The sequence below is a fragment of the Staphylococcus sp. 11007852 genome (assembly GCF_011394325.1).
GTDB lineage: Bacteria > Bacillota > Bacilli > Staphylococcales > Staphylococcaceae > Staphylococcus > Staphylococcus agnetis.
The window spans coordinates 1-57,671 of sequence record NZ_JAANBJ010000022.1 but is presented as its reverse complement, the minus strand read 5'-3'; the positions used below and the strand labels follow the sequence as shown (position 1 = coordinate 57,671).

Sequence of the window (57,671 nt, the reverse complement as noted above, 5' to 3'; positions counted from 1 at the left end):
TCGCATTAAAGATGAATATTGGAAACTGATTAAACAAAATAAACGTCCAATTAGTCGTCAACATGAGTTCCACATGAACTCTCCAGAATTCAAAGATCTTGCACTTTTAGTAGACCTTATGAAAGCTGGTAATGCAGATGTACAATATGTCGTCCTACCTGTAAATGGTAAATGGTATGATTCTATTCATGTTGATAGAGAACGCCGTCAAAAAGTGGATGAAAAGATTGTGAAAACTATTTCATCTCATGGTGGCAATGTACACGACATGACAGATCAAGACTATAAACCATATGTGATGAGTGATGCAGTACACATTGGTTGGCGCGGTTTAGTAGAACTAACTGAAAAAATTGAGAAACATATTCACTCATAAAAATGAAAAACAGTAACATGATTCGTGGTCATGTTACTGTTTTTGTATATTTTAAATGAATGGCAAGGTTAGATGATTTCAGTACATAAAGCTTGGTAGACATGACGTTTATCAATATAAAACACCCCTTAAAAGTATTAATTACAAGCTTTTAAGGGGTGTATGTGTTGTCGGCAAGCCCGAACAAGAATAAGTGATTTATTTTAAAATATGCGATATTAAAAAACTTGTTCAACTTCAATAACGCCAGGCACTTCTTCAACGAGTGCACGTTCAATTCCGGCTTTTAAAGTAATGGTACTACTTGGACATGTGCCACAAGCGCCTAATAATTGAAGCTTTACAATTCCATCTTCAACATCGACGAGTTCACAGTCACCGCCATCGCGTAATAAGAAAGGACGTAATTTTTCGATGACCTCAGCAACTTGGTCATACATTGTTGCATTTTCAGTTGGCATGTAAAATGCCTCCTTTCAAGTTAAATGGTTCTAATTCCTCTTATTTTTTTATTATAATAGAATCAGTAGTAAAAATCTATAATAGAAACAAGGGGAGAGTATTGATGACTAAAGTGAGTGTTGTCGTTTATGGTGCTGACGTCATTTGTGCCAGTTGTGTGAATGCACCCAGTTCTCAAAACACATATGAGTGGTTACAGTCGATTTTAGCGCGTAAATATCCAAATATTCAGTTCGAGTATACGTATATAGATATTGAAAAAGATACTGAAAATCTATCTGACCATGATCAGCAATTTATCGAACAAATCCAAGAAGATGAATTATTTTATCCTCTTGTTACAATGAATGATGAATATGTTACAGATGGATACGTCCAACTCAAACCGATTACACGGTTTATAGATGAACATATTGTAAATGAAAAATAAGGTACCTCATTTTTCATATAAATATGTAAATATGACATTTATCTACTATAATTCAAAACGGAATGGAACATGCGTCCCATCCCGTTTTTTAATGTTAACCGTTATGATGTTTATAAAGCCATAACACACCAGATTTTAAGATTGATGCAAGACGACCTGTTACAGTCTTATCCATGACATATGCAAAGCCTTTTTTCTCACCAAGTGAGCCTAAAAATCCTTGGATTTTAATGTCTGGCATTTGTTCAGGTAATGGTTTACCTTCCCATTTTGTTTTTAAAACAGATGCGATTTGATCTGCTTGTTCTTCTGCAAGTTGCGCACTTGGTGCATGTGGTAAGTCTGCGCAATCTCCTACGACATATACATTAGGGTATGTCGGAACTTGGTGATACTGATTTAAAATAACACGATTGCTGCGACTTAAATCAACAGGTAAATTACGGACTAACTCAACAGGTTGAATCCCCGCTGTCCAGACGATTAAATCGTGTTCATTTTTCGTTTCTTTATTATATAAAATACCAGGTTCTACTTTAACAATGTCTGAATTTGGTACAACAGTAACATCATGTTGTTCAAACCATTTTTTTACATAATTACTTAGTTTTTCTGGAAATTGATTTAGGATGCGATCGCCTCTATCATATAAAAAGATTTTAATATCACTACGGCTTTCACGTAAAGCACTTGCAAGTTCAATGCCGCTTAATCCAGCCCCTACAATGCCAACTTGAGAATTTGAAGGCAATTCACTAATATCATGGTATGTTTTGCGCGCACTTTGTAATGTTTGAATACTATATGTATACGCTTTAGCCCCAGGCACATTATGATATTTGTCTTCACAACCTAATCCAATAATCAATTCATCATAATCTACACGTGTTTGTCCCACTGAAATGATTTGTTGCTCTAGATCAATATCAGTGATTTCGCCATATACCACATTCATTCGTTCTGATTTAGGAAAACCTACTCGAACCTCTTTATCCGATTTAGAACCTGCCGCAAGCGCATAAAATTCTGTTTTTAACCCGTGATAAGGCATACGGTCAATAAGTGTTACTTGATAATCATCTGGTAGTGCCTCTGGTAAGATACGAGACAAAATACGCATGTTGCCGTAGCCGCCGCCTAACAATACTAAATTCTTCATTATAAATTCCCCTTTAATGTTGATTTTATATGCTCGATGCGAACAATATGTTTATGACCCCTCGACATATTACGTTTGCATCAAAATGAATGAGATTCAGACATCATTACTTACTATAATTATATACGTTTTTTAAAATGCACACAAACAAACGTCAAAATTCTGTCAAAATTGATTCACAAATAATTATTAATATTAATGTTATTAAACAACTTTATATAAGTTGATGTCATAGATGGATGTGAGATAGTTTGTTATAATGTATGTACTATAAATTGAAATGCTAGAGGGTGAACCATGAATCCTATTGTTGAGTTTTGCATCTCCAATATGGCAAGGGGTTCTGAAAAAGTTTTTCAGACCTTAGAAAACGATCCCAATATAGATGTTCTAGACTATGGCTGTTTACAACACTGTGGTATATGTTCATCAGGACTTTATGCGCTTGTCAATGGTGATTTAGTTGAAGGGGAAACACCTGATGAATTGCTACAAAATATTTATGCACACATTGAAGCGACGTGGATTTTTTAAGGAGGATTTATCATGTCTACTGTTATTTTAACGGAAGCAGCGGCTTACGAAGTGAAAGATATGTTGAAACAAAATGATATGCCAAATGGTTACTTAAAAGTGAAAGTGAATGGCGGCGGCTGTACAGGTCTTACGTATGGCATGACTGCTGAGCCAGAACCAGGTGAAAATGATGAAGTTTTAGAATTTTATGGGTTAAAAGTATTAGTGGATAAGGAAGATGCACCAATACTTAATGGTACGACGATTGATTACAAGACGTCACTGATGGGTGGCGGGTTCCAAATCGACAACCCAAATGCAATTGCTTCATGTGGCTGTGGCAGTTCATTTAGAACAGCTAAAGTGGCAGGCACACCTGAAGATTGTTAACCTTCAAAATTAAGTATAATCATTAAGGTCATATGATCAATATTGAATAGATTTAAGTAAGGAGTCGTGCAAGTGTAAGCGTTGATACACTGTACGACTCCATTATTTCATCGTTATGTAAGCGGTTTCTCTCAAGTGGCACTTCATTTTCTCTGCTTATATTAACTGTTGATATCGAAGTGTTTACATTCATATGATTAACTTGAATTCACCGTTAAAAAAATATAAACTATTATTGAACTGTATTTTACAATTTTGTGTACATAAAAAATTATGAGGGTATACAGTAGGAAGAGTATTTATAATATTTATGAAGGAATAGGTGAATAGAAATGGCAGAACGTAAAAAAGTACTTGTTTTGGGTGCAGGTTACGCTGGTTTACAAACTGTATCAAAACTTCAAAAACAATTATCTGAAGAAGATGCACACATCACTTTAATTAATAAAAACGATTATCACTATGAGTCTACATGGTTACATGAAGCATCAGCTGGTACGCTAAGCTATGAGGATGTTTTGTATCCGATCGATAGTGTCATTAAAGATCATGTTGAATTCGTGCGTGCAGAGGTAACTAAAATAGACCGCAACGCTAAAAAAGTTGAAACGACACGTGGTATTTTCGATTTTGATATTTTAGTGGTTGGTTTAGGATTCGAATCTGAAACATTTGGCATTAATGGTATGAAAGAACATGCGTTCCAAATTGAAAATGTGCATACTGCACGAAAAATTGCGCGTCATATTGAAGACAAATTTGCAAATTATGCTGCATCAAAAACGAAAGATGATAATGATTTAGCAATTTTAGTTGGGGGCGCAGGTTTTACAGGTGTAGAATTTTTAGGCGAATTAACAGATCGTATTCCAGAACTTGCGAACAAATACGGCGTTGACCAAAGTAAAGTTAAAATTACTTGTGTTGAAGCAGCACCTAAAATGTTACCAATGTTCTCTGACAACTTGGTAAATCATGCGGTGAGTTATTTAGAAAGCCGTGGTGTTGAATTTAAAGTGGGTACACCTATCGTAGCAGCGAATGAAAAAGGATTCGTTGTAAAAGTGAACGATGAAGAACAAACATTAGAAGCGAATACGGTTGTTTGGGCTGCAGGTGTACGTGGAAGTCAATTAATGGAAAAATCATTCGAAGGTGTTAAACGCGGTCGCATCGTTACGAAACAAGATTTAACAATTGAAGGTTATGATGACATTTTCGTAATCGGTGACTGTTCTGCATTTATTCCAGAAGGTGAAGAGCGTCCATTACCAACAACTGCACAAATTGCAATGCAACAAGGTGAACATGTTGCGAAAAATATTCAACATATTTTAAAAGGTGAGCCTACTGAAAACTTCACGTATGTTGATCGTGGAACAGTTGCATCTTTAGGTAAACATGATGGTGTAGGACTTGTTTATGGCCGTGAAATCACAGGTAAAAAAGCAGCCTTCATGAAACGCGTGATTGATACACGTGCAATTTTCAAAATTGGTGGTTTAGGTTTAGCTTATAAAAAAGGTAAATTCTAAATCAATGTCATACATGGCTGGGAGTGTCTTTTCTAAGGGCACTATCCAGCCTTTCTTTGTATAAAGCATTAAAAGAGAAAAGGAGTGGGATGATGACAGCATACAAATCATCAGTACGTGTGATTGGCGTACCGGAACATCTTAATCAATATGTGGAGGAAGTGAAGGAAGATCATGCATTGATTGATGCTTTGGCGCCTTTAAAAGCGCAACAATTAGTATCATCTAATTTAGGAGATGTACGAGAGGCAGCGCTATTCATCAATGATCAATGGTGTAAGGTGGTAACTGTTGGATTAGGTAATGTAAAAAAGCGCACAGAAGGCGATTATTTAAAAATATGGGGTAATGTGTTTCAATACTTGAAACAACATGCTATAGATTCGATAAGCCTATATATGCCAACGTTTTTCTCAAAAACTGTAGAAATTGAAAAGGTATTTAATATAATGGGGTTGCAACAAGAACAAGCAATTTATACGTTTGATTCTTATAAATTTGATAAAAAAGCGCCTTATCGTATACATATTCAACTTGAACCTAAAACATGGGCGAATTATGAATCGGTGATGCAAGACGGTCGTCATCTAGGTCACGCTATTAATTTTGCACGTGATTTAGGCAATATGCCCCCAAATATTTTAACACCAGAATACTTTGCGACATTAGTAGACGAACGTTTTAAAACAACAAATGTAACAGTGGATATCAAAGATGGCACTATGATTCAGCAAGAAGGTTTCGGCTTACTGCATGCAGTAGGTAAAGGTTCAAGTCATGCACCCAGATTGATTACATTAGAATATAAAGGGAATCCAAATCAACAAGATCAAACGATTGCCCTTGTGGGTAAAGGGATCACGTACGACTCTGGAGGCTATTCTATCAAGTCTAAAAATGGTATGCCTACCATGAAATTCGACATGTGTGGTGCAGCAAACGTTGTCGGGATGATTGATGCGATTCAAGCACTTCAACTTAAAGTAAACGTAGTCGGAGTGATTGCTGCTGCTGAAAATATGATTGCACCACATGCAATGAAACCAGATGATGTCTTTACTGCTTTAAGCGGAGAAACAGTTGAAGTGCCAAACACAGATGCAGAAGGACGACTTGTTTTAGCAGATGCTTCATATTATGCGAATCAATATCAACCTGCATTAATTATGGATTTCGCGACATTAACTGGTGCCGCAATTGTTGCTTTAGGTGTAGACAAAACAGCTGTATTTAATAAAGGGGTCTCTACACACATATTGGATGACATTTTAACGCAAACGCGCATATGGGGGGAGCCTACATTTGAATTACCAATTACAGCAACAGAACGAAAGCAAATTAAAAAATCTGATGTCGCTGACTTAACTAATCATGTAAATGCAGATGGTAAAGCACTGTTTGCTGCTGCATTTATTACACATTTTAGTGGTGAAACACCACATCTACACTTTGATATTGCAGGTCCTGCAACGACGAGTAAAGCATCTTATAAAGGCCCTAAAGGTGCAACAGGTGTCATGATTTCAACCATAGTACATTATCTTAAACATACCTATGGAAAAGTGACAGAATTATAATAGAGTTTTAAAAATGAGCAAGGAGTGTGCCCTTTAAGGCTACTCCTTGTTTTACATTTAGAACTCTAAAGATTGGAAATTATAGATAGTGCTAACACTAAATGAAATACTATTTTAGGTCGATGCGATGAATATAAAAATTTCAAAAAAGAAGTGAGATCATACATTGACATGAAAAAATGAAACTGTTATGATTTTCATAACGCTTTAACACGATAATGAACTAAAGGAGATAACGGAATGAATGCAGTTTTAATCGCAGTATTACTTATGATTGTTTTATGTTTATGTCGATTAAATGTTGTCATTAGTTTGTTTATAAGTGCCTTAGTCGGTGGATTGTTAGCCGGCTTGCCTTTAGACAAAACGATTGAAACATTTACGCAAAATATTGTGGATGGGGCTGAAGTTGCGCTTAGCTATGCGTTATTAGGCGGATTTGCAGCTTTAATATCCTATAGCGGTATTACAGATTATTTAGTAAACCGTATCATTGAAGCCATCCGAACAGAAAATACGAAAGTTTCACGTATTAAAGTAAAAGTATTTATTATTATCAGTTTGCTTATGCTTAGTGTCATGAGTCAAAATGTTATACCAGTGCATATTGCATTTATTCCAATTGTTGTACCACCACTACTTAGTTTATTTAATGAACTTAAAATTGATCGCCGTTTGATTGGCGTAATTATCGGTTTTGGATTATGTTTTCCATATGTGTTGCTCCCATTTGGATTTGGTCATATATTCCAAGAAATTATCCAAAAAGGATTTGAAAAAGCACATCATCCCATTGAATTTGGAATGATTTGGAAAGCAATGTTAATACCTGCAAGTGGCTATATTATTGGTCTCATTTTAGCGTTAATATATTATCGTAAACCTAGGGACTATAAAACGATTGAGGTGTCTAATAAGGACAATGAAGTTACACTAAGACCGTATGTGATTATTGTAGTCATTGTGGCAATTTTGGCGACATTTACGGTTCAAACTTTAACAGATTCAATGATATTTGGTGCATTGGCAGGGGTGCTCATTTTCTTTGTTTCAGGCATTTACAAATGGAAAGAACTAGATCATCAATTTGTAGATGGAATTAAAATAATGGCTTATATAGGGGTCGTTATTTTAACCGCCAATGGTTTTGCGGGTGTCATGAACAAAACAGGTGATATAGAAAAGCTCGTTAATGGCCTGACAACAATTTCTGGCGGTAATTTATTTTTGAGTATTGTATTAATGTATCTCATTGGTCTCATAGTGACTTTGGGGATTGGATCTTCATTTGCAACAATCCCGATTATTGCAGCTTTATTTATACCATTTGGTGAAGCTTTAGGAATGAGTACAATGGCCCTTATTGCACTCATTGGTACTGCAAGTGCGCTAGGGGATTCAGGTTCACCCGCAAGTGATTCCACACTTGGTCCTACTGCAGGACTGAATGTCGACGGTCAACATGATCATATTCGTGATACTTGTATACCAAATTTCTTGTTTTATAATATTCCACTTGTCGTTATGGGTACGATTGCAGCACTTGTATTATAATGATGTTATTAAGGAGGCATAGGCATGTCGAATTTAGTGGAATTATTAAATATGAAAGTGGTAGAGCAACATCAGGGGTATCTTAAAATGGAAATGCCGGTGACAGATAATGTGAAACAACCGTTCGGTTATCTTCATGGAGGGGCAACAATGGCCTTAGGCGAAACGGCATGTTCTATAGGATCCTCACATTTATTAGATGTTACAAAAGAGATACCTGTTGGTTTAGAGATGAATGCCAATCATATTAAATCAGTACAAAGTGGAAAAGTGATTGCTACAGCAACCCTTTTACATCGTGGTCGCATGACACACGTTTGGGATGTCAAAATTACTAATGAGGAAGGCATACTCATTACAGTAATGAGAGGAACTATAGCGGTCAAACAAAAAAATATATAAAAAAAGCCATCTTTGAGAGAAGTATAGGAGGAATCCTTTACTCCACATTCAAAGATGGCTTTTAATTAATATGCATAGGATTTATTCCCTTTAAAATAAGCACGATCTTCTTTGTTATATACATTTTCAGGTATAAGAAATGGTTTGAGTTTATATTTAAATTCATATAGGTTCAGACCATCTATAGCAACTCTATCTTGATATACATTATCAGGTGAAACATCTGTAAAATTATTAGGACCCACACCAGCGAGATATTTAAAATGACCTTCTTTAATTAAATAGTTATACGCTGGTGTATGACGATCTTGTGCACCATGAGGGAAAATAAATAAATCCGTTTTACCAACAATAGGTACGACTTCTTTTTCCCATTTTTGGGTATCGTTGACAATTGCTTTATAAGATGATTTTTCAAAATTAATATGTCCATATGAATGACTGGCAAATGTCCAACCATCGCGTTTCATTGCGTCTACAACTTTTTTAGCATCTTTTTTACGTTGCTCATAATCTTTACTATCTGTTTCATTTGTTCGATAACCTATTACACCACTATAGCCCGTTTATGCTACAACACCCTTTTGCCCATTTAAAGAAAAGTCAGGGTGCGCTTTTACAAAATCATTTAAGATTGGTTCGATATCGTCACTTTTTGAATGGGTAATCTTTCCTTGTTTATCTTTCGTTTCTGAAACGACATGTTGTGATTCATCTAAAACGAGGCGATCATCGTATCCTTCTCCACGCATATAATCATAATAGTTCATATCATCGATAGATAATATTAATGGTTTCTTATTTTTAGGTAATTTCAATGTTTTCTTTTTTATAGGTGATGATTGAAGGTCATAAGCATCGTGAGGGTCTATTAAAAAATATAGTTGTTTTTATGTAATTCCTCAATGGCTGATTTGAATTCTTTTATTGTAACCATCCAGTCATTATTACCTTTCGCACTTGGATTTTTACTATCAAATGCTACTTTTGGATCAGTTATAACCGGATGAAAAAATACATGGTAAATTTCTCCTTTATAAGGTTTCCAATCATCATTTACTTTTGATTTATGTTTTGCATACATGGAGGCATCATCACTGTTGCGTTTACTACTTTGATGTTGTTGTGTACAACCTGCTACAAACAGCAATAATAACAATAATGTGCAGAATATTGAAGTAGCACCTTTCATCTCTCTAGTCCTTTCTAGGTATATTTTTACACTTTAAATATAGCGACACTTTTAAAATTATTCAAGAATAATAAATAACGCACTTAAACATTAAAATTTTTATCGAACAAGGTGTGTGGTAAAGAATTTGCCAAAGAGTTATGACCGGTAACAGAAGGGAATGATGTAAAAAAGCGAGGATGTCATCTATGAAAGAATGAATCCTCGCTAATATCAATGGATTAAGTTGAATATTAAAGTTTTTTGCCGTCTAAATCTTTTTTAACTTCATCAAGTTTTAAGCGCTTTGATGCGGGTGCCTTTAAATTATATGCCGCTTTTAAAATCATATGGCTTGCTAAAGGACCGGTAATAAAAACAAAGAATATACCGATTAAAAGTTGAAAATTAACATATCCCTCTTTACCGATAAAATAGATGAACACGCCAGTAAGTAAGAGCATGGCACCTAATGTTGCCGCTTTACCTGCAGCATGTGCACGTGAATACACATCATCTAATTTCAAAATACCAAAAGCTGCCAACGCGCTAAACAATGCACCGATAATGACAAGTAGAACGCCTAAACTAGTCACGATGGTTTCTGTCATGTTCGATCACCTCACCTTTATCCATAAATTTAGCAAACACGGCTGTGCCTAAGAAAGCAAGTATACCAATTAATAGTATTGCTACTATCATATAGGGTGTATTTAAAATGATAGAAAACAAACCTACAATGGCCATTAATTGGATACCAATGGCATCTAATGCAACAACACGATCCGCAAGTGTAGGGCCTAAAATGACACGTACGAGCATCGCCAATATAGAGAGCACTACAATAATTAATGCAACAATGATTAATATGTCATAGTTCATTAGGATTCACCTACTTCTTTCACCGCTTTTTCAAGTGAGTTTTTAATTGAAGCGACTTCTTCTTCTTTTGTTGAAAAGTCGAGACAATGAATATATAAACGTTTCATATCGTCATTAACACCTATCACTACAGTACCAGGTGTCAATGTGATTAAGTTGGACAACAACGCTACTTGCCATTTGTGCTCTAAATCTGTTTCATATACAAAGAATGCAGATTCGTTTTTAAGACGAGGCTGGATAATGACTTTAAAAACGTCAAAGTTAGCTTTAATCAATTCGATGATGAAAATGAATGCAAGCTTGATGACTTTATAAATCGTTACAACATAAAATCGACCCGGCAGGATTTGACGCATTAAATAAACGAGTAATAGGGCGAATAAAAAACCAAGAACAAATGAATTCATCGTATAGCTGCCTGATAAAAATAACCAAAACACAGCTAAAATAATATTAATTAATATTTGAACTGCCATTTAATCGCCTCCTAAAACGCTTTGAATATAGGTTTCTGGTTGATAGAACGATTTTGCACCTTCTGCAATAAACGGATATAACTGACCTGCTGTTAAACCAAAAATAACAGTAATGATTACCGAAAGTACAGCGACGGCTAGCAATCCTCTATGGTGTAAACGCGGGTTATAAACATAGCCATAACTTTTACCAAAGAATCCGCGTAAGAATATATTAATAACCGAATATAGCACGACCAAGCTTGAAAGAAGGACGATGATACCACTTACGTAAAATCCTTTTTGGAATGTTGCTTGGACGATATATAACTTTCCATAGAATCCACTTAGTGGTGGAATCCCAGCTAAACTTAATGCAGCAATGAAAAATGTCCATCCTAGAAGTGGATAATGATGAATTAAACCACCAAATTTTCGTAGATCTGTTGTTTTTGTGATTTTGTACATGATACCAATTAAGAAAAATAACGCAGCTTTGACTAGCATGTCATGTAAAGTGTAATAAATGGCACCAATGATTCCTGCTTGATTCATCATTGCAACACCAACTAAAATCACACCGACAGCAATCATAATATTATATAGAATAATACGTTTTGTATCTCGATAGGCTACAGCACCGACAGAACCAAAGATAATGGTGAGTAGTGCTAATGTAAGTATCGTGTAATGTGAAATTGTTAATGTATCATGGAAGAACAAACTCATTGTACGTGCAATGGCATAGACGCCGACTTTAGTAAGTAACGCACCGAAAAATGCAATGATAGCAAAAGGAGGAGCGTAGTATGCACCTGGAAGCCATACGTACATTGGGAACGTACCTGCCTTAGTGGCAAATACAAATATAAATAAAATAAATACGATACTAATTAAACCTGGATGCTCGTGTGAAACTTTACCTAATTTAACACTAATATCAGCCATATTTAACGTACCAACAACGGAATATAGAATACCTACGCCGATAACAAAAAACGCTGAAGATACGACATTCACTAGTAAATATTTGACGCTTTCTTGTAATTGTATTTTTGTTCCACCAATAACCATAAGTCCGTAAGAAGCCATTAAGAAGACTTCAAAGAATACGAATAAGTTAAAAATGTCGCCAGTAATAAAAGCACCATTGATACCAGCAAGCATAAACATAACAGTAAAATAGTAATAATACGTTTCACGATGTAAACCTATAGATTGATATGAAAATAATATAATCAATACAGTAATCAGCGTACTCGTCATAACAAGTAACGCACTAAATAAATCTAAAACAAACACAATGCTGTAGGGCGCTTTCCACGAGCCCAATTCAAGGACAATCGGATGACCGCCGACCCATACATTGACAAAGTTCCAAATTGCAAAGCCTAATGTGATGAGCGTACCTATTAAAGCAATATATCTTTTAATATACGGTCGCAAACCACTAAAAATAAGTAAAATCGTAGTTATGACTGGAATCGCCACAAGCATTACAATTAAATTCTCATTCATCATCATCTTGTGGCACTCCTTTCATACGTTCTACGTTGTCTGTGCCTAATTCTTTATAACTACGAAAAGCAAGTACTAAGAAAAAAGCAGTGACTGCGAATGAAATTACAATTGCTGTTAAAATTAAAGCTTGAGGAATAGGGTCTACATAATTGGTAACATTCTTTTCGAAAATAGGAACATTTCCAGTTTTTAGACCACCCATTGTTAATAAAAATAAATTTGCAGCATGTGATAACAGTGCGGTACCTATAATAATTCTTATTAAACTTTTAGAAAGAATGAGGTACACGCCAATGGATGTAAGCAAACCACAAACGACTATTAATACAATTTCCATTACTCATTCTCTCCAATCGTTAAAATAATTGTTAATACTGTACCTACAACAACGAAAAGTACGCCAGTATCAAAAAGTACAGCTGTATGAACATGCATCGGTGCTAAAAAAGGTAAAGGGATATCCACAGAAGTATGTGTGAAAAAGTTCTTACCATATGTCCAACTCAACATGGGTGAAAAAACACAAAATGCTAAGCCGAGTGCGATAAGTTTTTTAAAATCCCATGGGAACACTTTACGCATTGTTTTAACATCAAAGGCCACTGCAATAATTACCAGTGCACTCGATACAAGGAGTCCACCAATAAAGCCGCCTCCAGGAGTATAATGTCCGGCTAAAAAGAGAGAGAAACCGAACATCATTATTAAGAAAAAGATAATCAGTGCAGAGTATTGTGAAATTAAATCATTTTTCTGTCTGTTCAATTTTCTCAATCCTTTCATAACCATTTTTGTGTTTTGCACGTAATTTAATGAGTGTATAAATGGCCATACCTGCGATACCTAGCACAGCAGACTCAAATAATGTATCCGTTCCACGGAAGTCTACTAAAATTACGTTGACCATGTTTTTACCTTCTGCAAGGTCATAAACATGCTTTTTATAAAATTCACTAATTGATATAAAATGACGGTTGCCATAAGCGATTAAGCCTAAAATAGTAACGATAAGACCAACGCTAATTGAAATTACGACATTGACGATCTTAAATCTAGGTGTTTCATTATAACGGCTCATATTTGGCAAGTGATAAAAACATAGTAAAAATAGGGCAGTGGAAATGGTTTCTACTACAAATTGAGTTAATGCAAGATCTGGCGCATTAAAGAAAATGAAGAAAATGGCCATCGAATACCCTACTGCACTCAGCATAATAATGCTGAAGAGTCGTGAACGTGCAAACATAATCATTACAGCCGCTATGATAATCGTAATAACAGATATAAATTCATATGGACGTATCGGTGACACATGCTTAAAGTCGAACGTAAATGGCACTAAAATAAGCGTCACAACTGTGATAATAATTAATGTAGTAAATATAATCACAATATTATTTCGACTAAAACCGGTCATATACGTACGTGTTAATTGTGTCGCATAGAAAGGTGAATAGCGTCCTGTTTGATCGTACCAATAGTTTAAAGTTAGAAATTGAGGTAACCCTTTTATAACCGGAACCCATTTCTTATGTGTTAATAACAAAATAGCACCGACAACGTATATGATGAGTGTTGCCATAAATGCAGGTGTAAAGCCATGCCATAAATGAAATTCAGCCGTGATGTTATCAATGTTAGCTATAGATTTAACAGCCGGTTCGACTAACGGTGTCGATACTAAACTAGGGAATAAGCCTATAGCGATGACTAATGTTGATAAAATAATTGGAGGGATATTCATCAATATGGATGCCTCATGTGCTTTATGTGGTAATGCATCAGGTTGATAGTTCCCTAAAAAGATTTCAGTTATAAATTTAAATGAATACACAAATGTAAATATACTACCAATTACGGCAACAATTGGTAAGAGCAAACCTAAAGTATTTAAACTGAATACGTTAGCGCTTGTGACTTCTATCATGGCTTCTAAAAATTGCTCTTTAGATAGAAAACCGTTAAAAGGTGGGACGCCTGCCATACTTAATGAAGTAATGATGGTAAGCGTAAATGAAATTGGCATAATTGTCATTAAGCCACCGAGTTTTTTTATGTCACGCGTACCTGTCGCATGGTCAACGGCACCTGTAATCATGAAAAGTGCACCTTTAAATGTCGCATGGTTGATTAAATGGAAAATTGCAGCACTATAAGCTGCGACATAAAATTGATTTTCTGCGCCATTAAAATGATAGCTGACTGCACCTATTCCAAGCATGGACATAATCATCCCTAGTTGAGAGACAGTAGAAAAGGCTAAAATACCTTTTAAATCCTGTTGCTTGGTTGCATTTAAAGATCCCCAAAAAAGAGTGACTAATCCAAATAATGTAACTGTCCAAATCCACCCTTGAGATACTGCGAAAAGGGGTGTCAAACGAGCAATTAAATAAATTCCAGCTTTAACCATCGTTGCTGAGTGAAGATATGCACTTACAGGTGTCGGTGCTTCCATCGCATCAGGCAACCATATGTAAAATGGGAATTGTGCGGACTTTGTCATTGCACCAATAATAATAAAAATCATTGCTAAAAGGAAAAATGGAGATGTATGAATATCATCAACGTGACGTACTAATTCACGAATGCTCCATGTTCCAGATGCGATATAAAGTAGAATGAAGCCACCTAATAATGATAATCCACCAAATACAGTAATCATCATTGATTTCATTGCACCATATAATGATTTTTCTTTATGGCGCCAGAATGAAATGAGTAAGAAACTTGAAAATGATGTCAGCTCCCAAAATAAGTAAAGCACGAGTAAGTTATCTGAGAGTACAACACCTAACATGGCACTCATAAACATCAATAAATAGCAATAAAAATTACCTAGTTGTTCAGAACGGCTTAAGTAACTAATAGAATAAAGTACAACAAGACTCCCAATACCGGTAATTAATAAACTAAATAATAAGCCGAGACCGTCTACATATATGTCAAAATTCATTCCGATTTGTGGCATCCATTTCATAGATGCTTTTTCGTAATGACCGGACATAGTAGGTTGAAGATACGTTGAAAAGTATGCGAACAACACAACTGGAATCGGTAACACAAACCATCCTAAATGCACACGCTTATAAAAACGGTACAAAACAGGTATGATAAGTGCGAATATCAACGGCAAAATCACCGCAATATGTAACCAACTCATAAATTGTCCTCCTTCATAAAACTGCATTACTTTTATTATACATGATTATGAATGCGAAGAAAATCAACCCTTACCGTGGCCAGAGTTGATTTTTAGGTTCTTTTAAATAAGTAGAAACTCGTCTTAAATGTCATAAAATTAATCGAATTTCATTTTGTATTGACGTTCATAATCTTTTTTTAATGCTTTTAAACACATCAGTGATTTTTGGTTATATAAAGTGTCATTAGATTTAAGTTTTGACTCTAATTGTGCTACAGCATGTTGAAGTGATTCTACGTAAGGCATGACGTCTACATCAAATGGTTTAAGTTTACTTTGTGTCGTGTAACGTTTTTCATATAAACTCAAAGCTTTACGCTCATGAAAAAAGACACCTTCAGCTTCATTAGGTGTATGCAAATCGCCTTGTTTAGGATGCTTAATGACTTGCAATACTTTAACCAATATTTGATCTTCTGTTCTTTCAACAATTTCAACACCGTATACACCGCTTTTATGTGCAAATCGGTAGCGCATAAATATTCCTTCCTTTCTTAAATATGTTAAGATATGTTTATATTTTAGTTTAACACGAATGGAGAAATGACAAATGACGAAATATCCTCAACTTACTAAAGAATTACAAGATAATGAAATTAAAGCAGTAATGCATACCAATATGGGTGATATGACTTTAAAATTATTCCCTGAGATCGCCCCTAAAACAGTGCAAAACTTCGTAGAATTATCAAAGAAAGGATATTATAACGGTATCACTTTCCATCGCGTCATTAATGATTTTATGATTCAAGGTGGTGACCCAACTGGTACAGGTATGGGTGGCGAAAGTATTTATGGTAGTCCATTTGAAGATGAATTCTCTATGGAAGCCTTTAACCTGTATGGCGCATTATCAATGGCTAATGCAGGTCCAGGCACAAATGGCTCACAATTCTTTATCGTACAAATGAAAGAATTACCAGCTCAAATGTTGAATCAATTACAAGATGGCGGATGGCCAAAAGAAATTGCTGAAGCTTATCGTGAAAAAGGCGGCACACCTTGGTTAGATCAAAAACACACAGTTTTCGGTCAATTAATTGAAGGTGAAAAAACGCTTGAAGATATCGCAAGTGTAAAAGTAGGTCCTGGAGATAAGCCAGCATATGATGTTGTAATTGAATCCATCGATATTGAAGATGACAACGCGTAATAAATTTAAAATAGAAGGTGAATATGTGTGGCCAATAACGATTTAAATATTCAACTCTATCAATTGTTATCTGAATGGAATCCTATGCAATTTGATGATAAAACATTAGGGGACGCGGAAGTGTATGAAATGATGGATGCTGTACATCAATTAGGAGAACCTACTGAAATTGCATACGCGTTTCAAAATATTTTTCGTTTTTCTTTTGAGGAAACATTATCGTATGACGTTTGCTTAGCAAAAGCACATGAAGCCGTCAATCTACAACAACAATGTAATATCTAAAAATAAACATTAATTTGAGTAAAATAATTTCATTGATACTTATTAAGTATAGCCTTCAAAATTCACTGTTTGGTGAGTTTTGAAGGCATTTTTAGTATGGAATGAGGCATAATAGGGTATCAACTTTTCAATAACATACGAGTAATTATATTGTGTTTCATAAATATAATTTTACAGAGATGATAAAGTGGCAATGTAGTGCATAAATAATGTGAAACTTCAGATTATTATAAAACTTTTAGGGTAATTTAACACTGTAGTAAAAATATCACATTATAAGGGGGCGTATGTATGCCGAAAACGTTATTTAGTGTTGATTTAAATAAAAAAATGGATGAGCAAGTACATCCGGGTCATAACAGATGGCATCCAGATATTCCAGCAGCATTTTCAGTAAATCCTGGTGAAGCGTTTCGAATGGAGTGTTTAGATTGGACAGATGGTCAAATTTCTAATGACGATAATCCTAATGATATTAAAACGGTCAATTTAAATCGTGTGCATGTGTTGAGTGGACCAGTTTATGTGAATCAGGTTCAACCAGGCGATTTACTCGTTGTTGATATTTTAGACATTGGCACCTTTCCGGAACATGAATGGGGCTTTAACGGCATTTTCGACAAAACGAATGGCGGAAGTTTTTTAGTAGATCACTATCCTAATGCACAAAAATCTATATGGGACTTCAATGGCATTTATGCAACAAGTCGTCATGTACCTGGCGTTGAATTTGCAGGGATTATCCACCCGGGACTGATTGGTGTGGCACCATCACAAGACATGTTAAATGAATGGAATAAACGTGAGCGCGCACTTGTTGATACTGATCCCAATCGCGAACCTGTATTGGCTAACCTTCCTACAGCCGATGCTGCGGTTTTAGGAACTCTGAAAGGAAAAGATTTTGAACGTGTTGCAAAAGAAGGCGCACGTACTGTTCCACCACGTGAAAATGGTGGGAATTGTGATATAAAAAATTTATCTAAAGGATCACGTATTTATTTTCCAGTATTTGTTGAAGGGGCTAAATTGTCGGTTGGTGATTTGCACTTTTCACAAGGAGACGGTGAAATCACATTTTGTGGCGGTATAGAGATGCCTGGATGGATTGATTTACGTGTGAATGTCATCAAAAATGGAATGGAAAAATATAATATAAAGAAAAATCCAGCATTTAATCCAGGACCTGTTATGCCAAATTACACGGATTATATTGTATTTGAGGGTATTTCTGTCAATGAATTTAACGGGAAACAAACATACTTAGATGCGAATACAGCTTATCGAAATGCATGTTTAAATGCGATTGAATTTTTGAAAACGCGTGGTTTTACAGGTGAACAAGCGTATATGTTATTAGGTACTGCGCCTGTTCAAGGTACTGTAGCCGGGATTGTAGATGTACCGAACGCATGTTGTACCATTGCTATCCCTAGAGAGATATTTAAAACAGGGGTCCTCCCAGAAATGGATGAAGATTAATGCCAAATTATACGTATTGTTGTCCAACGTGCGGTCCATTTACTGTTCGTCAATCGATACATGACAATCATGATGTTTATTGTTGTCCGTCATGTAATACGTATGCCCAAAGACAATTTCAAGCCTTTCAAACATATCGGTTAGATGCAAATTTAAAAAAACGTATAGAACAAGGTCAACAACCAAAAATCGTTAAAAAAGAGGCTATTGCGAAGAAGGCAACACAGCAAGCAACTCAGGGAAGACCTTGGATGGCTGGACATTAAAACGAGTAAAGAACGCGAAATCGTAATTGAAAAAAATGGTTGAACCATTAAAAAGTCATTGCAACATGAGACTTTTATAACGGAATTTGTTATTAACGATTTATAGTTATGATTCTAAAAAAATATGTGCTATGATGATACTGTTGAAGTTCAAAATTAATAAGGGGTTATGCATGTTGAAAAAACAGTATCGTGTTGGTCAACACATAAAAGTACGTGTGACTGGTATTCAACCCTACGGTGCTTTCGTTGAAACCCCTGACAATACTGAAGGATTAATTCATATTTCAGAAGTTATGGATGATTATGTGCATAATTTAAAAAAACTTTTATCACAAGGTCAAACGGTAAAAGCTAAAATCATTTCAATTGATGAATCAGGAAAGCTGAATTTGTCTTTAAAAGACAATGATTATTTTAAAAATTATGAGCGTAAAAAAGAAAAACGTTCAGTATTGGACGAGATAAAAGAGACCGAAACGTATGGGTTTCAAACTTTAAAAGAACGCTTACCATATTGGGTGAAACAGTCAAAGCGACGGATGCAAGACGAAGCCGAATAAAAAGAAGTGGAACATGATGTTTCCGCTTCTTTTTTTATCTTGAATGACCTATCCTATATGAATCTCAAAAGCCTATAAAAGTATGAATTGCTAAAGAATGTTTAGAAAAATGAAGTTAATTCAATTATTTATAATGAAATGATTACGTGTACAATTCGCTATTTTAGTATAGCATTACACACGAAAGTATATATGTAGAATATTACATAAAAAGCAACCTATTTAATCAGTTTTATATAACTATCTAAATGTTTGTATAGAAGGAAATATACAATTGATGTAAAGTTGCTATTTACCACAATTGTATTTTAATGACGGTCTAAATTTACACCTTTAAAGTGGTTGAATTTACAAGCATTAAACGCTATAATGCTTGTAAATGAAAGCGCTTCAATTCGAGCAGATTACTCGCTTTAGTGTATTAAAGAGATATCACATCGTAAAAATTGCGATAATTCAGTATAGCCTGAAAAAATCTTTTACATCCTAGTTGCGATATGTCATGATAATGATAAGTGCTTTCTCAAATTAAACAAGGGAGGATTTATAAATGATTCCATATAAACACGAACCATTTACAGATTTTACAAAAGAGGAGAATCGCGAAGCTTATTTCCGCGCTCTAGAAAAGGTAGAGAGTGAATTAGGTCAAGAGTATCCTTTAATTATTGGTGGAGAACGTGTATATACGGACGATAAAACTCGTGTGTATAACCCATCTAACCGTGAAGAAACGATTGGTTACGTTTCAAAAGCTTCAAAAGAACATGCACAAAAGGCGTTAGATGCTGCGAAAGAGGCATTCAAATCATGGAGAACAGTAGATCCTAAAGTACGCGCTAACATTTTATTCCGTGCTGCTGAAATTACACGTAAGCGTAAGCATGAATTTTCAGCTTTATTGTCTAAAGAAGGCGGTAAACCATGGAAAGAAGCGGATGCAGATACAGCAGAAGCAATCGACTTTATGGAATATTATGGTCGCCAAATGCTTGAACTTAAAGATGGAAAAAAAGTAAATAGCCGTCCAGGTGAATACAATCAATTTGATTATTTACCAGTCGGTGTGAGTGTTGTAATTTCACCATGGAACTTTGCTTATGCAATCATGGCTGGAACAACAGCTGCACCAGTTGTAACAGGAAATACTGTACTATTGAAACCATCTTCAAATACACCGATTATTTCATATAAATTTATGGAAGTTTTAGAAGAAGCAGGTCTACCTAAAGGCGTTGTGAACTGGATCCCTGGTTCATCTAGTGAAATTGGTGACTTCTTAATTGAAAATAAAGATGTAGGCTTAATTTCATTTACTGGCTCTAAAAACGTTGGTAAAGAAATTATTCAAAAAGCAGCCGTTATCCAAGAAGGTCAAAACCATATTAAACGTGTAATTGCTGAAATGGGTGGTAAAGACGCGATCATTGTTGACAATGAAGCAGATTTACAAGTGGCTACAGATGCGATTGTTTATTCAGCGTTTGGCTTCTCAGGTCAAAAATGTTCTGCATGTTCACGTGTTATTGCGCACCAAGACATTTATGATGAGTTATTAGAGCGTGTTAAAGCTGAAACTGAAAAAATTAAAGTTGGTAATGCTGCAGAACCAGACACATATGTAGGTCCTGTAATTGACCAAAAATCTTTAGATAAAATCAAAAAATACATTGAAATTGGTAAAGAAGAAGGTCGTATTGTAACAGGTGGCAATACTGATGAAGAAAAAGGTAATTTCGTTCATCCAACAGTTATCGCAGACTTAGATCCTAACTCACGTATTATGCAAGAAGAAATTTTTGGTCCGGTTGTTGGATTTACTAAAGTTAAAGATTTTGATGAAGCGATTGATGTCGCAAATGATACTGAATATGGTTTAACAGGTGCAGTTATTTCTAATAATCGTATGAAATTAGAACAAGCACGCCGTGACTTCATGGTAGGTAATTTATACTTTAACCGTGGATGTACAGGTGCTGTAGTAGGTTACCAACCATTTGGTGGATTCAAAATGTCAGGTACAGACTCTAAAGCTGGTGGACCAGACTATTTAGTACTTCACATGCAAGGTCGTACAGTTTCTGAACATTTATAAAATTACTAAATTGAATACGATACGCATAAAGTCTCAATGTGTGCTTAAGGTACAATTACGTTATATAGACGATAGCGTTTGTTGATAACCATTTGGCGATGTAATACTTTATGTTTTTAAGGTAGGGTAAGCCATCATATATTCGATCAAAACAGTGAAATGGGTGTTTTGTTTCGTTAAATAGGTTGGTTTACCCTTTTATTAATTAAAAAAGGGGCGTTTAAAGTGACGAATCAATCAGAACAAATTATCGAACTTACAAATCATTATGGTGCACATAACTACTTGCCACTCCCAATTGTGATTTCAGAAGCTGAAGGTGTATGGGTGAAGGATCCAGAAGGCAATAAATATATGGATATGCTCGCTGCTTACTCTGCAGTGAACCAAGGTCACCGTCATCCAAAAATTATTCAAGCACTTAAAGACCAAGCGGATAAAGTAACGCTTGTGTCTCGTGCATTCCACAGTGCAAACTTAGGCGAATGGTATGAAAAAATTTGTAAGCTTTCAGGTAAAGAAAAGGCACTACCAATGAACACGGGTGCAGAAGCGGTTGAAACAGCATTAAAAGCTGCACGTCGTTGGGCGTATGATGTTAAGGGTATTAAACCGAACGATGCTGAAATCGTAGCAATGGTTGGAAACTTCCATGGCCGTACGATGGCACCAGTGTCATTGTCCTCTGAAAAAGAATATCAACGTGGTTATGGTCCGCTTTTAGAAGGATTCACAAATGTTGAATTTGGAAATATTGAACAATTAAAAGAAGTGATTAATGAGAACACGGCTGCAGTTTTAATTGAGCCTATACAAGGTGAGGCAGGCATTAATATTCCTCCTAAAGGTTATTTAAAACAAGTACGTGAATTATGTGATGAACATAATGTTTTATTTATTGCTGATGAAATTCAGGCAGGTTTAGGCCGTACAGGTAAGTTATTTGCGACAGACTGGGATGAAGTAAAACCTGATATTTATATTTTAGGAAAAGCATTAGGTGGTGGCGTATTCCCGATTTCTGTTGTACTTGCTGACAAAGAAGTGCTAGACGTCTTTACACCAGGCTCACACGGTTCAACATTTGGAGGTAACCCACTGGCATGTGCGGCATCCATTGCTGCGTTAGATGTTATCGTGGATGAAGATTTACCAGGACGTTCACAAGAACTTGGAGAATATTTTAAAAATGCATTATTAGACATTGATCATCCATCCATTAAAGAAGTACGTGGACGTGGCTTATTTATTGGTGTTGAATTAAATGAAAATGCGCGACCATATTGTGAACGCCTTAAAGAAGAAGGTATTTTATGTAAAGAAACACATGATACCGTGATTCGTTTCGCACCACCTTTAGTCATTACTAAAGAAGAGCTTGATTATGCCATTGATAAAGTGAAAAAAGTATTTGCAGAATCTAAATAACATTTGTTTGCATAATGGAATTTTTTTAAAATTCCATTGATATAATAACTATTTTTTATACTTTTATACTAGACCTAAAAGGCTTTAAAAAAGTATTGCTTATGTTACAATGACTTATGTAAGCGAAAACAAAGTAGGAAAAAGAGGCGAAATGGATCATGGCTGAAAAAAACAATCTAGTGACGTCAACTCAAGGTATCATTAAAGAAGCAATGCATAAATTGGGTTTCGACGATGGTATGTATGAGTTGATTAAAGAACCTTTGAGATTTTTAACAGTTCGTATTCCGGTGAAAATGGATGATGGAACGGTAAAAACTTTTACAGGGTACCGTGCGCAACATAATGATGCTGTAGGACCTACAAAAGGTGGGGTACGTTTCCATCCAGATGTTGATGAAGAAGAAGTAAAAGCACTTTCTATGTGGATGACTTTAAAATGTGGTATCGTCAACTTACCATATGGCGGTGGTAAAGGCGGTATTGTATGTGACCCACGTCAAATGAGCATTCATGAAGTTGAACGTCTGTCAAGAGGGTACGTACGTGCAATTTCACAAATTGTTGGACCGACTAAAGATATTCCAGCACCTGACGTATTTACAAATTCTCAAATCATGGCATGGATGATGGATGAATACAGTCAAATGGACGAATTTAACTCTCCTGGTTTTATCACAGGGAAACCGATTGTGCTTGGTGGTTCACAAGGACGTGACCGTTCAACAGCTTTAGGTGTTGTTATTGCAATCGAAGAAGCTGCAAAACGTCGTGGTAAAACAATTAAAGATTCACGTATCGTAATACAAGGATTCGGTAATGCAGGTAGTTTCCTAGCTAAATTCCTATATGATCAAGGGGCTAAAATTGTAGGAATTTCAGATGCTTATGGTGCATTACACGACCCAGAAGGTTTAGACATAGATTATTTACTTGATCGCCGTGATAGTTTTGGTACCGTGACTAACTTATTCGAAGATACCATCTCAAATAAAGAATTATTTGAACTTGATTGTGACATCTTAGTACCAGCGGCGATTGCAAATCAAATCACTGCTGATAATGCTAATGATATTAAAGCCGAGATTGTTGTAGAGGCTGCAAATGGTCCTACAACACCTGAAGCAACTAAAATATTAACTGACCGCGGCGTATTACTTGTTCCAGACGTGTTAGCAAGTGCTGGTGGCGTTACAGTATCTTATTTCGAATGGGTTCAAAATAATACAGGTTACTATTGGACAGAAGAAGAAGTGAATGAAAAACTTCGTGAAAAATTAATTACTGCTTTTGATACAATTTATAACTTATCCCAAAATCGTAAAATCGATATGCGTTTGGCAGCATACATTGTTGGCATTAAGCGCACTGCAGAAGCAGCTCGTTACCGTGGTTGGGCATAATACATGTGAAAACCGCAAAGTGGAGAGAACCACTTTGCGGTTTTTTTTGTCAATAAATCGCTTTTTAAGCAAACATTTGTGGAAGCATATACTAAAAATGAAGTTGCTTGTGAAAACATCATAATATTAATGTTTAATAAGGTTACTGTATAAATCAGGATAGTTAGTGAATACGCCTGTTACGCCATATTGATTTAAGCGTTTCATGTCTGGTACTGTATTAACGGTATAAGGGTGAATATAGAAACCTAAGTCTCTTAAATGTTTCGTGTTTTGCGCATTTAAGTCATGATAGTCAGGACCAATACCAACAGCATACTGTTTTACTGTTTGTAAATCTTTATCCGTCATCGCTGTTAATTGACCTACATCTGTCAATTGAATAAGTGGAATGTTCGGATTGAGTTTGTGCGTTTTTTGTAAACTTGCTTGTGAAAATGATTGAATGACAACTTTACCATTAGTAAGAAAGTTTTTCTTATCTAAACGATATTTATGCATAGTTTGTAATAATTTTTCTTCCATACCTGGATAGACTTCAGGGGATTTTGTTTCAATGTAGAAATTCGTACGCTTACCGTAGCATTTAAAAATTTCATCGAGTGTAAGTACTTTTTGGCCAACATATTTTGGATTTTTATATTCAGGATGAGCTTGATTAAACCAACTGCCTGCGTCTAACTGTTTTAATTGAGCAAGTGTTAATTGATCAACACGACCTGTACCATTCGTTGTACGATCAACTGTTTCATCATGCATGGCAACGAGGTGCCCATCTTTAGTCATTTGTAAATCGATTTCTAAAAAGTCAGAACCCATTTCATTGATACTTTTATCATATGAAGGGATGGTATGTTCTGGTGCATAACCACTGGCACCACGGTGACCAATTGTTACATGTTTTTTGTTTAAGACGTTATGTACACTTGGAGATAAAGGAGTAGCTTGATTATGATTTGCAGCGCTTTGTGAAGAGCCCGCATCAACTTGAGAAGGTATTGTGATGCCTCCAATCATTAAAGATGCGACTAAACTTGAAGAGATAATTATTTTTGAATAATGCTTCATGATAAATCCTCCTTAATATTTATGGTAATGCTCCTTTAAATTATAGTATATAATATGCAAACACAATAGGATTTAACAATAATTATAAGTCTTAAAAATAAATTAAAAAAGCTCCGTTAACATTAACGGAGCTTTAATAATATTGATATTAAATCAAAGTTTTTGCTACAGAAATTTGATGTTTCACGGCATCCTGACCTGTAGAACCATAACTTTTTCTACGTTTTACCGCTTCAGCAGGTTGTAAATACGTATAAATATCTTTATCGATGGCGTGATGATGTTGTTTATAAACGTCAAGTGGCACATCTAATAAAAACATCTCATTTTGAATGCACCATAATACAATTTTACCTACGATTTCATGAGCTTCTCTAAATGGTATGCCTTTTACAACAAGATAATCTGCGAGTTCAGTGGCGTTGGAGAAGTCAGACTTAACCGTTTGTGTTAAGCGTTCGGTATTCACTGTCATACTTCCTACCATTCCGTCGAAGATACGTAAAGAGCCTTTAAGGGTGTGTATTGCATCAAATAGCCCCTCTTTATCTTCCTGCATATCTTTGTTATATGCTAGCGGTAAACCTTTTAGAGTCATAAACAAGCTCATTAAATGACCTGTAGTTCGTCCCACTTTACCACGTATTAATTCAGCCATATCAGGGTTTTTCTTCTGAGGCATGATAGATGAACCAGTTGAAAATGCATCAGATAGTGTAACAAATTTTGCTTCTTCAGATGACCAAAAGATGATTTCTTCCGCAAAACGAGATAAGTGTACCATAGTCAAACTGATTGCATGCAGCGTCTCAACAATATAATCTCTATCGCTTACAGCATCTAAACTGTTTTCATAAATCGACGCAAAACCTAAAAGTTGTTGCGTTTCGTGACGATCAATAGGATAGGTTGTACCACTTAAAGCTGCTGCCCCAAGAGGGGAAATGTCGATACGTTTTAAAGCGTCTTTGAAACGTCCTTTATCACGCTCTAACATCCAAAAATACGTCATTATATGATGCGCAAAAGATATCGGTTGCGCACGCTGTAAATGCGTGTAACCAGGCATAATGGTTTCGACATGTTCATCTGCTAAGTTAACAATGGTTTTTTGAAACAATTCGATCGCTTCAATGATTTGTTTTACTTCTTTTTTAGTATACAGATGCATGTCAGTGGCAACTTGATCGTTTCGGCTTCTTCCGGTATGCAATTTGCCACCAACGGCACCGATACGTTGAATGAGTTCATGTTCAATATTGAGATGGATGTCTTCTAATGAAGTTTGAAATTCAATATTGCCATCGTGATAATCTTTTTGAATGGCTTTTAAACCATTAATGATTGCTTCGCTTTCTTTTTGTGTCAGTACATTTTGATGGTAGAGCATCGTAGCATGTGCAATGCTCCCCTGAATGTCTTCATCAATTAATGTTTTATCAAAATGAATCGATGCATTGAATGCATCGACCCACGCTTCAGGTTTTTCCTCAAAACGACCGCCCCAAGCTTTTTTAGTCATTTTGATAACCTCCATTTTGCATTGCGTTGACTTGTGTAGGTAAACCATAAATATCAATAAAGCCAACAGCAGATGATTGATTGAACGCATCTTCCTTCGTATATGTTGCGAGTTGCTCATTGTATAACGTGTAATCAGATTTTCTTCCATTAGCAATTGCGTGTCCTTTAAATAATTTCACACGTACTTCACCCTTGACATTTTGTTGCGTTTGATCTACAAATACTTTCAATGCATCTGTTAAAGGTGAGAACCATAAACCATTATAGACTTGCTCAGCGAATTGTTTTTCAATAATTGGTTTAAAATGCGCTACGTCTTTTGTTAATGTAATGGATTCTAACGCTTTATGTGCAGTTAAAATGACTTCTGCACCTGGTGTTTCATAAACTTCACGTGATTTGATACCGACAAGTCTATTTTCAATGTGATCGATACGACCAATACCATGCTTACCTGCAACTTCATTTAAATGTAAAATGAGATCATCTAGTGCATAAGCTTTTCCATCTATATGAGTAGGGATACCTTTATTAAATGTAATTAATATTTCTTCAGGCGTATCTGGAGTATCTTCTAATTCATTTGTTAAATCAAATGCATCTTTAGGCGGTGCGACAAATGGATCTTCTAAAACACCACATTCATTACTACGGCCCCATAAGTTTTGGTCAATAGAATAAGGTGATTCTTTGCCAATCGGTACAGGGATATTATGTTTTTTTGCATAATCGATTTCTTCTTCACGACTCCATCCCCATTCTCTAACAGGTGCGATGACTTTAAGGTTTGGATCCAATGCTTTAATAGCGACTTCAAAACGTACTTGATCGTTACCTTTTCCAGTACATCCGTGCGCAATCGCGTCTGCATTGGTCGCATGCGCGATTTCTACTAACTTTTTAGAAATCAATGGACGTGATAGTGCAGATACTAATGGATATGTTTGTTCATACATTAAGTTCCCTTTGATTGCATAACCAACGTAATCTTCACTAAATTCTTTTGTTGCATCAATAACATGAGACTCGATAGCACCCATATCTAACGCTTTTTGGTAAACGACATCTAAATCTTTACCTTCACCAACGTCTAAACAACATGCTACAACCTCATAACCTTGATCGATAAGCCATTGAACAGCTACACTTGTATCCAATCCACCAGAATATGCTAATACTACTTTTTGTTTATTCATTTCCTATTCCCCCTACGTATGTCGTTAAATTGTATAGCACTTACTATACCACAAATGATTTATTATGCAAGTATGTAAATAAATATACATATAAAAAGTCATCGAATCGTCATTATAAACGATGTTTGAAAATTGAAAATGTATGAAAATCCTAGTAAAATAACGATAGTTAGATATTTAGGAGGCGCAGTGCATGACACATATTCAATTAGATTATCAAAAAGCGTTATCATTCTTTGAGCAACACGAAATCGATCAACAAGCTGACCTTGTTAAAAGCGTACACCGTACGATTCACGAGGGCACAGGAGCAGGTAGCGACTTTTTAGGTTGGGTCGATTTACCAGTTGATTATGATAAAGCGGAATTTGCTCGTATTCAAAAATCAGCGGAACAAATTAAATCAAATTCTGACGTATTGGTTGTCATTGGAATTGGTGGATCGTATTTAGGTGCGCGTTCAGCAATTGAAATGTTAACACCAGCATTTAAAAAAGATAAAGATACGCCTGAAATTATCTTTGCAGGACATCATTTATCGTCAACATATACACAAGAACTGATTGATTATTTAGAAGGCAAAGACTTTTCTGTGAATGTGATTTCTAAATCAGGTACAACTACAGAACCTGCAGTCGCATTCCGTCTTTTCAAAAAATTATTAGAAGATAAATATGGTAAAGAAGAAGCAGTGAAGCGTATTTTTGCTACGACAGATAAAGAAAAAGGTGCTTTAAAGCAACTCGCTACAAATGAAGGGTATGAATCATTTATTGTCCCTGATGATGTGGGCGGTCGTTTCTCTGTTTTAACAGCTGTAGGTCTTTTACCAATTGCTGTTGCAGGTATTGATATTGAGGCAATGATGTCTGGTGCAGCTTCAGCACGTGAAGAATTAAGTTCTGATGATGTAACACAAAATATTGCGTATCAATATGCAACTATCCGTAATATTCTATACAGTAAAGGCTACACGACAGAGATGCTCATTAACTATGAACCATCTTTACAATATTTCAATGAATGGTGGAAACAATTATTCGGTGAGTCTGAAGGTAAAGACTTAAAAGGTATTTATCCATCAAGTGCGAACTTTACGACAGACTTACATTCATTAGGTCAATACGTGCAAGAAGGACGTCGTTTCTTATTTGAAACGGTATTAAAAGTCGAGTCACCGAAACACAGCATTACAATTGAAAAAGATGAAGATGATTTAGATGGACTGAATTATTTAGCAGGTAAAACGGTTGATGATGTGAATACAAAAGCATTTGAAGGGACTTTACTTGCGCATACTGATGGTGGCGTGCCAAACTTAGTTGTTAAAGTACCACAATTAGATGCGTTTACGTATGGTTATCTTGTTTACTTCTTTGAAAAAGCAGTTGCAATGAGTGGCTATCAATTAGGCGTAAATCCTTTCAACCAACCAGGTGTGGAAGCTTACAAACAAAATATGTTTGCTTTATTAGGTAAACCTGGATTTGAAGATAAAAAGAAAGAACTTGAAGCGCGTTTATAGAATGTAAACTATTAAATGAAAAAAATACAGGGGGTAAGTTGACGTGAACAACGTCGATGAACCGCCTGTTTTTGTTGTTAGCGTTTCCCTTTCTCATTCTTAAGTTGGATTACACCATGAATCAAATACAGTATAATAAATAAACTTAAATTTTAGAGAGGTGCGCCAGTTGAAAAAGAGTATAAAATATATGATATCTGCGTTCTGCGCCTGTATAGTGATATTCATTATGATTCTTTTTATCATCGTACCGTTCCGAGTGACATCGCATCAATGGACACCTATGATACAGCAAGGTGATCGTTTTTTAATTAATCAACTTGCGCCACGTCTCAATACCATTGATTATAAAGATTATGTGGTTTATCGCAATAAAGACCAATTTAAAATTGGCCGTGTTATTGGTAAGCCAGGACAATCTATTGCAATACAAAACAATGAATTGTATATTGATAATCAACGTGTTAAAGATACGCACATTGAACAGTTGCATATTGGTTCATGGGCATCTCGTCGTTTATCACAACAAGAAAGTGATATTATAGCGCCCGGACAATATGTGGTATTGCAACATAATTCGAAAGGTCATAATACCGAACCATTTGGAACTGTGCGTAAAAATGATATAATAGGTACGATTTTACTTCGTTATTATCCATTTGAAAAAATAACTTTAAATTTAGAGGACTAGAGGTGTCAGGATTGAGAAAAGAAACGATGGAATGGTTGGTGTCCATAGGTTTAGCATTATTAATCGTAGGCTTGTTATACGCCTTTGTGATAAAACCTTATAATGTTAAAGGGGATTCTATGGACCCGACGTTAAAAGATGGGGAACGTGTGATTGTAAATAAACTTGGAAAAACATTCGGTCATTTGGATCGTGGTAATGTCATTGTTTTTCACGCCGATGAAAATAGTGATTATGTGAAACGAATTATTGGTGTTCCAGGAGATCATATTGAATATAAGCATGATGTGTTATATGTGAATGGTAAAAAAACAGCAGAGCCGTATTTAGATTACAATATGAAACATAAAAATTATGAAGAGATTACAGGTTCTTTTAAATCATCTGACTTACCAAATAGTGGCGGTCAATACAAAATCCCAGCAGACAAGTATCTTGTGTTAGGTGACAATCGTGAAGTGAGTAAGGATAGTCGCGCGTTTGGTTTAATCGATAAAAAGCAAATCGTAGGGAAAGTGTCATTAAGATTCTGGCCTTTCAGTGAATTTAAAGTGAACTTTAATCCAGAAAACACTAAAAATTAATACGATAAAGTGTCGGAGAGTAGGATAGAAATGAAGATGATTTCTAATCCTGCTCTTTTTATATTGAATTCATATGAGTGCGGTAGAGCAAATTGAAATGAGAGTGCTATAATAAGCGTAAATGTATACGTAATAAAAGGGGTGAGGACATGTTTCGTGCATTTCTAGGTCGTGCAGGAACGGGTAAAAGTACGGCAATTCTAAATGAAATTAAAAACAAATTACAAGCACAACCATTAGGCGATCCCATCGTGCTAATCACACCGATGCAAGGGACGTATTTGTATGAGCAAGCATTAGTAAATGATAGTGCTCTAAAAGGGAGTATGCGTGCAGAAGTATTACACTTTGAAAGGTTGAGCCACCGTGTTTTTCAAGAATTGGGTGGCGTGCATGAAACACGCTTGTCAACAAATGCAATTGAAATGATGTTGTATGACATTTTACAAGAACAAAAAGAAAATCTTAAGTTATATCATGCTCAAACCGCTTATCTCGGCTTTAGCACGAAAATGAGAGAGCAAATTCAAGACTTTGAAAAATACGACGTTAGTGCTGACATGGTAGAAGCGGCTTCGAATGATGAAACTTTTGATCGTCGTACACGAGATAAATTGCACGACATTGCCCTCATCTATCATCAACTCAATCAACGCTTATCCGATACTTTTATAACACCGGAAGCGCAAATGAATCGATTTATTCAGTTGATTCCAAATTCAACGTGGCTAGCGAACGCAGATATTTATATCGATGGTTTTCACAACTTTTCAACACAAGAATATCAAATAATCGAAGCACTTGTGAAGCACACTCAATCAGTGACAATCAGTTTGACGACCAACGGAGATATGGATGCATTTAGTATGTTTCGAAAACCGTCAGAATCGTTGCAACATATAGAGGATATTGCGACAAAATTAGATGTAACGTTGCAGCACTCATATTTTAATGAAGTATATCGATTTCAAAATGATGCTTTAAGACATTTAGAAAAACATTTTGATGCTTTAATTCCTGAACAGTCATCAACGGACGCTACGTCGCTTCGCATATTAGAGTCACCAACAACTCGAGATGAAGTCAATGAAATTGCACGACGCATTTTAAAAGATGTGCGTGAAGAAGGTTATCGTTATAAAGATATTGCCATTTTATACAGGGATCCTAGCTATCCCTATTTGTTAGATGCGATTTTACCGCAATTTGATATTCCTTATAGTTTAGATATTAAAAAATCGATGACACATCATCCTGTTATGGAAATGTTACGCGCACTCATCGAAGTCATTCAAACGACATGGCAATTCGATCCATTAATGCGATTACTAAAAACAAATGTATTAACTCGTCAATATGATGATAGTTTACATCGCATTGATATACTCGAAAATTACGCTTTAGAACGTGGCATCTATGGAAAACGTTGGCTAGACCCTAAATATTTTACTATAGACCAATTTGAAAAAATGGGGATTAAACATAAAAAGTTAAATGAAGACACACGTGCGTTATTTGAACGTGTGATAGCTTTAAAAGACAATGTTTTCGAAAAATTACTTACGTTTGAATCTCGATTGACAGAAGGGCAACATGCATGTGACTATGCAACAGCATTTTATGAAGTAATGGAAAATTTCGAGTTGCCACATCAATTAATGACTGAACGCGATATACTTGATGAAATGGGAAAACATACGGAAGCTGAAGAAATAGATCAAATATGGAATGGCTTTAGCCGTGTATTAGATGATGTTGTTGCTGTATTTGGGACGCAAGCGATGTCATTATCTCGTTTTTTAGAAATATTAGATGTAGGCTTGAATGAACTTGAATTTTCAATGATTCCACAAACACTTGATCAAATTACAGTTGGCTCTATGGATTTAGCTAAAGTGGACAATAAAAAACATATTTACATGATAGGTATGAATGATGGTGTTATGCCACAAGCCTTATCTAGTAAAAGTTTAATATCAGATGATGAGAAAAAACATTTTGAAGCTGTGACACATACGCCGTTGAGTCCGACCGCTGATATTTTACAAATGGATGAGGCGTTTGTATGTTACCATGCGATGACACGTGCGACGCATGCACTTACACTTAGCTACAGTCTTATGGATAGTAGCGGTAGCGAAAAGGAAAAAAGCCCATTTCTAAACGATATGATTCAGTTATTTCAGCAATTAAACGTAACATCCATCGTACGTGAACATGAACGTAACACGTTGTCACTGGTTGCACATCCCCATCAAACGAAAGTGCATTTATTTGAGGCTTTAAAATCAGCTTTAGAAGGCGAGCTCATTTCTGATACTTGGTATGCAGTTAATGCTGTGATGGCGGCACACACTTCATTATCTCAAGGGTTAGACCATTTGAAAACAGCATTAACGTATCGTAATGAGACGGTAACCCTTAATCAAAACCTTACACAAGCGTTATACGGTAAGACAATTAATGCGAGTGTTTCAAGGTTCGAAGGCTATCAAAGTTGTCCATTTAAACATTTTGCATCACACGGGTTAAAGTTAAATGAACGTTCAAAATATCAATTACAAAGCTTCGATTTGGGTACCATTTTTCACGACGTTTTACGCTATATCGCTGAAAAAGTTGAAGGTCGATTTAGTCAACTTTCAGTTAAACAAATACAACAGCTCACTGAAGAAGCATTAGCGTATTATTTACCAGAAGTGCAATATAATCTACTCAACTCAACGTCGTATTATCAGTATTTAGCACAACGCATCGGTGCGATCATTCAAGCGACGTTACAAGCGTTAAAACATCAAAGTGAACAATCGCAATTTAGACCTATTGCATTTGAAAAGGCATTTAGAAAGAAACCGAGAAATGAGGAAGAATTGTTTGCGCAATCACTTCAAACAAGACAAGGTATTCCTATTAACATTCGAGGACAAATTGACCGAATTGATACGTATGAAACGCATGATAAAAGCTTTATCAATATTATTGATTATAAATCCTCAACATCGAGCGCTTCTTTAGATTTAGTCAAAGTGTATTATGGGCTTCAAATGCAAATGATGACCTACATGGATATCGCACTACAAAACAAAGCAAGATTAGGTTTAGCTTCAGATGTTAAACCTGGTGGCTTCTTATATATGTATGTGCATAAATTTAAAGACGATAAAAGAACATGGTCGGATTTAAGTACAGATAAATTAACGACCTCTTTCTTAAAATCGTATCAACTCAGTGGCTTATTGAATAGTGATCCTGACGTCATTGAAGCCTACGATAAACGATTAATAGGTGGGTTTAGTTCGGATGTTGTACCACTTCGTCTCAAAAAAAATGGAGAGCCATATAGTTCAAGCAAAGTGGCGGATGAAGCCACCCTTTATAAATTAATGCAACATAATAAACGTAATTTTGTAGATATCGCTTCAAATATTATGGACGGTCATACGGAAGTGGCCCCTCTAAAATATAAAGAAACACTACCATGCCGTTTTTGTAATTACCAATCAGTATGTCATGTGGATAGCTTAATAGATTCACCAAAGTATCGTACGGTAGATGAAAAAATCAATCCGTTAGACTGTTTAAGAGAGGAGGAAGATGAATGACGATACCTGAAAAGCCCAAAGATGTTCAATGGACGGATGCCCAATGGGAAAGTATCTATGCCAAAGGTAAAGATGTACTTGTAGCTGCAGCAGCAGGATCAGGTAAAACAGCTGTTTTAGTAGAACGGATTATTCAACGCATCCTTAAAGATGGTATCGATGTAGACCGTTTACTTGTCGTAACATTTACAAATTTAAGTGCGCGTGAAATGAAGCATCGTATCGAAGCACGTATACATCAAGCCGCACTTGAAGACCCTTCCAATCAACATATTAAAAATCAATTGGCGAAAATACATCAAGCTCAAATTTCTACATTGCACAGTTTTTGTTTGAAATTGATTCAACAACATTATGATATTTTGAATATAGACCCCAATTTCCGAACGGCAAGTGAAGTTGAAAATGTACTCCTTTTAGAATCGGTGATTGATGAAGTCTTTGAAGCACATTATGCGCAACTTGACCCACACTTCGTTGATTTAACAGAACAAGTCGGCTCGGATCGTAATGATGAACGCTTGAGACAAATCGTTAAAAGTTTGTACTACTTTAGCGTCGCCAATCCTGAACCTGAAAAATGGTTGGATCAACTCGATGCCCCTTATATCGAACGGCATATGCAAAGTCATTATCTGAACATTATTAATCAATATAGTTTGCTTTACTTAAAGGCAGCTCAAGATGCCATTGAACAATCATATGCACAGTTAGAAGTATTAGGAGACCTAGATAAACACATTGTTTTTATAGATGAGCATCGGCGTGGGTTACAACAACTTTTGTCTGAATCACAAATCAATAAAAAGAAACTTCAAACGTATGAAATTGGGCGCATGCCTACGAAACCTAAAGACATTGGTAAAGATGAGATGCAAAATGACATGTATGAGACATTTAAAGCGCATTTTGATCAATTTAAATCATTTATGTCGAAAGTTAAAGATGAACTTGTAGCACGCGATGATGATGCACTTGTAGATGAACTTGCGCATTTAGCACCGCGCGTACGTTATTTAAGTCAATTAACTAAAGATGTGATTTCGACTTTTAACAAAGCCAAACGCGAACGCAATCTGTTAGATTTTACAGATTACGAACACTTTGCATTAAAAATTTTATACGATGCATCGGGGCAACCTTCAGAAATAGCAGATGTTTACCGACAAAAATTTGAGGAGATTTTAGTCGATGAATATCAAGATACAAATAGAGTGCAAGAGCAAATTATCTCAAGTTTTAAACGTGGTGATGCCTCAAATGGTAACTTGTTCATGGTGGGTGATGTGAAGCAATCTATCTATAAATTTAGACAAGCAGATCCAAGTTTATTTATTGAGAAATATCAAGCGTTTAATCAACCTGATGGGTCTAGTGGTTGGCGCATTGATTTGTCTCAAAATTTCAGATCTCGTAAAGAAGTTTTAAATACAACCAATTACTTATTTCATCATATGATGGATACTGAAATAGGCGAAATTGAGTATGATGCTGCGGCAAGATTATATTACGGCGCACCGTTTGATGATGCTGATGTCCCTTTACATTTTAATGTCCTTCTTGAAGATGAATCCAGTGACTTGACTGGTTCTGAACAAGAGGCACATTTAATTGCAGAACAGGTAACTTCTATCATTAATACAAAAAAAGTATACGATGTGAAAACGAAGCAGTATCGACCAGCGACGTATAAAGATATCGTTATATTAGAGAGAAGTTATAGTAATGCCCGCAATTTACAACACGTATTTAAAGATAGGGATATCCCATTATATGTGAATAGTAAACAAGGCTATTTTGAACAAACGGAAATAAGGCTAATGTTGTCGTTTCTAAGAGTGATTGATAATCCACTTCAAGATATTTATCTCGTTGGTTTGATGCGTTCTGTTATTTATCAATTTACGGAAGACGAATTAGCTGAAATTCGAGTCGTGTCACCGCATGACGATTATTTTTATCAATCCATCCAACATTATATGAAATCAGAAGATGCGCAACCTAACATACTTGATAAGTTATCGCGATTTATGAATGATTTGTCTATGTACCGCACATACAGTCAAAGTCACCCGGTTTACCAATTAATCGATAAAATTTACAATGACCATTATTTAATTCAGTATTTTAGTGGCTTAATTGGCGGAAAAGGGCGACGTGCGAATCTTCATGGACTGTTTAATAAAGCAGTTGATTTTGAACAATCTAGTTTTAGAGGTCTATTTCAATTTATTCGTTTTATCGATCAAATGATTGAGCGTGGGAAAGATTTTGGTGAAGAAAATGTGATAGGTCCTAATGACAACGTGGTGCGTATGATGACCATTCATAGCAGTAAAGGATTGGAGTTTCCGTTTGTAATTTACTCTGGACTCACACGTGACTTTAATATGACAGATTTAAATCAGCCTGTTATTTTAAATCAATATGAAGGTTTAGGGCTACAATATTATGATGAGACACACGGTTTGTTTTATCCATCGTTGATATCAATGAGTATAGAATTAGTGAATCGTAAAGAAATTATTTCCGAGGAAATGAGACTTATTTACGTCGCATTAACACGAGCGAAGGAACAACTCTTTTTAATCGGTCGAGAGAAAAAAGAAACTAAGTTAAACGCTTTAACCCAAGCCTCTATAGCACATGACAAGTTGACGTCATTATACCGTTTTAATGCACGGAATCCTTTCGAATTGATTTACAGTATTTTTAGCAAGTATCACAATACCTCTTTGATTAATGATTTAAGATTTAAAGATGAACAAGAGAATGACACCTCGCTTACGCCGTCAATATCAGTGCATCATATTCAAGCATCAGATGTCTTACCACAAACACAACATGAAGTGTCAGGGGTGAATCTAGAGACGCTTGAAGTAGAGACGAATCAAGCGACACAAAACGCGTCGCTCATCCAAGAGGTTGAAAACCGACTATTATTCCAATATCCTTATGAACACGCGCAGCATTTAGCATCTAAACAATCCGTATCAGAATTAAAGCGTCAACTTGATACTGAACAAGCAGACACCAATTATGATCGTGTCCGTCAATATCGGTTAGGGGTTGCAACATATCAACGTCCCGCGTTTTTAGAGTCTCAAAAACGTACAGCATCAGAAATTGGAACATTAATGCATACTGTGATGCAACATTTGCCTTTTGATGAGCATAGACTTTCTGATGAGGCGTTACAGCAATACATTGAATCACTCGTGATGCGTGCCATTATAACTGAAGATGCAGTGAAAGATATACGCATAGAAGAAGTGAAACGATTTGTTCAAAGTGATTTATATCTTACTATTGCACAAAGTGATATGCTGTATCGTGAATTACCTTTTATCGTAAATCAGCACGATATGGAAAAAGGCACGCATGAAACTGACGCAGCAATCATACAAGGGATGATAGATGTTGTCTTTGTTAAAGATGGGAAACATTATTTTGTAGATTATAAAACAGATGCTTTCGTGAGACGTCGAGGCATGACAGAAGAACAGGTAGGCGAACAGCTTAAAAACAAGTATCAAGTTCAGATGAAATATTATCAAAAAGCTTTAGAGACAATTACTGGTCAAAAGGTCTCGGGATATTTATATTTCTTTAAGTATGGCGCATTAGTAATAGATTAAATTAAAAGGTTAACTGTGTGATTTATCTGAAATTTTCGTTATAATGTGGTTAAGAAATACGTTAGGAGCTGATTATGAATGAAATTCTTATCATTCAAGCATAATGGTGAAACATCATTTGGTGTGAAAGTAAAACGTGAAGAGGCAGCATGGGATTTAACAAAAGTATTTGCTGACTTTGCTGAAGGTGACTTTCATCCCAAAACATTATTAGAAGGATTACAACAAAATCAAACGATTGAATTTCAAGAGCAAGTGCGTAAAGCTGTCGTTGCTGCTGAAGATAGTGGTCGCGGAGATGCGTATAAAGTAAAATTTGATGATATCGAATTTTTACCTCCTGTGACACCGACAAACAATGTCATCGCATTTGGGCGTAATTATAAAGCGCATGCAGAAGAGTTAAATCATGAAGTAAATCGTTTATATGTTTTTACTAAAGCAGCATCATCATTAACTGGTGATGAAACGACAATTCCAAATCATAAAGATATTACGGACACATTAGATTATGAAGGTGAACTAGGGATTGTCATTGGTAAATATGGTGAAAAAATACCAAAAGGTCTGGCACTTGATTATGTGTATGGATACACAATAATCAATGATATTACAGACCGTACAGCTCAAAAAGCGCATGATCAAGCCTTTTTATCTAAAAGTTTAACAGGGGCTTGCCCAATGGGTCCTTACATTGTTACTAAAGATGAAATGCCAACACCTGAAAATGTCAACATTGTAACGAAAGTCAACAATCAAATTCGTCAAGATGGGAATACATCTGAGATGATTTTGAAAATTGACGAATTAATCGAAGAAATTTCAAAATATGTGGCGTTACATCCTGGTGACATTATTGCGACAGGTACGCCATCTGGTGTTGGGGCTGGTATGAATCCACCGCAATATTTACAACCTGGTGATGAAGTTAAAGTAACGGTCGATAATATTGGAACGTTAACAAACTATATTGAAAAATAAACCCTCATTCACATGTATGCTGATATGACTAACGGATGGATTGATGGTTAAAATATTAATTATAAACGTCTTCAAAGGTCATTATTTAATATGAACTTTGAAGGCGTTTTGATGAATATGAGTATCATTTTATAATGGCTCTCACTGAATGTTAAATGTGTTTGAGTTTACGTCAGACGGGTTATTTAAATGAATGAATACTATTAATATGGTATAATCAATAAAGTTATGTATAAAAGGAGGGTCTATAATGGTTTTAATTAATTTGCATATTATAAGTTGGATTATATTATTGATTTTATTTTTTGCTGCTTATGAGAATTTCTCAAATAAACAAGGTCCAACACCGCTATTTAAACCGTTACATATGGCGACGCGCTTATTTATGCTATTAGTTCTAATTACGGGTGTATGGCTAATTGCAAATGCGTTCACGAGTGCAGGATCAAACCATATGTTGTTAACGTTAAAAATGTTAATGGGAATCGCTATTGTAGGATTAATGGAAGTAACCATTGCACGTAAAAAACGTAAAGCATCTAGTCGTGGTCTATTTATTGCAACATGGGTCGTTGCATTCTTAACGATCATTTTAGGCATTATTTTACCTTGGGGTCCAATCACACAGTTATTTCATTAAACTCAAACGGCTAGAGCTTGAGTTGGCCATAATGTAACAACCTTCAAAATTCATGTGTAAATGAACTTTGAAGGTTGTTTTTTGTTTAACTTAAATAGTTAAATGACGACTAACGTCTTATCCATAGCTATCTTTCATGTTTGAGCTGAAAAAATGTAAGACATTTAATCTTGTGCATGAAAATCATAAGTATTTAAGACACTGCAATCGTTTCTTTATTGACGTGCTTTATAACCGAGCATATTAATGGCATCTTTAGGATGACTATAAGGTGGTGCATAAGCGACCTCAAATTCAGTGAGATTATCAATCGTTGCCTCGTGCATCATAGCCATCGTTAAAACGTCGATGCGCTTATCTACACCGTCTTTACCAATGGCTGCTGCGCGCAACAAACGTCGGTTGTGCTTGTCATAATAAGCACGTAAATGTAATTTTGAATTATTAGGATAATACCCCGCATGCGCTGTTTGTTTCACATCCACAACGTCATAATCAAAATGTTTGAGTTCATGTGGTCCAATTCCTGTACTTGCTAACGTATAATCGAAAAACTTAACAATGTTTGCGCCTAAAAATCCTTTAAATGTCACATCTTTATGTCCAGCCAATTGTTCAGCAATCACGCTTGCACCGCGATGTGCACCCCAAGCTAAAGGCACATGTGCTTGTAAATCAACGTGGCGATAACGGTTCGTAATAATATCGCCTAGAGCATAAATATGTGGTTGATTCGTTTGAAAACGTGTGTTGACAGGAATATAACCTTTTTCATCTAGTGTAATACCGGAATGTTTAAGGAATTCAGAGTTCGGTTTCACACCAACCCCTGTAATGATTAAATCATAAGCTTCTTTCATTCCAGATTTAAATGTCACCATTTTGCCTTCTATAGATTCAATTTCTTCATTTAAACGGTAGGGTATGTCACGTGCCTCTAACGCTTCAAAAATAACTTGATTCATATCTTGGTCCATGTGCTTATTAATCGCTTCAGAACGATGGATAAGCGTAGGACATAAACCACGATGATGCATGTTTTCTAATACCTCTAAACTTACATAACCGCCTCCGACAACGAGTACGCGATTCACCTCATGTTGAGTGATATAGTTTTCAATAGCATCCGTGTCCTCCATATTGCGTAGAGTAAAGAGGTGGGGGGCATCAAAGTTTAAATGATGTGCTCGTGCACCAGGACTCAAAATTAACGTATCAAAATGATCCTTGAATATTTCACCTGTCTCATGATTTTTGACAGTAACGTAGTTTTCATGACTATCAACAGCAATGACTTCATGTTTTACAAACACATGAATATTTTTCTTGTCTTTAAAAATTTGTGGTGTAATGGGAAGTAAAGCTTCACGTGTTTCAACTACATTTCCTAGATAATAAGGTAAGCCGCAGTTTGCAAAACTCATATCTCTATCTTTTTCATACACAGTAATGTGTGCATTTGAATCTAAACGACGAAGTTGACTTGCGGCAGTAGCACCACCTGCAACAGCGCCAACGACAATAACTTTTTGACTCATGTGTAGACCTCCTTAGTTGTTTTTAGCTATATTTAATTGGAAATAATCATTTAAATAAATACCGATACCATCTTCATTATTAGACGCGGTCGTTTCTTTTGCAACATGTTTGAGTTCAGGAATGGCATTGGCCATAGCGACGCCATGTTTAGCATATTTAATCATTTCGATATCATTATCTTCATCACCAAAAGCAATAATATGTTGACGCTCGATTTGAAGATAATCTTTTACAATATCTATACCAACGGCTTTACTAATGCCACGTTTAACAATTTCAATGACTGGAAAAGGGGCACCCCAACGACGGTGTTCAATATTTTCAGCATAAAACCGTGTGAGTATCTTTTTAATGCGTGGAATCTGATGTTCATCAGCTTCTATTAATAAACTGGTAGGATCTTCTTTCAAAAGTTTTCGTAAATCACCAACTTGTATGTTAGCTTCCCCCATACTAAACCCTTCGAATAGGTTTTCATCATAGCGATCAAGATATACTTGGTCCATGACTTCAGCAATCATATTTTGAACATTCATTGTTTTTAAGGTATCAATAATGCATGTTGCAATGCCTTCATCTAAACGGGAATGTTGTGTCGGGAAATGGGGATCTTTAGGATGGTGTACATAGGCACCATTAAAATTAACAACAGGTGTATCCATATTGAGTTCATCATAATACCGTTTACTTGCTCGGAAAGGACGCCCTGTTGAAATCATAATTGCATGCCCTTGGGATTGTAATGTTTTAAGTACTTTAAATGTATAGGGGGTAATATTTTTATCATCATTCAGTAAAGTGCCATCTAAATCGAGGCAAATTAAATGTTGTTTCATAACGGTCTCCTTATGCGCTAGTTTCAATGTATGCTTATCATAGCATTTTATTGTCGTAATGTCTGAATTTTGATATATTGAGAGTAGTTATTATTTAGAAGAGGTGAATCTCATGGAAGAGGCTTTAAAAGATAGTATTTTAGGCGCTTTAGAAAACGTTATCGACCCTGAACTCGGTATTGATATCGTCAATTTGGGCCTTGTATATAAAGTAGATTTAAATGATGATGGCCTTTGTACTGTTGAGATGACATTAACATCTATTGGATGCCCAATGGGACCACAAATTGTTGATCAAGTCAAAACAGCACTAGGTGAATTACCTGAAATTAAAGACACTGAAGTGAACATTGTGTGGAATCCACCTTGGACGAAAGATATGATGTCTCGTTATGCCAAAATTGCATTAGGCGTAAGTTAAAACAGAATATAGATGTATTGAAGAACTTCCTCATATGATAAGGAGGTTCTTTTTCATTACGTGATAAAAATGTTTGAAATGACGTAAAAAAGTAAATATGTATGACGTAGGCTGATTAGTCAAAAAAAGTCAAACTAAATTGTTGCATTTCATAACGTGCGAACGTATAATATAATTAAGGTCAAAGAAAGTCAAAGTCAATTGACCGAGAATAGATAAAGGAGTGAGACATTTTGGATATTAATCAATTAACGCATTCTATTCAAAATGCGCTTCAAAAAGCCATTGAATATGCTAAAGAGTATGAATTAACTAATGTAGAAATAGAAGCCTTATTAAAAGCGATTTTAGAACAACCTGACAGTTTATATCAAAGTATATTAGAGCGTGCCAATATAGATACAGAAGCTTTAAATAAAGCCTATACAGATAAATTATCCCGTTATCCTTCTGTTAAAGGGGATAACGTACAATACGGGCAATATCTTGGTTCGAAAACGAACGAAGTGTTTAATAAAGCTGAGCAATATATGAAGGAATATGAAGATGCGTTCATTTCGATGGAGCATCTATTGAGAGCTGCTATAGACGTTGAGGACATTACACGTCAACATGTAGGCAATAAACAAGAAGTGATTAAAGAAATCATTAAGAAAGTTAGAGGAGGGAATCACGTGACTACTCAAAACCCTGAAGTAAACTACGAAGCATTAGCTAAATATGGACGCGACCTTGTTGAAGAAGTCAGAAAAGGAAACATGGATCCAGTGATTGGTCGTGATGAAGAAATTCGAAATACGATTCGTATATTAAGTCGTAAAACAAAAAATAATCCGGTGTTAATCGGTGAGCCAGGTGTAGGTAAAACAGCAATTGTCGAAGGGTTAGCGCAACGTATCGTTAAACGTGATGTGCCTGATTCTTTATTAGATAAAACAGTTTTTGAATTGGATTTAAGTGCTTTAGTTGCCGGCGCAAAATACCGTGGTGAATTTGAAGAACGTTTAAAAGCAGTTTTAAAAGAAGTCAAAGATTCGAATGGTCGCATTCTTTTATTTATTGATGAAATTCATATGTTAGTAGGTGCAGGTAAAACGGACGGTGCCATGGATGCTGGTAACATGTTAAAACCAATGCTTGCACGTGGTGAACTCCATTGTATTGGTGCAACAACTCTAAATGAATACCGTGAGTATATTGAAAAAGATTCAGCATTAGAACGTCGTTTCCAAAAAGTAAACGTTAAAGAACCTAATATTGAAGATACGATTTCTATCTTACGTGGATTAAAAGAGCGTTATGAAGTCCATCACGGGGTACGCATTCAAGACCGTGCATTAGTTGCTGCTGCAGAGCTTTCAGATCGTTATATTACGGATCGATTTTTACCGGATAAAGCGATTGACCTTGTCGACCAAGCTTCAGCAACGATCCGTACAGAAATGGGTTCTAACCCTACAGAATTAGACCAAGTGAATCGACGCGTGATGCAATTAGAAATTGAAGAAAATGCCTTGAAAAAAGAATCAGACGAAGCAAGTCAAATCCGTTTAAAAGAATTACAAGAAGAACTTGCAGAAGAAAAAGAAGTTCAGGCAAAATTACAATCACGTGTAGAAAGTGAAAAAGAGAAAATTGCTAAAGTACAAGAAAAACGAACTGAACTTGATGAAAGTCGTAAAGCTTTAGAAGACGCGGAAAATAATTATGACTTAGAAAAAGCGGCAGAATTACAACATGGTAAAATTCCTGAGCTTGAAAAAGAATTAAAAGAATTAGAAGCGTCTTTCCAAGAAGCGCAAGGAGCAGACAGTGACCGTATTATACGTGAAGTGGTTACGGATGAAGAAATCGGTGAAATTGTGAGTCAATGGACAGGCATACCGGTTTCAAAACTTGTTGAAACAGAACGAGAAAAACTATTAGGATTATCAGATATTTTACATGAACGTGTTGTAGGGCAAGACAGAGCAGTTGATTTAGTGGCAGATGCGGTAGTCCGTGCGCGTGCAGGTATTAAAGATCCGGATCGTCCTATTGGGTCATTTTTATTCTTAGGTCCAACTGGGGTCGGTAAAACAGAGCTTGCAAAATCATTAGCTTCAACATTATTTGATTCAGAACGTCATATGATTCGAATCGACATGAGTGAATATATGGAAAAACACGCTGTATCGCGTCTTATCGGGGCGCCTCCAGGTTATGTCGGTCATGATGAAGGTGGACAATTAACAGAAGCCGTTAGACGTAATCCGTATTCAGTAATTTTATTAGATGAAATTGAAAAAGCACATTCTGATGTGTTCAATGTTTTACTTCAAATTTTAGATGATGGTCGTTTAACTGACTCTAAAGGTAGAAGTGTAGACTTTAAAAATACAATTATCATCATGACAAGTAATATTGGTTCTCAAATTTTACTTGACCGTGTGAAAGATACTGGAGAAATTACAGAAGACACGGAAAAAGCGGTGATGGATAGCTTGCATAGTTATTTTAAACCTGAAATATTAAACCGTATGGATGACATTGTCTTATTTAAACCATTATCTGTTGATGACATGCAGTTAATCGTAGATAAAGTATTGAGAAACTTAAATATGCGTCTTACAGATCAACGTATCACATTAGAAATATCTGATGCTGCGAAAAAATGGATGGGCGAAACTGCGTATGAACCACAATTTGGTGCACGACCATTGAAACGTTTCGTTCAACGTCATGTTGAAACACCATTAGCACGTATGATGATTAAAGAAAACCTTCCAGAAGGTACACACGTTTATGGTGACATCAAAAATGGTGAAATGACTTTCGAAGTTCAAAAACCGCATGAGGTTTAAAAGCGATCATACCGATTAAAATTTAAATAGATTGATTGAGACGATAAGGAGAATAGCTTGTAGTTTGAGCATTCCTTATGGTCTCTTTTTTTATATGAAATAGCTTTAAGTGTTAGTGATGTCGTTAAATGTTTTCTTCCAAAATAGTGAGCCGTCTCTTAAAATTTTGATTGGGTATCTACATGAAGATTTAGCGATTAATGGACAGCACACATAGTGATGCGTATAGAACAAATAAAACCTTCAAAATTCGATGAAATGAATTTTGAAGGTTTTATTGTGATCATCTATATTCGATTTACGCCTCTACAAAACCATTTAGAAAGCATTAAATCAATGCCTTTCAAAAATTACTTTTGTGTATCTTTCACTGGATGGTATGTATCAGGTTTAATTGCGCTATCAATTAATACAACGATAAGGACCATCAATGCAGCTAAGATAAGTGGCGCGATAAAGTTAATAGGGCCACCACCATTGAGACTATTAAGTACGAAATTAACCATCTCTAATAAGAGTACCGCCCAAAAGAATGTAAAGAAGTATTTCATTGCGATATGCCTCCATTTTTACTGATAATTCTATTATAAGTGTCTTGGTTTGTTTTGTATAGTCGTGATAGTATAAGACTTGTCTTTTTTAATGTCAATATGGTAAATTAATACCTGGTATTAAAAATATATGAAGAAGGTGTTCAAACCATGAATGTAGGTATTAAAGGATTTGGGGCATACGCACCAGAACGCGTTGTTGACAATGCGCACTTTGAATCATACCTTGATACATCAGATGAATGGATTTCCCAAATGACTGGGATTAAAGAACGAAGATGGGCAAAAGATGACGAAAAAACGTCAGATTTAGCATATGAAGCAAGTGTACGTGCAATTGAAGATGCAGGTATTGATAAAGATGATATCGACATGGTTATAGTGGCAACATCAAGTGGTGATCATCGCTTCCCAACCGTTGCTAATATTTTACAACATCGATTAGGTTTAAATAAAGTAGCATCTGTAGATCAACTCGCGGCATGTACAGGTTTTATGTACGGGATTGTAACTGCAAGAGCATTTGTATTATCAGGAGACTATAAAAATGTGCTTGTCGTAGGTGCTGATCGTTTATCAGGTATTACAGATTTAGAAGATCGTTCTACTGCAATTTTATTCGGTGATGGTGCCGGAGCGGCTATCATTGGCGAAGTATCAGCCAACCGTGGTATTCTAAGTTATGAATTAGGATCTGATGGTGTTGGCGGTAAGTACCTTTACCAAGAACAAGAGACAGATTTTATAAGAATGAATGGACGTGAAGTGTTTAAATTTGCGGTACGTATTATGGGAGATTCTTCATTACGTGTAGTTGAAAAAGCAAATTTAAAGCCAGAGGATATTGATTTATTTGTGCCACATCAAGCAAATATTCGTATTATGGAATCTGCACGTCAAAGATTAAACATTCCGAAAGAAAAAATGAGCGTGTCGGTGGATAAATATGGTAATACTTCAGCGGCATCCATTCCATTAAGTATTTCTGAAGAATTAAAAGCTGGTCGAATTAAAGACGATGATGTGCTCGTTTTAGTTGGCTTTGGTGGCGGACTAACTTGGGGTTCACTAGTAATTCGATGGGGAAAATAGTAGAGGAGGAACTGAGATGACTAAAAAACAACGTGTCGTAGTTACTGGATTAGGTGCATTATCGCCAATTGGAAATGACGTACCTACGATGTGGGAAAATGCCTTAAAGGGTGTCAATGGTATTGACAAAATTACACGTATTGATACAGAACCTTATAATGTTCACATAGGTGGAGAATTAAAAGGATTTAATATTGAAGACCACATTCCTAAAAAAGAAACACGCAAAATGTCTCGTTTTACACAATATGCGGTTGTAGCAGCGAGAGAAGCATTAAAAGATTCTGGTTTAACAATTGATGAATCAAATGCTGATAGAGTGGGTGTTTGGATTGGTTCTGGTATTGGTGGCATGGAAACGTTTGAGGAAGCCTATGATTTATTAAAGAAAAAAGGACCACGTCGCGTTAGTCCATTTTTCGTACCGATGCTTATTCCAGATATGGCCACTGGACAAGTATCTATCGATTTAGGTGCTAAGGGACCAAATGGTGCAACTGTTACAGCATGTGCGACAGCGACGAACTCTATTGGTGAAGCGTTTAAATTCATTGAACGTGGCGATGCAGACGCGATGATTGCTGGTGGTACGGAAGCGCCTATTACACATATGGCAATTGCAGGATTCAGCGCGAGTCGCGCATTATCTACGAACGATGACATTGAAACTGCATGTCGTCCATTCCAAGAAGGACGCGATGGTTTTGTAATGGGTGAAGGTGCAGGGATTCTTATTTTAGAATCACTTGAATCAGCGCAAGCACGTGGTGCGAAAATCTATGCTGAAATTGTGGGTTACGGTTCTACGGGTGATGCACATCATATTACAGCACCTGGTCCAGATGGTGAAGGTGGTTCACGTGCCATGGAAGCGGCGATTAAAGATGCTGGCATCCAACCAAGTGACATTCAATATTTGAATGCGCATGGTACAAGTACGCCAGTGGGTGATTTATTTGAGATTAAAGCCATTAAAAATACATTTGGCGAAGCGGCAAAACAACTCAAGATCAGTTCAACAAAATCTATGACTGGTCATTTACTCGGCGCAACAGGTGGTGTTGAGGCAATTTTCTCTGTACTTTCAATTAGAGATAAAAAGATTGCACCAACGATTCATGTTGAGAAAAACGACCCTGAAATTGATTTAGATATTACACCAAACAAAGCAGTTGATTGTGATATCAACTATGCAATGAGTAACAGTTTAGGATTTGGTGGTCATAACGCCGTATTAATATTTAAGAAATACGACGCATAAATACAAAATAAAATGGTTAAGAATTGAGATTATTACAGCGCGACAGTTGCGTGATAACTCAATTCTTTTTTTGTATGATTTTGAGTAATTATTCAAAAGTGTTTGTCACGTGTATACAAATTATATTTTCATTTTGATGTACATTTTGCAAATACATATATAATAGTAGAAATGCGTCACGATTCTAATAGGTCAACTTATATGACTTATTGATGTTGGTTTAACACATTGCTCATTTCTTCAAACGATTTGAATATAAATATAAAAGCACAGATGTCTTTTCTAGAAAAACATATGTGCTTAGATATATGCACAAAAATGTATGTTTACTGTACAGTAAACGCAAGAATAAATGACAACACGATATAAAATACATGTACATATAATGCTGGCTTTATCCAAGATTGTACGACATACTCTTTTTTCTTAGGTTGTTTAGGATTAAAAAAATCATCGGATTCGTAACGCCCTTTATCCTTTTTACGCATCAACTGATACTTGAAACGTCTAAATCCGAAACTTGTGACATCTAATATCCCTTCTTGAATGACTAAAAGTGTGAATAACAAAATCGCAAAAATAATTGAAAAAGTAAAAAATAAATTAATAAAGTGGGTCCAAGTATGTGTACTCATTAACCATGAAATAATCGTAAATAAAGGGGTGATACCAATGTAAACCCAAGATCGTTGAGGTAGGTGTGACATAACTTCATTCCTTACACATTGTTTTAGATTATTGTAACCTACGACCCTATTAATTTGAAGTGTTTTCAGTTGGTTGTAAATTATTTTTTATAGAATGATGTGTTGATATAAAGCTATTTCATGTCAATTTCTTTATCACTGTAAATTGAAATGATATTGATTAATTTGAACCCTTGTGATTATAATATTGTTAATATTTCTGAAAATTTTGAAGGGAATGTTAATTACACACAAGGGGGTATGTTTGATGCTTAGATATACACTTAAGCGATTGTTATACATGGTGATATCACTATTTATTATTATTTCAATCACATTTTTCCTTATGAAATTGATGCCCGGATCACCGTTTAACGACGAAAAGTTAAGTGAAGAGCAAAAAACGATGTTAAACGAAAAGTATGGATTAAATGATCCGCTACCAATCCAATATGGAAATTATATGGCGAATGTTGTCAAAGGTGATTTTGGTAATTCATTCCAATATGACAATCAACCGGTATGGGATTTGATTAAACCGAGACTTGTGCCTTCATTTCAAATGGGGCTCTTTTCAATGATTATTGGTGTCATAGTAGGATTGTTGCTTGGAGTCATTGCGGCAACCCGACAAAATACGTGGGTGGATTATCTTGCGACCTTTATATCCGTTATTGCGATATCGGTACCGTCATTCGTATTAGCTGTATTATTACAATATGTATTTGCTGTACGTTTACAATGGTTTCCGGTTGCAGGTTGGGAAGGTATCTCAACAGCGATATTACCATCACTCGCACTATCAGCAGTTGTTGTTGCAACAGTTGCACGCTACATACGTGCTGAAATGATTGAAGTGTTGAGTTCAGATTACATATTACTGGCTCGAGCAAAAGGGAATTCAACACAACGCGTTTTATTTGGACACGCACTACGAAATGCGCTGATACCTGTTATTACAATTTTAGTTCCAATGTTAGCGAGTATTTTAACAGGGACTCTGACGATTGAGAATATCTTTGGCGTGCCTGGTTTAGGGGATCAGTTCGTACGCGCAATTACAACGAATGACTTTTCAGTCATTATGGCGATTACACTATTATTTAGTACATTATTCATTGTATCTATCTTTATCGTCGATATTCTTTATGGTCTTATCGATCCTAGAATTCGTTTGCAAGGGGGTAAAAAGTAATGACGAAAGAAGAACGTACTTTACCTAGAGATGACCATTCTGGCGCAACTGTCGCCCAAACTTCAGGTATTATGCACGAAGATTTTATTCGTACAGGCGCACCTGATAGTAGTGAACAAGATTTCCAAAGAGAGGGACGCACATTTTGGCAAGATGCATGGTCACAACTAACTCGTAACAAATTAGCAGTAGTTGGGATGATTGGGCTTATTATCATTTTAATATTAGCCATTGTAGGACCATTAATTAGTTCTCACGACTTTGCTGAACAAGATGTTGAACGTCGTAATTTACCGCCTAAAATTGCGGTTTTAGATCAAATTCCATTTTTACCATTTGATGGCGAAGGGGTAGATGGTAACGCGTATGACAAAGCACATGTAAAACAAAACTTTTGGTTTGGAACAGATCAATTAGGTCGGGATATTTGGACTAGAACATGGCAAGGTGCGCAAGTATCATTATTTATTGGCTTAGTCGCTGCTTTACTAGATATCTTTATTGGGGTTATATATGGTGCGATATCAGGCTATTTTGGTGGTCGAGTCGATGATTTTATGCAACGTGTCATTGAAATTATTTCTTCAATTCCAACTCTTATCGTAGTTATTTTATTCGTATTGATTTTTGAACCTTCAATTTGGACGATTATCTTAGCTATGGCTATCACGGGATGGATAGGCATGAGTCGTGTTGTGCGCGGAGAATTCTTAAAATTGAAAAATCAAGAATTCGTCTTAGCATCACGTACGTTAGGGACGTCTAATTTAAAATTAATCTTCAAACATATTTTACCTAATACGTTAGGCGCGATTATCGTAACGTCTATGTTTACAGTGCCAAACGCGATTTTCTTTGAGGCATTTTTAAGCTTTATTGGTATTGGTGTGCCAGCACCACAAACGTCTTTAGGTTCACTTGTAAATGAGGGACGTGCGATGTTACTAATCCATCCGCACCAATTATTTATCCCAGCATTTATTTTAAGTTTATTGATTCTATTTTTCTATCTATTTAGTGACGGTTTAAGAGATGCATTTGACCCTAAAATGCGAAAATAAAGGAGGTATGACAAATGTCAGAACGTGTAATTGAAGTAAATGACTTGCATGTCTCTTTTGATATCGAAGTAGGGGAAGTGCAAGCGGTTCGTGGTGTAGATTTTTATTTAAACAAAGGGGAAACATTAGCGATTGTAGGTGAGTCGGGTTCAGGTAAATCTGTAACGACAAAAGCTATTACGAAATTGTTCCAAGGTAAGTCAGGTCGCATAAAACAAGGCAGTATTATGTTTAATGGCGAAGACTTAACCAAAAAATCAGAAAAAGAATTAATGAAGTTGCGTGGTAAAGAAATTTCGATGATTTTCCAAGATCCAATGACATCACTGAATCCTACTATGAAAATTGGAAAACAAGTCATGGAACCTATTATTAAACATATCGGTTTAAATAAGGCTGATGCGAAAAAGCGCGCCATCGAATTGTTAGAATTGGTGGGTTTAAAACGTGTGAAAGAACGATTCAATGCATATCCACATCAATTTTCTGGAGGACAACGTCAACGTATCGTCATTGCATTAGCACTTGCGTGTGAACCAAAAATTCTGATTGCAGATGAACCGACAACCGCTTTAGATGTGACCATGCAAGCACAAATTTTAGATTTAATGAAAGAGCTCCAACATAAGATTGATACATCAATTATTTTCATCACGCATGATTTAGGTGTCGTTGCAAATGTTGCAGACCGTGTTGCGGTTATGTATGGCGGACAGATGATTGAAACGGGGGATGTGGATGAAATATTTTATGACCCGAAACATCCGTATACGTGGGGACTATTATCATCAATGCCTGACCTAGAAACAGAGGGCTCAACAGCTTTACGTGCGATTCCTGGATCGCCACCGGATTTAGTTCATCCACCAAAAGGAGATGCGTTTGCAGCTCGTAGTGAGTATGCATTGGCCATAGATTTTAAAGAAGCACCACCATGGTATCGTGTGTCACCAACGCATTATGTGCGTTCGTGGTTGTTAGATGAACGGGCACCAAAAGTGGACCCACCAGAATTAGTCAAGCGTAAACAACGTCCTATGCCTAATAATTTTGCGAAACCAGAACGTGTAGAAAGGGTGTCGTTTTAATGGTGGAAAAAGAGATTTTAGTAGAAGTCAAAAACTTAAAACAATATTTTAATCAAGGTAAACGTAATGAAGTACGCGCGATTGATGATATTTCATTTGATATTTATAAAGGGGAAACGTTCGGACTTGTTGGTGAATCTGGCTCGGGTAAATCCACAACAGGAAAGGCGATTATTAAATTGAATGATGTCACAGACGGTCAGGTGCTATACGAAGGGGTTAATATACAAAGTATTAAAAAAAGAAAAGACTTACTGAAGTTCAATAAGAAAATCCAAATGATTTTCCAAGATCCATATGCGTCGCTCAACCCAAGGCTCAAAGTCATGGATATTGTCGCAGAAGGTATAGATATTCATGGACTTGCAAAAGATAAAAAAGATAGAAAAAAACGCGTGTACGATTTACTTGAAACCGTTGGCTTACGTAAAAGTCATGCCAATCGTTATCCACATGAGTTCTCAGGTGGACAACGTCAACGTATTGGTATTGCGCGCGCTTTAGCTGTAGAACCAGAATTTATTATTGCAGATGAACCCATTTCAGCTCTGGATGTATCGATTCAAGCACAAGTAGTAAATTTAATGCAAAAATTACAACGTGAACGGAATATTACGTTTTTGTTTATTGCACATGACTTATCCATGGTGAAATATATTTCAGACCGTATTGCGGTCATGCATTTAGGTAAAATTGTGGAGCTTGGACCAGCAGATGAGATTTATAATCAACCGCTACACCCTTATACGAAATCATTACTCTCTGCCGTTCCTCAGCCAGATCCTGATAGTGAACGTTCAAGAAAACGTTTTGCGTATGAAGGTGAAAAAAATCCAGATGCATCTAGAGAATTAAAAGCCTTTTCACCAAATCATTATGTCCTCGCAACGGAAGAAGAATTAAAGGCATTTAAAAATCAACAGGAAATACACGTATAACATAGAGAAAGGGGGAATTTCAATTGAAACAAGGGAAATGGAGAATATTAATATCAAGTATTATCGCCATGTTAATTTTAAGTGCATGTGGCAACGCAGAAGGCATTTATGATAATAAAGGTCAAGTATTTCGTAAAGTCATTCCACAAGATATGTCATCTTTAGATACAGCAAAAGTGACGGATACGGTAAGTTTTGATAAATTCAATCAAGTTTATGAAGGCTTATACGTCATGAACGCAGAAGATAAAGCAGAGCCAGGTGTGGCTAAAGGCGATCCAGAAATCAGTAATGGTGGTAAAACGTGGACCATTCATTTACGTAAAGATGCAAAATGGTCTAATGGTGATCCTGTAACTGCACATGATTTTGAGTTTGCTTGGAAGCGCGTTTTAGATCCTAACACAGCTTCAGAATATGCATATATTATGTATGATATTAAAAATGCCGAGGCCGTTAATATGGGGAAAAAGGGTTTAAATGACTTAGGTGTGAAAGCGATAGACGATCATACGCTCCGTTTTGAGTTGACTAAACCTGTTCCATATTATAAAGAAATGTTAGCATTTGCGACGTTCATGCCTCAAAATGAAAAAGTTGTGAAAAAATATGGCGAACGTTATGGGACATCTGAAGATAAAAGTGTGTACAATGGTCCATTTAAAGTTAAAGACTGGGCTGTAGAAGATAAAATTATATTAGTAAAAAATGATAAATATTGGGATAAGGATGTTGTGAAACTTGATAAAGTAAATTATAAAGTATTAAAAGACGGTCAAGCAGGGGCGTCACTTTATGATACAGGATCTGTTGACGATACAACAATCTCTGCAGAACAAGTAGAAAAGTATAAAGATGAACCCGCATTGAAAAAACGTTTATTAGCATCCACATTCTACTTGAAATTAAATCAAGGCAAAGTACCTGAACTCAAAAACCGTCATATGAGACTGGCTTTTGCACAAGCGATTAATAAAAAGGACTATGTAGATTCTGTGTTGAACAACGGTTCTAAGGAAGTTGACGGTTTTACGGCTAAAGGCACAGCTGATGCACCGAATGGTAAAGACTTCACTGATCAAATTCACTCACCTTTAAAATATGATCCTAAAAAAGCAAAAGACAATTTTGAAAAAGCTAAAAAAGAATTAGGTAAAGATAAATTTACATTCACTTTAAATACTGAAGATACACCAGCATCGAAAATTTCTGCTGAATTTATTAAAGCGCAAGTTGAATCTAATTTACCGGGGATAACGGTAAAAATTCAACAATTGCCATTTAAACAACGTTTAGCGCGTGAACAAAGTGAAAACTATGAAATTTCATTATCAGGATGGGGACCGGATTATCCAGACCCATTGACATTCTTAAACATAATGACTACAGGAAACGCTTCGAATAATACAGGATGGGGCAATAAGGAGTATGATGCGTTGCTTAAAAAAGCCAATGGTGAATTACTCCAAAAACCAGATGAACGTAATCAAATGCTCATTAAAGCTGAAGAATTACTATTGGATGAAGCGCCAATTGCACCTGTATATCAAAAAGGTGAAGCACATTTAACTAATCCACAAGTGAAAAACCTACGTTACCATAATATTGGTGGCGATACATCATTAAAGTACACATATATTGATAAATCGATTGATCGTGATACAGGTAAAAAGAAAGAAAAATAAAAAAACTGCACCCTTCATCTCAGTAAGGGTGCAGTTTTTTTATTTGCGTTTACGTCCTAGTCCCATCGCTTTTTCCATCTTTTTAAGTGTTTTATATGACGTACGGTGGGCTTTTTCTCGACCTTCATCTAAAATATCATCTAAACGTTCAGATTGATAGAATTCATTATATTTGGCTTGGAAGTCTGTTAAAAAGTTTGCAACGATTTCAGCCAGATCACCTTTAAATTTACCATAACCTTCATTTGCATAACGTGTTTCCAACGTGTCAATGGATGCATTAGTAAGGCTAGAATATATTGTGAGTAAGTTAGAAATACCAGGTTTATTTTCTTTATCGTATTTTACTTGGCCATCAGAATCTGTGACTGCACTTTTGATTTTTTTTGCAGCAATATGAGGCTCGTCTAATAAAGAGATAAAATTCTTTTGGTTATCATCACTTTTACTCATCTTTTTAGTTGGGTCTTGTAAGCTCATAATACGTCCCCCAACTTTTGGCATTTTAATTTCCGGTTTAGTTAATATATCGTTATAACGACTATTGAAACGGTCAACTAAATTCCGCGTAAGTTCAATATGTTGTTTTTGGTCATCCCCAACAGGAACAATGTCTGTATTGTACAAAATAATGTCCGCTGCCATTAAAGGTGGGTACGTTAATAAACCAGCAGGAATACCGTCGTTTTGTTTTTGCGCTTTATCTTTAAATTGAGTCATACGCTCAAGCTCACCAATAGAAGAAATGGTTGTAAGCATCCAACCAGCTTGTACATGTGCTGGTACTTCAGACTGTATGAACAATGTAATTTTTTCTGGGTTAAGACCAGCAGCTAAATAAATTGCAGCAAGTTGACGTGTTTGTTGGCGTAATTTTAAACGGTCTTGAGGCACCGTGATTGCATGTTGATCTACAATACAAAAATAACAATCGTAGTCTTCTTGAATATCAACAAATTGTTTTAAAGCCCCAATATAATTCCCTAGCGTGGGGATACCGCTCGGTTGAATTCCTGAGAATAATGTTTTCATATATACAATGCCTACTTTCTTTCAAGGTAATCATTACTATTGTAACAGTATTTTCTTAGTTTGTAAGTTATGATATGATAAGTAATAAGAAATCGTAAATGAATCGTCTCATACTAAAGACTGATAATTTAAAATAAATACTATTTTTACAGATTTCTCATTTAATTTTAATGTTGATTGTCTATAATATAACTATAGCGTTAGAAAAACAGAAAAAGATTTGAGTTGTTTAAACATATATTGAGCAAACAAACTAAAACGTTAAAATTTTAATGAATTTTTATTCAATTAGGAGAGTGAGATGTATGGTAACATTATTTACTTCACCAAGTTGCACATCTTGCCGTAAAGCGAAAGCATGGTTACAAGAACATGACATTCCGTATACGGAGCGAAATATTTTTTCTGAGCATTTAACATTAGATGAAATAAAACAAATTTTAAAAATGACTGAAGACGGTACAGATGAAATTATCTCTACACGTTCTAAAACGTATCAAAAATTGAACGTCGATATCGACGCTTTACCATTACAAGATTTATATGGCATCATTCAAGATAATCCTGGCATTTTACGCCGTCCGATTATCTTAGACGATAAGCGTTTACAAGTAGGGTATAATGAAGATGAAATTCGTCGCTTCTTACCTCGAAAAGTACGTACGTTCCAATTACAAGAAGCACAACGTATGGTTGATTAATTTAAATATCATGAATCTATTTAGGTTTGTATGAGATATCGAGTAACGTCATGACGCGTTGCTCGTTTTTTGTTTTTTTACGGAAGTAATTTGAAATGTTTATGGATGATGTTTTGTGTAAAGTCAGGACATAGGGGGTAAATAAAATTACTTTTACAAAGATTGCATACTATAAACAAATAGATTGTATTTTTTGAATTTGTCTACTACAATAGGGTTACTATTCATCGACTGTGAGGAGTGAGATGATATGAGAATAGAGCGTATTGATGATATGACTGTAAAGTTATTCATCACATATAAAGATATTGAAGCACGTGGATTTAAACGTGAAGACTTATGGACGAACCGCAAACGTGGTGAAGAATTCTTTTGGTCTATGATGGAAGAAATCAATCAAGAAGAGGACTTTGTTGTTGAAGGCCCGCTTTGGATTCAAGTTCACGCTTTTGAAAAAGGTGTAGAAGTAACAATATCTAAATCTAAAAACGATGAATTAATGCAAATGTCTGAAGAAGATCATGCGTTAGATGAGTTTGACAGTCAGTTAAATGAACTTTTAGCACAGTCTTTAAAATCACATACAACGGATACTCATGATAATACAGTTGAGGATGAAGCATCATCACAACAAGCGACATCAGAAACACAAAGTCATGCGTTAGCATCAAAAACATTGGTATTTAAATTTGACAGTTTAGAAACACTTATCGCATACGCACATCAAAACAATCAAAATTTAACAACATATGAAGATTTATTATATATGGTGAATAATGAATATTACTATATGGTTCATTTTGATCAAGATGTAACTGAAGAGCCTATTCATGACTTTTATGGTCAAGTGCTTGAATATGCCGAGCCTTCAGACAAAACAGAAGTATATTTAAATGATTACGGTAAAATTATTATGAGTTACAATGTCATTGAACAAGTGAAACGTTACTTTACAGATAAATCAAGTTAAAAATAACGAG

The 57,671-nt window shown here is 35.7% G+C and carries 52 protein-coding genes and 1 pseudogene (1 of these 53 running past the window's edge); 34 read left to right on the top strand and 19 right to left on the bottom strand.

Annotated features, from left to right (window positions below):
• Positions 1-376: the end of a D-alanyl-lipoteichoic acid biosynthesis protein DltD gene (dltD, locus tag G8Y85_RS06140; protein ID WP_165805571.1), read on the top strand. 773 nt of this gene lie to the left of the window's left edge; the window shows 376 of its 1,149 coding nt (coding positions 774-1,149); the start codon falls outside the window, past its left edge; it ends in the stop codon at positions 374-376.
• Between the two features lie 218 nt (positions 377-594).
• On the opposite strand, the gene G8Y85_RS06135 is transcribed toward dltD, so the two are convergent.
• Complete coding sequence (locus G8Y85_RS06135; RefSeq protein ID WP_037572314.1) at positions 595-837, bottom strand: NifU family protein; 243 nt, start codon at positions 835-837, stop codon at positions 595-597.
• Positions 838-941: 104 nt separating this feature from the next.
• Between G8Y85_RS06135 and G8Y85_RS06130 the strand changes: the two genes are divergently transcribed.
• Positions 942-1,268: a YuzD family protein gene (locus tag G8Y85_RS06130; RefSeq protein ID WP_060550653.1), complete on the top strand. Its 327-nt coding sequence runs from the start codon at positions 942-944 to the stop codon at positions 1,266-1,268.
• A 94-nt stretch (positions 1,269-1,362) separates the two neighbouring features.
• On the opposite strand, the gene G8Y85_RS06125 is transcribed toward G8Y85_RS06130, so the two are convergent.
• On the bottom strand, positions 1,363-2,427 hold the full coding sequence (locus G8Y85_RS06125) for an NAD(P)/FAD-dependent oxidoreductase (protein ID WP_060550654.1): 1,065 nt from the start codon (positions 2,425-2,427) through the stop codon (positions 1,363-1,365).
• A gap of 297 nt (positions 2,428-2,724) precedes the next feature.
• Here G8Y85_RS06125 and G8Y85_RS06120 point away from each other — a divergent pair, with 297 nt between their 5' ends.
• The 6 genes from G8Y85_RS06120 to G8Y85_RS06095 all read left to right on the top strand — a co-directional run bounded on the left by G8Y85_RS06120 (position 2,725) and on the right by G8Y85_RS06095 (position 8,401).
• Positions 2,725-2,961 carry a YuzB family protein gene (locus G8Y85_RS06120; protein WP_037566777.1) on the top strand — a complete coding sequence of 79 codons (237 nt, stop codon included), beginning with the start codon at positions 2,725-2,727 and terminating at the stop codon, positions 2,959-2,961.
• A gap of 12 nt (positions 2,962-2,973) precedes the next feature.
• On the top strand, positions 2,974-3,333 hold the full coding sequence (locus tag G8Y85_RS06115) for a HesB/IscA family protein (RefSeq protein ID WP_037566778.1): 360 nt from the start codon (positions 2,974-2,976) through the stop codon (positions 3,331-3,333).
• Positions 3,334-3,665: 332 nt separating this feature from the next.
• Complete coding sequence (locus tag G8Y85_RS06110) at positions 3,666-4,868, top strand: NAD(P)/FAD-dependent oxidoreductase (RefSeq protein ID WP_037566779.1); 1,203 nt, start codon at positions 3,666-3,668, stop codon at positions 4,866-4,868.
• Positions 4,869-4,957: 89 nt separating this feature from the next.
• A complete protein-coding gene (locus G8Y85_RS06105; protein ID WP_425338449.1) occupies positions 4,958-6,445 on the top strand; it encodes a M17 family metallopeptidase in 1,488 nt (495 codons plus the stop codon).
• Positions 6,446-6,685: 240 nt separating this feature from the next.
• Entirely contained in the window at positions 6,686-7,999 is a 1,314-nt protein-coding gene (locus G8Y85_RS06100) for a Na+/H+ antiporter family protein (RefSeq protein WP_060550656.1), read from the top strand.
• A gap of 24 nt (positions 8,000-8,023) precedes the next feature.
• Positions 8,024-8,401 (top strand): PaaI family thioesterase, encoded by a 378-nt coding sequence (locus G8Y85_RS06095; RefSeq protein WP_103345751.1) that lies wholly within the window; start codon positions 8,024-8,026, stop codon positions 8,399-8,401.
• A 65-nt stretch (positions 8,402-8,466) separates the two neighbouring features.
• Here G8Y85_RS06095 and G8Y85_RS06090 read toward each other — a convergent pair.
• The 9 genes and pseudogenes from G8Y85_RS06090 to kapB all read right to left on the bottom strand — a co-directional run bounded on the left by G8Y85_RS06090 (position 8,467) and on the right by kapB (position 16,115).
• A pseudogene (locus tag G8Y85_RS06090) lies at positions 8,467-9,593 on the bottom strand (polysaccharide deacetylase family protein).
• Positions 9,594-9,826: 233 nt separating this feature from the next.
• Complete coding sequence (locus G8Y85_RS06085) at positions 9,827-10,183, bottom strand: Na+/H+ antiporter subunit G1 (RefSeq protein ID WP_060550658.1); 357 nt, start codon at positions 10,181-10,183, stop codon at positions 9,827-9,829.
• Positions 10,161-10,454, bottom strand: coding sequence for a Na(+)/H(+) antiporter subunit F1 (locus G8Y85_RS06080; RefSeq protein WP_037566791.1), 294 nt, complete (start codon positions 10,452-10,454; stop codon positions 10,161-10,163). Before G8Y85_RS06080 ends, G8Y85_RS06085 begins: the two co-directional genes overlap by 23 nt.
• On the bottom strand, positions 10,454-10,933 hold the full coding sequence (locus G8Y85_RS06075; RefSeq protein ID WP_037566793.1) for a Na+/H+ antiporter subunit E: 480 nt from the start codon (positions 10,931-10,933) through the stop codon (positions 10,454-10,456). Before G8Y85_RS06075 ends, G8Y85_RS06080 begins: the two co-directional genes overlap by 1 nt.
• Positions 10,934-12,433, bottom strand: a complete 1,500-nt coding sequence (locus tag G8Y85_RS06070; RefSeq protein ID WP_107400876.1) for a Na+/H+ antiporter subunit D — start codon at positions 12,431-12,433, stop codon at positions 10,934-10,936.
• Positions 12,423-12,770, bottom strand: a complete 348-nt coding sequence (gene mnhC1 / locus G8Y85_RS06065) for a Na+/H+ antiporter Mnh1 subunit C (protein ID WP_037566794.1) — start codon at positions 12,768-12,770, stop codon at positions 12,423-12,425. Before mnhC1 ends, G8Y85_RS06070 begins: the two co-directional genes overlap by 11 nt.
• Positions 12,770-13,216, bottom strand: coding sequence for a Na(+)/H(+) antiporter subunit B (locus G8Y85_RS06060; protein WP_209104206.1), 447 nt, complete (start codon positions 13,214-13,216; stop codon positions 12,770-12,772). Before G8Y85_RS06060 ends, mnhC1 begins: the two co-directional genes overlap by 1 nt.
• Positions 13,179-15,596: a Na+/H+ antiporter subunit A gene (locus G8Y85_RS06055; protein ID WP_165805568.1), complete on the bottom strand. Its 2,418-nt coding sequence runs from the start codon at positions 15,594-15,596 to the stop codon at positions 13,179-13,181. The genes G8Y85_RS06060 and G8Y85_RS06055 overlap by 38 nt, the downstream gene beginning before the upstream one ends.
• Positions 15,597-15,734: 138 nt before the next feature.
• Complete coding sequence (gene kapB, locus G8Y85_RS06050; protein ID WP_060550660.1) at positions 15,735-16,115, bottom strand: sporulation phosphorelay system protein KapB; 381 nt, start codon at positions 16,113-16,115, stop codon at positions 15,735-15,737.
• Between the two features lie 73 nt (positions 16,116-16,188).
• Here kapB and G8Y85_RS06045 point away from each other — a divergent pair, with 73 nt between their 5' ends.
• The 8 genes from G8Y85_RS06045 to G8Y85_RS06010 all read left to right on the top strand — a co-directional run bounded on the left by G8Y85_RS06045 (position 16,189) and on the right by G8Y85_RS06010 (position 24,313).
• Positions 16,189-16,791 (top strand): peptidylprolyl isomerase, encoded by a 603-nt coding sequence (locus tag G8Y85_RS06045; protein ID WP_060550661.1) that lies wholly within the window; start codon positions 16,189-16,191, stop codon positions 16,789-16,791.
• Positions 16,792-16,818: 27 nt separating this feature from the next.
• Complete coding sequence (locus G8Y85_RS06040) at positions 16,819-17,076, top strand: DUF1871 family protein (protein ID WP_060550662.1); 258 nt, start codon at positions 16,819-16,821, stop codon at positions 17,074-17,076.
• A gap of 291 nt (positions 17,077-17,367) precedes the next feature.
• Complete coding sequence (gene fmdA, locus G8Y85_RS06035) at positions 17,368-18,558, top strand: formamidase (protein ID WP_165805567.1); 1,191 nt, start codon at positions 17,368-17,370, stop codon at positions 18,556-18,558.
• Positions 18,558-18,824: an FmdB family zinc ribbon protein gene (locus G8Y85_RS06030; RefSeq protein ID WP_037566807.1), complete on the top strand. Its 267-nt coding sequence runs from the start codon at positions 18,558-18,560 to the stop codon at positions 18,822-18,824. Before fmdA ends, G8Y85_RS06030 begins: the two co-directional genes overlap by 1 nt.
• A gap of 173 nt (positions 18,825-18,997) precedes the next feature.
• Positions 18,998-19,387: a S1 domain-containing post-transcriptional regulator Ygs gene (gene ygs / locus G8Y85_RS06025; protein WP_037566809.1), complete on the top strand. Its 390-nt coding sequence runs from the start codon at positions 18,998-19,000 to the stop codon at positions 19,385-19,387.
• A 550-nt stretch (positions 19,388-19,937) separates the two neighbouring features.
• On the top strand, positions 19,938-21,482 hold the full coding sequence (pruA, locus tag G8Y85_RS06020) for an L-glutamate gamma-semialdehyde dehydrogenase (RefSeq protein WP_037566811.1): 1,545 nt from the start codon (positions 19,938-19,940) through the stop codon (positions 21,480-21,482).
• A gap of 225 nt (positions 21,483-21,707) precedes the next feature.
• Positions 21,708-22,910 carry an ornithine--oxo-acid transaminase gene (locus G8Y85_RS06015; RefSeq protein ID WP_037566813.1) on the top strand — a complete coding sequence of 401 codons (1,203 nt, stop codon included), beginning with the start codon at positions 21,708-21,710 and terminating at the stop codon, positions 22,908-22,910.
• 158 nt (positions 22,911-23,068) lie between these two features.
• A complete protein-coding gene (locus G8Y85_RS06010; RefSeq protein WP_037566815.1) occupies positions 23,069-24,313 on the top strand; it encodes a Glu/Leu/Phe/Val family dehydrogenase in 1,245 nt (414 codons plus the stop codon).
• 126 nt (positions 24,314-24,439) lie between these two features.
• Here G8Y85_RS06010 and G8Y85_RS06005 read toward each other — a convergent pair whose 3' ends face one another.
• The 3 genes from G8Y85_RS06005 to G8Y85_RS05995 all read right to left on the bottom strand — a co-directional run bounded on the left by G8Y85_RS06005 (position 24,440) and on the right by G8Y85_RS05995 (position 28,101).
• Positions 24,440-25,381: a glycerophosphodiester phosphodiesterase gene (locus G8Y85_RS06005; protein WP_165805566.1), complete on the bottom strand. Its 942-nt coding sequence runs from the start codon at positions 25,379-25,381 to the stop codon at positions 24,440-24,442.
• 148 nt (positions 25,382-25,529) lie between these two features.
• Positions 25,530-26,903: an argininosuccinate lyase gene (gene argH / locus G8Y85_RS06000; RefSeq protein WP_103345745.1), complete on the bottom strand. Its 1,374-nt coding sequence runs from the start codon at positions 26,901-26,903 to the stop codon at positions 25,530-25,532.
• Complete coding sequence (locus G8Y85_RS05995; RefSeq protein WP_165805565.1) at positions 26,896-28,101, bottom strand: argininosuccinate synthase; 1,206 nt, start codon at positions 28,099-28,101, stop codon at positions 26,896-26,898. The genes argH and G8Y85_RS05995 overlap by 8 nt, the downstream gene beginning before the upstream one ends.
• Before the next feature lie 193 nt (positions 28,102-28,294).
• Here G8Y85_RS05995 and G8Y85_RS05990 point away from each other — a divergent pair, with 193 nt between their 5' ends.
• The 7 genes from G8Y85_RS05990 to G8Y85_RS05960 all read left to right on the top strand — a co-directional run bounded on the left by G8Y85_RS05990 (position 28,295) and on the right by G8Y85_RS05960 (position 39,762).
• On the top strand, positions 28,295-29,626 hold the full coding sequence (locus G8Y85_RS05990; protein ID WP_037566821.1) for a glucose-6-phosphate isomerase: 1,332 nt from the start codon (positions 28,295-28,297) through the stop codon (positions 29,624-29,626).
• Positions 29,627-29,816: 190 nt separating this feature from the next.
• Entirely contained in the window at positions 29,817-30,317 is a 501-nt protein-coding gene (lepB, locus tag G8Y85_RS05985; RefSeq protein ID WP_082624710.1) for a signal peptidase I, read from the top strand.
• 11 nt (positions 30,318-30,328) lie between these two features.
• Complete coding sequence (gene lepB / locus G8Y85_RS05980) at positions 30,329-30,901, top strand: signal peptidase I (protein ID WP_037566865.1); 573 nt, start codon at positions 30,329-30,331, stop codon at positions 30,899-30,901.
• A 149-nt stretch (positions 30,902-31,050) separates the two neighbouring features.
• Positions 31,051-34,503 carry a helicase-exonuclease AddAB subunit AddB gene (gene addB, locus G8Y85_RS05975; protein ID WP_103345743.1) on the top strand — a complete coding sequence of 1,151 codons (3,453 nt, stop codon included), beginning with the start codon at positions 31,051-31,053 and terminating at the stop codon, positions 34,501-34,503.
• Positions 34,500-38,141: a helicase-exonuclease AddAB subunit AddA gene (gene addA / locus G8Y85_RS05970; protein WP_165805564.1), complete on the top strand. Its 3,642-nt coding sequence runs from the start codon at positions 34,500-34,502 to the stop codon at positions 38,139-38,141. Before addB ends, addA begins: the two co-directional genes overlap by 4 nt.
• A 78-nt stretch (positions 38,142-38,219) precedes the next feature.
• Entirely contained in the window at positions 38,220-39,122 is a 903-nt protein-coding gene (locus G8Y85_RS05965; RefSeq protein ID WP_037566832.1) for a fumarylacetoacetate hydrolase family protein, read from the top strand.
• A gap of 250 nt (positions 39,123-39,372) precedes the next feature.
• Positions 39,373-39,762, top strand: a complete 390-nt coding sequence (locus tag G8Y85_RS05960) for a YisL family protein (protein ID WP_037566834.1) — start codon at positions 39,373-39,375, stop codon at positions 39,760-39,762.
• Between the two features lie 215 nt (positions 39,763-39,977).
• Here G8Y85_RS05960 and G8Y85_RS05955 read toward each other — a convergent pair whose 3' ends face one another.
• Positions 39,978-41,300: a CoA-disulfide reductase gene (locus G8Y85_RS05955; protein ID WP_107370604.1), complete on the bottom strand. Its 1,323-nt coding sequence runs from the start codon at positions 41,298-41,300 to the stop codon at positions 39,978-39,980.
• A gap of 12 nt (positions 41,301-41,312) precedes the next feature.
• Entirely contained in the window at positions 41,313-42,137 is an 825-nt protein-coding gene (locus G8Y85_RS05950; protein ID WP_165805563.1) for a Cof-type HAD-IIB family hydrolase, read from the bottom strand.
• A 112-nt stretch (positions 42,138-42,249) separates the two neighbouring features.
• Here G8Y85_RS05950 and G8Y85_RS05945 point away from each other — a divergent pair, with 112 nt between their 5' ends.
• Both G8Y85_RS05945 and clpB read left to right on the top strand, forming a co-directional pair.
• Positions 42,250-42,558, top strand: a complete 309-nt coding sequence (locus G8Y85_RS05945) for a metal-sulfur cluster assembly factor (RefSeq protein ID WP_037566840.1) — start codon at positions 42,250-42,252, stop codon at positions 42,556-42,558.
• A gap of 233 nt (positions 42,559-42,791) precedes the next feature.
• Positions 42,792-45,401: an ATP-dependent chaperone ClpB gene (gene clpB / locus G8Y85_RS05940; RefSeq protein WP_060550674.1), complete on the top strand. Its 2,610-nt coding sequence runs from the start codon at positions 42,792-42,794 to the stop codon at positions 45,399-45,401.
• Positions 45,402-45,751: 350 nt separating this feature from the next.
• Here clpB and G8Y85_RS05935 read toward each other — a convergent pair whose 3' ends face one another.
• Entirely contained in the window at positions 45,752-45,952 is a 201-nt protein-coding gene (locus tag G8Y85_RS05935) for a YjzD family protein (protein WP_037566844.1), read from the bottom strand.
• 150 nt (positions 45,953-46,102) lie between these two features.
• On the opposite strand from G8Y85_RS05935, the gene G8Y85_RS05930 reads away from it, so the two are divergent.
• Both G8Y85_RS05930 and fabF read left to right on the top strand, forming a co-directional pair.
• Complete coding sequence (locus G8Y85_RS05930) at positions 46,103-47,044, top strand: beta-ketoacyl-ACP synthase III (protein ID WP_037566847.1); 942 nt, start codon at positions 46,103-46,105, stop codon at positions 47,042-47,044.
• 16 nt (positions 47,045-47,060) lie between these two features.
• On the top strand, positions 47,061-48,305 hold the full coding sequence (gene fabF, locus G8Y85_RS05925; RefSeq protein WP_037566850.1) for a beta-ketoacyl-ACP synthase II: 1,245 nt from the start codon (positions 47,061-47,063) through the stop codon (positions 48,303-48,305).
• Between the two features lie 326 nt (positions 48,306-48,631).
• On the opposite strand, the gene G8Y85_RS05920 is transcribed toward fabF, so the two are convergent.
• Positions 48,632-49,012 (bottom strand): DUF3899 domain-containing protein, encoded by a 381-nt coding sequence (locus G8Y85_RS05920; RefSeq protein ID WP_037566853.1) that lies wholly within the window; start codon positions 49,010-49,012, stop codon positions 48,632-48,634.
• Between the two features lie 247 nt (positions 49,013-49,259).
• Here G8Y85_RS05920 and opp3b point away from each other — a divergent pair, with 247 nt between their 5' ends.
• The 5 genes from opp3b to G8Y85_RS05895 all read left to right on the top strand — a co-directional run bounded on the left by opp3b (position 49,260) and on the right by G8Y85_RS05895 (position 54,958).
• The gene (gene opp3b, locus G8Y85_RS05915) at positions 49,260-50,186 is read left to right on the top strand and encodes an oligopeptide ABC transporter permease (RefSeq protein ID WP_037566854.1); all 927 of its coding nucleotides are present in this window, start codon (positions 49,260-49,262) and stop codon (positions 50,184-50,186) included.
• Entirely contained in the window at positions 50,186-51,247 is a 1,062-nt protein-coding gene (gene opp3C, locus G8Y85_RS05910) for an oligopeptide ABC transporter permease (protein WP_060550676.1), read from the top strand. Before opp3b ends, opp3C begins: the two co-directional genes overlap by 1 nt.
• Before the next feature lie 14 nt (positions 51,248-51,261).
• Positions 51,262-52,335 (top strand): ABC transporter ATP-binding protein, encoded by a 1,074-nt coding sequence (locus tag G8Y85_RS05905; protein WP_103345738.1) that lies wholly within the window; start codon positions 51,262-51,264, stop codon positions 52,333-52,335.
• Positions 52,335-53,273, top strand: a complete 939-nt coding sequence (locus G8Y85_RS05900) for an ABC transporter ATP-binding protein (RefSeq protein ID WP_060550678.1) — start codon at positions 52,335-52,337, stop codon at positions 53,271-53,273. The genes G8Y85_RS05905 and G8Y85_RS05900 overlap by 1 nt, the downstream gene beginning before the upstream one ends.
• Before the next feature lie 68 nt (positions 53,274-53,341).
• On the top strand, positions 53,342-54,958 hold the full coding sequence (locus G8Y85_RS05895; RefSeq protein ID WP_165805602.1) for a peptide ABC transporter substrate-binding protein: 1,617 nt from the start codon (positions 53,342-53,344) through the stop codon (positions 54,956-54,958).
• Between the two features lie 39 nt (positions 54,959-54,997).
• Here G8Y85_RS05895 and trpS read toward each other — a convergent pair whose 3' ends face one another.
• A complete protein-coding gene (gene trpS, locus G8Y85_RS05890; RefSeq protein ID WP_060550679.1) occupies positions 54,998-55,990 on the bottom strand; it encodes a tryptophan--tRNA ligase in 993 nt (330 codons plus the stop codon).
• Between the two features lie 305 nt (positions 55,991-56,295).
• On the opposite strand from trpS, the gene spxA reads away from it, so the two are divergent.
• Both spxA and mecA read left to right on the top strand, forming a co-directional pair.
• Positions 56,296-56,691: a transcriptional regulator SpxA gene (spxA, locus tag G8Y85_RS05885; RefSeq protein ID WP_037565881.1), complete on the top strand. Its 396-nt coding sequence runs from the start codon at positions 56,296-56,298 to the stop codon at positions 56,689-56,691.
• 250 nt (positions 56,692-56,941) lie between these two features.
• The gene (gene mecA, locus G8Y85_RS05880; protein ID WP_165805562.1) at positions 56,942-57,661 is read left to right on the top strand and encodes an adaptor protein MecA; all 720 of its coding nucleotides are present in this window, start codon (positions 56,942-56,944) and stop codon (positions 57,659-57,661) included.
• The last annotated feature ends 10 nt before the right edge of the window (positions 57,662-57,671 follow it).

Excerpts from the sequence above, each read along its gene's own strand:
- G8Y85_RS06135 (WP_037572314.1), bottom strand. The coding sequence starts at position 837 with ATGCCAACTGAAAATGCAACAATGTATGACCAAGTTGCTGAGGTCATC.
- G8Y85_RS06130 (WP_060550653.1), top strand. The coding sequence starts at position 942 with ATGACTAAAGTGAGTGTTGTCGTTTATGGTGCTGACGTCATTTGTGCC.
- G8Y85_RS06125 (WP_060550654.1), bottom strand. The coding sequence starts at position 2,427 with ATGAAGAATTTAGTATTGTTAGGCGGCGGCTACGGCAACATGCGTATT.
- G8Y85_RS06120 (WP_037566777.1), top strand. The coding sequence starts at position 2,725 with ATGAATCCTATTGTTGAGTTTTGCATCTCCAATATGGCAAGGGGTTCT.
- G8Y85_RS06115 (WP_037566778.1), top strand. The coding sequence starts at position 2,974 with ATGTCTACTGTTATTTTAACGGAAGCAGCGGCTTACGAAGTGAAAGAT.
- G8Y85_RS06110 (WP_037566779.1), top strand. The coding sequence starts at position 3,666 with ATGGCAGAACGTAAAAAAGTACTTGTTTTGGGTGCAGGTTACGCTGGT.
- G8Y85_RS06105 (WP_425338449.1), top strand. The coding sequence starts at position 4,958 with ATGATGACAGCATACAAATCATCAGTACGTGTGATTGGCGTACCGGAA.
- G8Y85_RS06100 (WP_060550656.1), top strand. The coding sequence starts at position 6,686 with ATGAATGCAGTTTTAATCGCAGTATTACTTATGATTGTTTTATGTTTA.
- G8Y85_RS06095 (WP_103345751.1), top strand. The coding sequence starts at position 8,024 with ATGTCGAATTTAGTGGAATTATTAAATATGAAAGTGGTAGAGCAACAT.
- G8Y85_RS06085 (WP_060550658.1), bottom strand. The coding sequence starts at position 10,183 with ATGACAGAAACCATCGTGACTAGTTTAGGCGTTCTACTTGTCATTATC.
- G8Y85_RS06080 (WP_037566791.1), bottom strand. The coding sequence starts at position 10,454 with ATGAACTATGACATATTAATCATTGTTGCATTAATTATTGTAGTGCTC.
- G8Y85_RS06075 (WP_037566793.1), bottom strand. The coding sequence starts at position 10,933 with ATGGCAGTTCAAATATTAATTAATATTATTTTAGCTGTGTTTTGGTTA.
- G8Y85_RS06070 (WP_107400876.1), bottom strand. The coding sequence starts at position 12,433 with ATGATGAATGAGAATTTAATTGTAATGCTTGTGGCGATTCCAGTCATA.
- mnhC1 (WP_037566794.1), bottom strand. The coding sequence starts at position 12,770 with ATGGAAATTGTATTAATAGTCGTTTGTGGTTTGCTTACATCCATTGGC.
- G8Y85_RS06060 (WP_209104206.1), bottom strand. The coding sequence starts at position 13,216 with ATGAAAGGATTGAGAAAATTGAACAGACAGAAAAATGATTTAATTTCA.
- G8Y85_RS06055 (WP_165805568.1), bottom strand. The coding sequence starts at position 15,596 with ATGAGTTGGTTACATATTGCGGTGATTTTGCCGTTGATATTCGCACTT.
- kapB (WP_060550660.1), bottom strand. The coding sequence starts at position 16,115 with ATGCGCTACCGATTTGCACATAAAAGCGGTGTATACGGTGTTGAAATT.
- G8Y85_RS06045 (WP_060550661.1), top strand. The coding sequence starts at position 16,189 with ATGACGAAATATCCTCAACTTACTAAAGAATTACAAGATAATGAAATT.
- fmdA (WP_165805567.1), top strand. The coding sequence starts at position 17,368 with ATGCCGAAAACGTTATTTAGTGTTGATTTAAATAAAAAAATGGATGAG.
- G8Y85_RS06030 (WP_037566807.1), top strand. The coding sequence starts at position 18,558 with ATGCCAAATTATACGTATTGTTGTCCAACGTGCGGTCCATTTACTGTT.
- ygs (WP_037566809.1), top strand. The coding sequence starts at position 18,998 with ATGTTGAAAAAACAGTATCGTGTTGGTCAACACATAAAAGTACGTGTG.
- pruA (WP_037566811.1), top strand. The coding sequence starts at position 19,938 with ATGATTCCATATAAACACGAACCATTTACAGATTTTACAAAAGAGGAG.
- G8Y85_RS06010 (WP_037566815.1), top strand. The coding sequence starts at position 23,069 with ATGGCTGAAAAAAACAATCTAGTGACGTCAACTCAAGGTATCATTAAA.
- G8Y85_RS06005 (WP_165805566.1), bottom strand. The coding sequence starts at position 25,381 with ATGAAGCATTATTCAAAAATAATTATCTCTTCAAGTTTAGTCGCATCT.
- argH (WP_103345745.1), bottom strand. The coding sequence starts at position 26,903 with ATGACTAAAAAAGCTTGGGGCGGTCGTTTTGAGGAAAAACCTGAAGCG.
- G8Y85_RS05995 (WP_165805565.1), bottom strand. The coding sequence starts at position 28,101 with ATGAATAAACAAAAAGTAGTATTAGCATATTCTGGTGGATTGGATACA.
- G8Y85_RS05990 (WP_037566821.1), top strand. The coding sequence starts at position 28,295 with ATGACACATATTCAATTAGATTATCAAAAAGCGTTATCATTCTTTGAG.
- lepB (WP_082624710.1), top strand. The coding sequence starts at position 29,817 with ATGATATCTGCGTTCTGCGCCTGTATAGTGATATTCATTATGATTCTT.
- addB (WP_103345743.1), top strand. The coding sequence starts at position 31,051 with ATGTTTCGTGCATTTCTAGGTCGTGCAGGAACGGGTAAAAGTACGGCA.
- addA (WP_165805564.1), top strand. The coding sequence starts at position 34,500 with ATGACGATACCTGAAAAGCCCAAAGATGTTCAATGGACGGATGCCCAA.
- G8Y85_RS05965 (WP_037566832.1), top strand. The coding sequence starts at position 38,220 with ATGAAATTCTTATCATTCAAGCATAATGGTGAAACATCATTTGGTGTG.
- G8Y85_RS05960 (WP_037566834.1), top strand. The coding sequence starts at position 39,373 with ATGGTTTTAATTAATTTGCATATTATAAGTTGGATTATATTATTGATT.
- G8Y85_RS05955 (WP_107370604.1), bottom strand. The coding sequence starts at position 41,300 with ATGAGTCAAAAAGTTATTGTCGTTGGCGCTGTTGCAGGTGGTGCTACT.
- G8Y85_RS05950 (WP_165805563.1), bottom strand. The coding sequence starts at position 42,137 with ATGAAACAACATTTAATTTGCCTCGATTTAGATGGCACTTTACTGAAT.
- G8Y85_RS05945 (WP_037566840.1), top strand. The coding sequence starts at position 42,250 with ATGGAAGAGGCTTTAAAAGATAGTATTTTAGGCGCTTTAGAAAACGTT.
- G8Y85_RS05935 (WP_037566844.1), bottom strand. The coding sequence starts at position 45,952 with ATGAAATACTTCTTTACATTCTTTTGGGCGGTACTCTTATTAGAGATG.
- G8Y85_RS05930 (WP_037566847.1), top strand. The coding sequence starts at position 46,103 with ATGAATGTAGGTATTAAAGGATTTGGGGCATACGCACCAGAACGCGTT.
- fabF (WP_037566850.1), top strand. The coding sequence starts at position 47,061 with ATGACTAAAAAACAACGTGTCGTAGTTACTGGATTAGGTGCATTATCG.
- G8Y85_RS05920 (WP_037566853.1), bottom strand. The coding sequence starts at position 49,012 with ATGTCACACCTACCTCAACGATCTTGGGTTTACATTGGTATCACCCCT.
- opp3b (WP_037566854.1), top strand. The coding sequence starts at position 49,260 with ATGCTTAGATATACACTTAAGCGATTGTTATACATGGTGATATCACTA.
- opp3C (WP_060550676.1), top strand. The coding sequence starts at position 50,186 with ATGACGAAAGAAGAACGTACTTTACCTAGAGATGACCATTCTGGCGCA.
- G8Y85_RS05905 (WP_103345738.1), top strand. The coding sequence starts at position 51,262 with ATGTCAGAACGTGTAATTGAAGTAAATGACTTGCATGTCTCTTTTGAT.
- G8Y85_RS05900 (WP_060550678.1), top strand. The coding sequence starts at position 52,335 with ATGGTGGAAAAAGAGATTTTAGTAGAAGTCAAAAACTTAAAACAATAT.
- G8Y85_RS05895 (WP_165805602.1), top strand. The coding sequence starts at position 53,342 with ATGTTAATTTTAAGTGCATGTGGCAACGCAGAAGGCATTTATGATAAT.
- trpS (WP_060550679.1), bottom strand. The coding sequence starts at position 55,990 with ATGAAAACATTATTCTCAGGAATTCAACCGAGCGGTATCCCCACGCTA.
- spxA (WP_037565881.1), top strand. The coding sequence starts at position 56,296 with ATGGTAACATTATTTACTTCACCAAGTTGCACATCTTGCCGTAAAGCG.
- mecA (WP_165805562.1), top strand. The coding sequence starts at position 56,942 with ATGAGAATAGAGCGTATTGATGATATGACTGTAAAGTTATTCATCACA.